The sequence below is a fragment of the Bradyrhizobium sp. LB8.2 genome (assembly GCF_040548035.1).
Lineage (GTDB): Bacteria > Pseudomonadota > Alphaproteobacteria > Rhizobiales > Xanthobacteraceae > Bradyrhizobium.
The window spans coordinates 56,237-111,599 of sequence record NZ_JBEPQV010000001.1; the positions used below are offsets into that span (position 1 = coordinate 56,237).

Annotated in this window: 53 protein-coding genes and 1 tRNA gene (1 of these 54 only partly in view); 30 read left to right on the forward strand and 24 right to left on the reverse strand. The window is 64.8% G+C overall.

Annotation, left to right across the window (positions count from 1 at the left end):
* Positions 1-1,316: the 3' portion of a glycosyltransferase family 39 protein gene (locus ABIB06_RS00265; RefSeq protein ID WP_502916534.1), read on the forward strand. Its footprint begins 214 nt before the window's first position; the window shows 1,316 of its 1,530 coding nt (coding positions 215-1,530); its start codon lies off the left edge, out of view; it ends in the stop codon at positions 1,314-1,316.
* 33 nt (positions 1,317-1,349) lie between these two features.
* On the opposite strand, the gene ABIB06_RS00270 is transcribed toward ABIB06_RS00265, so the two are convergent.
* Both ABIB06_RS00270 and ABIB06_RS00275 read right to left on the reverse strand, forming a co-directional pair.
* Positions 1,350-2,378 carry a YcjF family protein gene (locus ABIB06_RS00270; protein ID WP_354047613.1) on the reverse strand — a complete coding sequence of 343 codons (1,029 nt, stop codon included), beginning with the start codon at positions 2,376-2,378 and terminating at the stop codon, positions 1,350-1,352.
* Positions 2,375-3,844: a YcjX family GTP-binding protein gene (locus tag ABIB06_RS00275; protein ID WP_354047611.1), complete on the reverse strand. Its 1,470-nt coding sequence runs from the start codon at positions 3,842-3,844 to the stop codon at positions 2,375-2,377. Before ABIB06_RS00275 ends, ABIB06_RS00270 begins: the two co-directional genes overlap by 4 nt.
* A gap of 184 nt (positions 3,845-4,028) precedes the next feature.
* Here ABIB06_RS00275 and trhA point away from each other — a divergent pair, with 184 nt between their 5' ends.
* Positions 4,029-4,724 (forward strand): PAQR family membrane homeostasis protein TrhA, encoded by a 696-nt coding sequence (trhA, locus tag ABIB06_RS00280; protein WP_247348766.1) that lies wholly within the window; start codon positions 4,029-4,031, stop codon positions 4,722-4,724.
* Between the two features lie 55 nt (positions 4,725-4,779).
* Positions 4,780-5,574: an SDR family oxidoreductase gene (locus tag ABIB06_RS00285; protein WP_247441602.1), complete on the forward strand. Its 795-nt coding sequence runs from the start codon at positions 4,780-4,782 to the stop codon at positions 5,572-5,574.
* Positions 5,575-5,584: 10 nt separating this feature from the next.
* Here the strand turns inward: ABIB06_RS00285 and mdlC are convergent, their stop codons facing one another.
* From mdlC to ABIB06_RS00305, 4 genes are all read right to left on the reverse strand, one after another.
* Complete coding sequence (gene mdlC / locus ABIB06_RS00290; protein ID WP_354047609.1) at positions 5,585-7,207, reverse strand: benzoylformate decarboxylase; 1,623 nt, start codon at positions 7,205-7,207, stop codon at positions 5,585-5,587.
* Positions 7,208-7,340: 133 nt separating this feature from the next.
* On the reverse strand, positions 7,341-8,192 hold the full coding sequence (locus ABIB06_RS00295) for an HTD2 family dehydratase (RefSeq protein ID WP_354047607.1): 852 nt from the start codon (positions 8,190-8,192) through the stop codon (positions 7,341-7,343).
* Between the two features lie 15 nt (positions 8,193-8,207).
* Complete coding sequence (locus ABIB06_RS00300) at positions 8,208-9,311, reverse strand: CaiB/BaiF CoA transferase family protein (RefSeq protein WP_354047606.1); 1,104 nt, start codon at positions 9,309-9,311, stop codon at positions 8,208-8,210.
* 9 nt (positions 9,312-9,320) lie between these two features.
* The gene (locus ABIB06_RS00305) at positions 9,321-10,490 is read right to left on the reverse strand and encodes an acyl-CoA dehydrogenase family protein (RefSeq protein ID WP_354047604.1); all 1,170 of its coding nucleotides are present in this window, start codon (positions 10,488-10,490) and stop codon (positions 9,321-9,323) included.
* 125 nt (positions 10,491-10,615) lie between these two features.
* Here ABIB06_RS00305 and ABIB06_RS00310 point away from each other — a divergent pair, with 125 nt between their 5' ends.
* Positions 10,616-11,536: a LysR substrate-binding domain-containing protein gene (locus ABIB06_RS00310; RefSeq protein ID WP_247348776.1), complete on the forward strand. Its 921-nt coding sequence runs from the start codon at positions 10,616-10,618 to the stop codon at positions 11,534-11,536.
* Positions 11,537-11,778: 242 nt separating this feature from the next.
* Here the strand turns inward: ABIB06_RS00310 and ABIB06_RS00315 are convergent, their stop codons facing one another.
* On the reverse strand, positions 11,779-13,053 hold the full coding sequence (locus tag ABIB06_RS00315) for a cytochrome P450 (RefSeq protein ID WP_354047601.1): 1,275 nt from the start codon (positions 13,051-13,053) through the stop codon (positions 11,779-11,781).
* 31 nt (positions 13,054-13,084) lie between these two features.
* Positions 13,085-14,350, reverse strand: a complete 1,266-nt coding sequence (locus tag ABIB06_RS00320) for a cytochrome P450 (RefSeq protein WP_247441615.1) — start codon at positions 14,348-14,350, stop codon at positions 13,085-13,087.
* 304 nt (positions 14,351-14,654) lie between these two features.
* On the opposite strand from ABIB06_RS00320, the gene ABIB06_RS00325 reads away from it, so the two are divergent.
* Both ABIB06_RS00325 and ABIB06_RS00330 read left to right on the forward strand, forming a co-directional pair.
* Entirely contained in the window at positions 14,655-15,800 is a 1,146-nt protein-coding gene (locus tag ABIB06_RS00325; RefSeq protein WP_502916533.1) for a YjgN family protein, read from the forward strand.
* A 3-nt stretch (positions 15,801-15,803) separates the two neighbouring features.
* Entirely contained in the window at positions 15,804-16,913 is a 1,110-nt protein-coding gene (locus tag ABIB06_RS00330; protein WP_354047597.1) for a M48 family metallopeptidase, read from the forward strand.
* Positions 16,914-16,921: 8 nt separating this feature from the next.
* Here ABIB06_RS00330 and upp read toward each other — a convergent pair whose 3' ends face one another.
* The 4 genes from upp to ABIB06_RS00350 form a co-directional block, all read right to left on the reverse strand.
* Positions 16,922-17,551, reverse strand: coding sequence for a uracil phosphoribosyltransferase (upp, locus tag ABIB06_RS00335; RefSeq protein WP_247348786.1), 630 nt, complete (start codon positions 17,549-17,551; stop codon positions 16,922-16,924).
* A gap of 99 nt (positions 17,552-17,650) precedes the next feature.
* Positions 17,651-18,889, reverse strand: a complete 1,239-nt coding sequence (locus ABIB06_RS00340; protein ID WP_354047595.1) for a URC4/urg3 family protein — start codon at positions 18,887-18,889, stop codon at positions 17,651-17,653.
* 7 nt (positions 18,890-18,896) lie between these two features.
* A complete protein-coding gene (locus tag ABIB06_RS00345) occupies positions 18,897-20,153 on the reverse strand; it encodes a GTP cyclohydrolase II (RefSeq protein ID WP_247348788.1) in 1,257 nt (418 codons plus the stop codon).
* Positions 20,154-20,434: 281 nt separating this feature from the next.
* Positions 20,435-21,070, reverse strand: a complete 636-nt coding sequence (locus ABIB06_RS00350; RefSeq protein ID WP_354047592.1) for a VOC family protein — start codon at positions 21,068-21,070, stop codon at positions 20,435-20,437.
* A gap of 110 nt (positions 21,071-21,180) precedes the next feature.
* Here ABIB06_RS00350 and ABIB06_RS00355 point away from each other — a divergent pair, with 110 nt between their 5' ends.
* Together ABIB06_RS00355 and ABIB06_RS00360 are read left to right on the forward strand one after the other, a co-directional pair.
* Positions 21,181-22,308 (forward strand): threonine synthase, encoded by a 1,128-nt coding sequence (locus ABIB06_RS00355; RefSeq protein WP_354047591.1) that lies wholly within the window; start codon positions 21,181-21,183, stop codon positions 22,306-22,308.
* 87 nt (positions 22,309-22,395) lie between these two features.
* A complete protein-coding gene (locus tag ABIB06_RS00360) occupies positions 22,396-23,202 on the forward strand; it encodes a class I SAM-dependent methyltransferase (RefSeq protein ID WP_354047589.1) in 807 nt (268 codons plus the stop codon).
* A 34-nt stretch (positions 23,203-23,236) separates the two neighbouring features.
* Here ABIB06_RS00360 and ABIB06_RS00365 read toward each other — a convergent pair whose 3' ends face one another.
* Together ABIB06_RS00365 and ABIB06_RS00370 are read right to left on the reverse strand one after the other, a co-directional pair.
* Positions 23,237-24,052 carry a DUF2927 domain-containing protein gene (locus tag ABIB06_RS00365; protein ID WP_354047587.1) on the reverse strand — a complete coding sequence of 272 codons (816 nt, stop codon included), beginning with the start codon at positions 24,050-24,052 and terminating at the stop codon, positions 23,237-23,239.
* Between the two features lie 83 nt (positions 24,053-24,135).
* Positions 24,136-24,714 (reverse strand): L,D-transpeptidase, encoded by a 579-nt coding sequence (locus tag ABIB06_RS00370; RefSeq protein WP_354047585.1) that lies wholly within the window; start codon positions 24,712-24,714, stop codon positions 24,136-24,138.
* Between the two features lie 92 nt (positions 24,715-24,806).
* Between ABIB06_RS00370 and ABIB06_RS00375 the strand changes: the two genes are divergently transcribed.
* From ABIB06_RS00375 to ABIB06_RS00385, 3 genes are all read left to right on the forward strand, one after another.
* Complete coding sequence (locus ABIB06_RS00375; protein ID WP_256467659.1) at positions 24,807-24,932, forward strand: hypothetical protein; 126 nt, start codon at positions 24,807-24,809, stop codon at positions 24,930-24,932.
* A gap of 47 nt (positions 24,933-24,979) precedes the next feature.
* Positions 24,980-26,527 (forward strand): acetolactate synthase large subunit, encoded by a 1,548-nt coding sequence (locus ABIB06_RS00380; protein ID WP_354047583.1) that lies wholly within the window; start codon positions 24,980-24,982, stop codon positions 26,525-26,527.
* 183 nt (positions 26,528-26,710) lie between these two features.
* Positions 26,711-27,229, forward strand: a complete 519-nt coding sequence (locus ABIB06_RS00385) for a hypothetical protein (RefSeq protein WP_354125548.1) — start codon at positions 26,711-26,713, stop codon at positions 27,227-27,229.
* A gap of 64 nt (positions 27,230-27,293) precedes the next feature.
* On the opposite strand, the gene ABIB06_RS00390 is transcribed toward ABIB06_RS00385, so the two are convergent.
* Positions 27,294-28,829, reverse strand: coding sequence for a peroxidase family protein (locus tag ABIB06_RS00390; protein ID WP_354047579.1), 1,536 nt, complete (start codon positions 28,827-28,829; stop codon positions 27,294-27,296).
* Between the two features lie 316 nt (positions 28,830-29,145).
* Positions 29,146-29,379 carry a DUF3551 domain-containing protein gene (locus tag ABIB06_RS00395; RefSeq protein WP_247348800.1) on the reverse strand — a complete coding sequence of 78 codons (234 nt, stop codon included), beginning with the start codon at positions 29,377-29,379 and terminating at the stop codon, positions 29,146-29,148.
* Positions 29,380-29,624: 245 nt separating this feature from the next.
* Between ABIB06_RS00395 and ABIB06_RS00400 the strand changes: the two genes are divergently transcribed.
* The 6 genes from ABIB06_RS00400 to ABIB06_RS00425 all read left to right on the forward strand — a co-directional run bounded on the left by ABIB06_RS00400 (position 29,625) and on the right by ABIB06_RS00425 (position 34,414).
* Positions 29,625-29,963 (forward strand): hypothetical protein, encoded by a 339-nt coding sequence (locus ABIB06_RS00400; protein WP_354047577.1) that lies wholly within the window; start codon positions 29,625-29,627, stop codon positions 29,961-29,963.
* Between the two features lie 160 nt (positions 29,964-30,123).
* On the forward strand, positions 30,124-30,612 hold the full coding sequence (locus ABIB06_RS00405) for a hypothetical protein (RefSeq protein ID WP_354047576.1): 489 nt from the start codon (positions 30,124-30,126) through the stop codon (positions 30,610-30,612).
* Between the two features lie 90 nt (positions 30,613-30,702).
* Positions 30,703-31,185 carry a transcription elongation factor GreA gene (greA, locus tag ABIB06_RS00410; RefSeq protein ID WP_247441651.1) on the forward strand — a complete coding sequence of 161 codons (483 nt, stop codon included), beginning with the start codon at positions 30,703-30,705 and terminating at the stop codon, positions 31,183-31,185.
* A gap of 200 nt (positions 31,186-31,385) precedes the next feature.
* Entirely contained in the window at positions 31,386-32,972 is a 1,587-nt protein-coding gene (locus ABIB06_RS00415) for a hypothetical protein (RefSeq protein ID WP_354047575.1), read from the forward strand.
* Between the two features lie 23 nt (positions 32,973-32,995).
* Positions 32,996-33,556: a hypothetical protein gene (locus ABIB06_RS00420; protein WP_354047573.1), complete on the forward strand. Its 561-nt coding sequence runs from the start codon at positions 32,996-32,998 to the stop codon at positions 33,554-33,556.
* Positions 33,557-33,736: 180 nt separating this feature from the next.
* Complete coding sequence (locus tag ABIB06_RS00425) at positions 33,737-34,414, forward strand: hypothetical protein (RefSeq protein ID WP_354047571.1); 678 nt, start codon at positions 33,737-33,739, stop codon at positions 34,412-34,414.
* Between the two features lie 252 nt (positions 34,415-34,666).
* On the opposite strand, the gene ABIB06_RS00430 is transcribed toward ABIB06_RS00425, so the two are convergent.
* From ABIB06_RS00430 to ABIB06_RS00440, 3 genes are all read right to left on the reverse strand, one after another.
* Positions 34,667-34,741, reverse strand: a tRNA-Val gene (locus tag ABIB06_RS00430).
* Between the two features lie 155 nt (positions 34,742-34,896).
* Positions 34,897-36,195: a coiled-coil domain-containing protein gene (locus tag ABIB06_RS00435; protein ID WP_354047569.1), complete on the reverse strand. Its 1,299-nt coding sequence runs from the start codon at positions 36,193-36,195 to the stop codon at positions 34,897-34,899.
* Positions 36,196-36,313: 118 nt separating this feature from the next.
* A complete protein-coding gene (locus ABIB06_RS00440; protein ID WP_247344767.1) occupies positions 36,314-36,919 on the reverse strand; it encodes a DUF1134 domain-containing protein in 606 nt (201 codons plus the stop codon).
* A gap of 139 nt (positions 36,920-37,058) precedes the next feature.
* On the opposite strand from ABIB06_RS00440, the gene ABIB06_RS00445 reads away from it, so the two are divergent.
* Positions 37,059-37,544 (forward strand): YHS domain-containing (seleno)protein, encoded by a 486-nt coding sequence (locus ABIB06_RS00445; RefSeq protein WP_354047712.1) that lies wholly within the window; start codon positions 37,059-37,061, stop codon positions 37,542-37,544.
* Here the strand turns inward: ABIB06_RS00445 and ABIB06_RS00450 are convergent.
* Positions 37,534-38,367 carry a 3'(2'),5'-bisphosphate nucleotidase CysQ family protein gene (locus ABIB06_RS00450; RefSeq protein ID WP_354047567.1) on the reverse strand — a complete coding sequence of 278 codons (834 nt, stop codon included), beginning with the start codon at positions 38,365-38,367 and terminating at the stop codon, positions 37,534-37,536. The two genes, ABIB06_RS00445 and ABIB06_RS00450, sit on opposite strands and share 11 nt — an antisense overlap.
* A 171-nt stretch (positions 38,368-38,538) precedes the next feature.
* On the opposite strand from ABIB06_RS00450, the gene chpT reads away from it, so the two are divergent.
* The 6 genes from chpT (at position 38,539) to ABIB06_RS00480 (ending at position 45,352) form a co-directional block, all read left to right on the forward strand.
* Positions 38,539-39,192 carry a histidine phosphotransferase ChpT gene (gene chpT, locus ABIB06_RS00455; RefSeq protein ID WP_354047565.1) on the forward strand — a complete coding sequence of 218 codons (654 nt, stop codon included), beginning with the start codon at positions 38,539-38,541 and terminating at the stop codon, positions 39,190-39,192.
* 195 nt (positions 39,193-39,387) lie between these two features.
* Entirely contained in the window at positions 39,388-42,192 is a 2,805-nt protein-coding gene (locus tag ABIB06_RS00460; protein WP_354047563.1) for a hybrid sensor histidine kinase/response regulator, read from the forward strand.
* A gap of 108 nt (positions 42,193-42,300) precedes the next feature.
* Positions 42,301-42,771, forward strand: coding sequence for a chemotaxis protein CheW (locus tag ABIB06_RS00465; RefSeq protein ID WP_354047561.1), 471 nt, complete (start codon positions 42,301-42,303; stop codon positions 42,769-42,771).
* A 71-nt stretch (positions 42,772-42,842) separates the two neighbouring features.
* Positions 42,843-43,208 (forward strand): response regulator, encoded by a 366-nt coding sequence (locus ABIB06_RS00470; protein ID WP_007600538.1) that lies wholly within the window; start codon positions 42,843-42,845, stop codon positions 43,206-43,208.
* A 75-nt stretch (positions 43,209-43,283) separates the two neighbouring features.
* Positions 43,284-44,483 (forward strand): protein-glutamate methylesterase/protein-glutamine glutaminase, encoded by a 1,200-nt coding sequence (locus tag ABIB06_RS00475; protein WP_354047559.1) that lies wholly within the window; start codon positions 43,284-43,286, stop codon positions 44,481-44,483.
* The gene (locus tag ABIB06_RS00480) at positions 44,480-45,352 is read left to right on the forward strand and encodes a CheR family methyltransferase (protein WP_354047557.1); all 873 of its coding nucleotides are present in this window, start codon (positions 44,480-44,482) and stop codon (positions 45,350-45,352) included. The genes ABIB06_RS00475 and ABIB06_RS00480 overlap by 4 nt, the downstream gene beginning before the upstream one ends.
* 43 nt (positions 45,353-45,395) lie before the next feature.
* On the opposite strand, the gene ABIB06_RS00485 is transcribed toward ABIB06_RS00480, so the two are convergent.
* The 4 genes from ABIB06_RS00485 to ctrA all read right to left on the reverse strand — a co-directional run bounded on the left by ABIB06_RS00485 (position 45,396) and on the right by ctrA (position 48,235).
* Positions 45,396-46,556: a glutathionylspermidine synthase family protein gene (locus tag ABIB06_RS00485; RefSeq protein ID WP_354047555.1), complete on the reverse strand. Its 1,161-nt coding sequence runs from the start codon at positions 46,554-46,556 to the stop codon at positions 45,396-45,398.
* A 3-nt stretch (positions 46,557-46,559) separates the two neighbouring features.
* On the reverse strand, positions 46,560-46,961 hold the full coding sequence (locus ABIB06_RS00490) for a hypothetical protein (RefSeq protein ID WP_354047553.1): 402 nt from the start codon (positions 46,959-46,961) through the stop codon (positions 46,560-46,562).
* Position 46,962: 1 nt separating this feature from the next.
* Positions 46,963-47,367, reverse strand: a complete 405-nt coding sequence (locus ABIB06_RS00495) for a DUF350 domain-containing protein (RefSeq protein WP_247348967.1) — start codon at positions 47,365-47,367, stop codon at positions 46,963-46,965.
* Positions 47,368-47,533: 166 nt separating this feature from the next.
* Positions 47,534-48,235, reverse strand: coding sequence for a response regulator transcription factor CtrA (ctrA, locus tag ABIB06_RS00500; protein ID WP_007600544.1), 702 nt, complete (start codon positions 48,233-48,235; stop codon positions 47,534-47,536).
* Positions 48,236-48,685: 450 nt separating this feature from the next.
* Here ctrA and fliI point away from each other — a divergent pair, with 450 nt between their 5' ends.
* The 6 genes from fliI to ABIB06_RS00530 all read left to right on the forward strand — a co-directional run bounded on the left by fliI (position 48,686) and on the right by ABIB06_RS00530 (position 54,915).
* Positions 48,686-50,011: a flagellar protein export ATPase FliI gene (gene fliI, locus ABIB06_RS00505; protein WP_247348966.1), complete on the forward strand. Its 1,326-nt coding sequence runs from the start codon at positions 48,686-48,688 to the stop codon at positions 50,009-50,011.
* A gap of 121 nt (positions 50,012-50,132) precedes the next feature.
* Positions 50,133-50,552: a flagellar export protein FliJ gene (gene fliJ, locus ABIB06_RS00510; RefSeq protein WP_007606301.1), complete on the forward strand. Its 420-nt coding sequence runs from the start codon at positions 50,133-50,135 to the stop codon at positions 50,550-50,552.
* Positions 50,553-50,732: 180 nt separating this feature from the next.
* Entirely contained in the window at positions 50,733-51,278 is a 546-nt protein-coding gene (locus ABIB06_RS00515) for a sigma-70 family RNA polymerase sigma factor (protein ID WP_354047550.1), read from the forward strand.
* 95 nt (positions 51,279-51,373) lie between these two features.
* Complete coding sequence (locus ABIB06_RS00520) at positions 51,374-52,438, forward strand: anti-sigma factor (RefSeq protein ID WP_354047548.1); 1,065 nt, start codon at positions 51,374-51,376, stop codon at positions 52,436-52,438.
* A gap of 155 nt (positions 52,439-52,593) precedes the next feature.
* Positions 52,594-53,553 carry a helix-turn-helix transcriptional regulator gene (locus ABIB06_RS00525; RefSeq protein ID WP_354047546.1) on the forward strand — a complete coding sequence of 320 codons (960 nt, stop codon included), beginning with the start codon at positions 52,594-52,596 and terminating at the stop codon, positions 53,551-53,553.
* Positions 53,554-53,694: 141 nt separating this feature from the next.
* Positions 53,695-54,915, forward strand: a complete 1,221-nt coding sequence (locus ABIB06_RS00530) for an NAD(P)/FAD-dependent oxidoreductase (RefSeq protein WP_354125549.1) — start codon at positions 53,695-53,697, stop codon at positions 54,913-54,915.
* Positions 54,916-55,363 lie beyond the last annotated feature (448 nt).

The following is a 55,363-nucleotide window of genomic DNA, read 5'->3' on the forward strand; positions in this document are numbered from 1 at the left end:
CGATGCTGGTGACGCAGCTCCTGCTCGCCGATATCGTCCGCCGCCTCACCCATGATGTGCGCGCCGTCGTGCTCGCGGTGCTGATGCCGGAGGCCGCGCTCTATTACGGTCTGCTGATGGCCAAGGTCGCGCCCGATGTCGCCATGATCCCGTTTGCGGTGGCGATGATATGGTCCCTGGTGCGGCTTGCGCAGGGCGGCGACGGCCGCTGGTGGCTTGCGGCCGGCCTGTTCGCCGGGTTGGCGATGCTGTCGAAATTCACCGTGATCATGTTCGCGCCGGCGGTTGCCGCCTTTCTGCTGGTGCCGGATTGGCGCTGGCGCTGGCTGCGCAGCCCCTATCCGTACCTCGCGGTCCTGATCGCAATCGCCGTGTTCTCTCCGGTCCTGATCTGGAACGTGCAGCACGACTGGGCCGCGATCCGCTTTCAGGGCGTGCGCGCCACCACCAGCTACGGCATCTCGCTCCGCACGGTCGGCGATTACATCGGCCTGCAATTCGGGCTGGTCGGTTTCGTCATGCTGCCGGTGGTGATGACGGGGCTGGTGCTGACGGCATGGCGCGGCTATCGCACGCGCGAGCCGGTCGCGATTTTGCTGTCGACCGCGGTCTTGGTGCCGTTTTTCTATTTCCTGGCGAAATCGCTGACGCTTCGGGTCGGCGACACCTGGCCGATGTTCATGTGGCCGGTCGGCTTCGCCGCTGCCGCTGTCAACCTCACCATGATGACGCGTGAAAAATGGTCGGCGCGGATGCTCAGATCGTCGCTGTTCTGGGTCAACACGGCGGTGGTGTCGGGCATCGCTTTCGTCGTGGTCGTGTTCCTCTATTACGTCGCCGCGCCCTGGAATTTGCTCGGCAAGATCGATCCGATCGGTGCCGAGTCCGGTTACGAGCAGGTCGCAGCGCGCGCGCAGGCCGCGCTGGATGAGACCGGCGCAACCTGGATCGCAACCACGGACTACCGCACCTACGCCATGATGCGCTGGCTGTTCAGGGGCCGCGTGCCCGTGATCGAGATCAACGAGCGCGGCCGCTTCCAGGATTTCCGCGATCCCGGCATGGACCGGATCCGAGACCACGCGGGCATTTATGTCGGGCGAGAGCCGGACAATCGCTCATCGCTATGGGATTCGATCCCGGCCAAGCGCGAGCAACTCGGTCAGGTCGAACGACGCTGGCGCGGCCTCGTGATGGACAATTATGTGGTAGAGAAGCTGACTGGCTGGACCCCGGAGCTGTCGCCGCCGAAGGACTCGCCGCTATTCCAGTGGCGCGTGCTGGCGGGCGAGTTCGAGAAGCGCGTGTTAGTCTGACGAGGGAAGCGAGCGCGCCGCGCAAGCAAAGCGCTACTCCTCGTCGTCCCTCTTCCGCAACAGATCCGTCGCGAGATCCGACAACTTCGGCGGCGGCAGTGCCGCGAACGGCAGCGGCCGTGTGACGTCGATCGCGGCGAGGCCCAGCCGCGCCGTCAGCAATCCATTCAGCACGCCTTCTCCCAGCCGCTGCGACAGCTTCGCCGCAATCCCGTGGCCGAGCATCTGCTGCACCAGGCTGTCGCTAGCGGCCATGCCGCCGGTGATGGCGAGATGAGCGATGACGTGGCGGAGCAGGCGGATCATGCCGAGCGCGCCGGGGCGGCCGCCATAGAGCCGGGCAAGTTGGCGGATCAGGCGCAGCGACGCCACGAACACGAACAGCACATCGATCAGCGCGCGGGGCGAGACCGCTGTGACGATCGAGACTTTTTGCGCAGCCGACGACACCAGCCGCCGTGCCTCGATGTCCAGCGGCGACATCAATTCGCGCTCGGCAAGCCGGATCATGTCGGCGCCGTCGATGATCTCGCCGGCATGGCTCTCCAGCGCGGCGCGGGCGCGCGCGAGCCGCGGGTTCTGATGCGCGATCTTGAGCAGATCCTGCACGATGGTTCGGCTCTCCTTGCGGTCGTCGCTGGCGAGCACGGCGGCTGCACGCTCATGCAGCTTCTCGATCGTTGCGAGGCGCGCCAGCCCGAACGCCTCGCGTCCGATCACCACCGCGAGCGCAAGCGCAGTGACAAACGCAAGAGCCAGTCCGACAAAGCCGAGGCTCTCGCTGCGCGCAAACAAATCCTCGATCAGATGCACCACGCCGAGCCCGATGCCGAGCAGCGTCAACCCGGCGACGCCCGACCAGAACAATGCGCCCCAGGGCAAGCCGCGTCGCGCCGGAAGCGCCGGCGCGATCGGCACCGGCAAGTTCGCCGGATCGGGCTCCGGCGTGATCTGGATGGTGGTGCGGCCGAGGCGCGCCGTCTCGTCGCCTTCGGTGACGACGACGCCGGGATCGTCGAGCCGGAACGTCGCCGGCCGCCGTGGCTTCGATCGGTCGTTCATGACAGCTTGTCTCCGATCAGGAACTGCAAGGCACGGTCGAGGCGGATGTGAGGCAGCACCGGCGCGTCGGAACCCTCGCGCTCGAGCTTTGGCGGGCGGAAGCGCAGGAAGCGGAAATCGCTCTTCGCGGCGGCCTCGGTCGAGAGCCCGCGGAACGCATCGATGCCGTTGAACAGCGGCTCGGGGTCGAGCGGCAGGTCGCCCGGAAAGGTCGCGACCTCGGTGTTGCCGTCGAAGAACTCGCCGCCGGTGCTTTCGCCCGCGGCCGGTGTCCCCAAAATCGACGGCAATTTGTCACGGCCATGCGCGACCTGCGCCTCGCGCGTGGCGCGGACGGCGGCGAGCGCGACGACGTCGATCTCCGCGCCGGTATTTTCCGCGCGCGCAACGGCGCCCGAGACGGCGCGGCGCAGCACCGCCTCGAGCCGGTCGTGGCTGGAATGATGCAGATGGTCGGCCTTGGTCGCCGCGAACAGGATGCGATCGATGCGCGGCCTGAACAGGCCGGAGAGGAACGTGCTGCGGCCGATGCGAAAGCAGTCGAGAATGCCGGCGAGTGCGGCTTCGAGATCGTGCAGCGCTTCGGGGCCGGAGTTGAATGCCGCGAGCGCATCGGCCAGCACGATCTGGCGATCGAGCCGGGCAAAATGATCCCTGAAGAACGGCCGCACCACGACGTCCTTGTAGGCCTCATAGCGGCGCACCATCATCGCCCACAGCGATCCCTCCGGCGCCTGGCCGCCAATCGGAACGTCGAGCGGCGCAAAGGTCAGCGCCGGTGTGTCGGCGAGATTGCCCGGCATCAGGAAGCGGCCGGGCGGCAGCAGGCTCATCGCAAACCGCTCGTCGCGACAACCTTGCAGATAGCCCCTGAAGAGTTTTGCGGCCGTCAGCGTCGCCTGCTCGTCCTCGCACGCGTCGGGCTTGAGCGTTGCGAGATGCGCGTGCCAATCCGCGGCCAGATGCGCGCGCGGCACCTCGCGCGACAGTGCCAGGCTTTCGGCCGACCATTGCTCAAAACTCTTGTGGAGCAGCGGCAGGTCGAGCAACCATTCGCCGGGATAATCGACGATATCGAGCGTCAGCGTGCGATCCGCGCCGTTCTGGCGCTGGTAGTCGATCACGAGCCTGAGCTCGCTGATGTCGACCGTCGAGTTCGGCCAGCGCCGCTCCTCGATCAGCGCGCGCAAATGGCTCTCATAGGCAAAGCGCGGCACGGCGTCGTCCGGCTGCGGCGCCAGATGCGCCCGCGCGATCCGGCCCGATGAATAGGCCTCGAACACCGGAAACCGGCCGCCACGGGTGAGGCCGTGGATCAGCGCGGTGATGAACACCGTCTTGCCGGCCCGGGACAGGCCGGTAACCCCCAATCGTACCGTCGGATTGAAGAAATGCTCGCCGTAGTCGATCAGCGCCCGAGCCGACAGGCGCGCCTCCTCGACCATATCCTCGAAGCTAAATGCCATATGAACGTCGGGAATCCCGGGCGAGGGCGAATACGCAAAAAGGACCAGTCACAAAAGTGGCAACTGCCGGAGGAAAATCAAGTTTCATACTTTCACCGCCTTTGTCGGCAAATCACCCGTTTGAACGACGCGCCGATCCCGAAACACCCATACAAGAGCGTATTGTCTCGCCTTGCGGATTGCCATGACCGTCTTCCAGTTGAAACAGCTCGCATCCACCTCCGTCCATGCCGCCGCCGACGCGATCGGCCGGAATTTTGATCGCGCCGAACTGATTGCCGATGGCGTCGTCCACGCGATCGGCGTGCTCTGCGGCATCATCGCCGCGACCGTGCTGGTGGTGCTGACGGTGCTCTATGCCGACGCGACCGACATCGTGGGGGTCTCGATCTACGTCGCCGGCCTGCTCTCGATGCTGGTGTTTTCGGCGTCCTATAATCTCTGGCCGGTCTCGCCGGCAAAATGGCTGCTGCGGCGGTTCGACCATTCCGCGATCTATCTCCTGATCGCCGCGACCTACACGCCGTTCATCCTGGAGGTGAAGGACAGCGGGTTCGCGCTGGTGCTGCTCGCCGGCGTCTGGTGCGTGGCGATGCTCGGCATCGTGCTGAAACTTCTCTACCCCGGCCGGTTCGACCGCGTGGCGGTCGGCATCTACCTCGCCATGGGCTGGAGCGGCGTGATGCTCTACGATTCCGTGGTCAAGGCGCTGCCTGCGCTGGTGCTGAGCTTCATCCTGGCGGGCGGCCTGCTCTACAGTTTTGGCGTGATCTTCCATACCTGGCGGCGGCTGCGCTTCCAGAATGCGATCTGGCACGGCTTTGTCTTGGCCGGGGCGGCGTGCCATTATACCGCGGTGCTCGACCTCGTGTTGAGCTGAGCAAGATCCGCGAAGCGGAATAAGCGAAGCGGTATAAGACAAGAGGAGACGTCGCATGCAGGTGACCGGCAAGGTCGTGGTCGTCACGGGCGGCGCCAACGGCATCGGCAAGGCGCTGTGCGAGGCGTTTCACAAGGCTGGTGCGGCCAAGGTCGTCGTCGCCGACATGGACGCCGCCAACGCGAGGGCGGTCGCTGCCACAATGAATGGCGCGGCCTTCAAATGCGACGTCGCGCAGGAAAAGGATATTTCCCACGTCATCGAGGAGACCGAGCGGCAGTTCGGCCCGATCGAATTGTTCTGCTCCAATGCCGGGATCGGCGGCGGTTTCGATCCGACGTCGGAAAATGCCGGCGGCGCGTCAGACGAGCCGTGGCAGCGAAGCTGGGCTATCCACGTCATGGCGCATGTCTATGCGGCGCGGCATCTGATCCCCCGCATGAAGGCGCGCGGCGGCGGCTATTTCCTCAACACGATCTCGGCCGCAGGCCTGCTGTCGCAGGTCGGCAGTCCCGCTTACTCCACCACCAAGCATGCGGCGGTCGGCTTTGCCGAAAACCTCGCGATCTCGCACAAGGCCCACAACATCCGCGTCTCGATCCTCTGCCCGCAGGGCGTCGACACCAACATGCTGCGCGCGATCCCCAAGGGCCCGCAATCCGGCGACGGCGATCTCACTCCGGAGCAGGTCGCGAAGGACGTGCTCGCCGGCCTCGATCAGGAGACCTTTTTGATCCTGCCGCACCCGCAGGTGCTCGGCTACATGCGCAAGAAGACCGAGAATTACGACCGCTGGATCGGCGGCATGGCGAAGATCCAGGCGAAGATGCGGGACGAGTTCGGGACGTAGGTCTCGTCGGCTAATGCTTCTGCCCGTACAGCACCGGCACCGCCGAATCCACGACCACCTCCACAAGGCTCGTCCCCGCAAACGCCAGCCCGCGCTTCAGCGCCTCGCCAAGCTCCGCCGCCTTGCTCACCCGCACTGCATGGCAACCCATGCCTTCGGCGAGCCGCACGAAATCGATCCCCGGCAGCTCGAGCCCCGGTACGTTCCTCACCTGCATCACCTGGCTGAACGAACGCATCGCGCCGTAGCCGGAATTGTTGATGACGACGATCGTGAGCGGCAGCTTGCGTTGCGCGGCGGTCCACAGCGCCTGGATCGAGTACATCGCCGAGCCGTCGCCGATCAGGCACACCGTGCGTTGCTTCGGCTTGCCGAGCGCCATGCCGACCGCGGCGGGCAGGGAGTGGCCGAGGCCGCCGCTTGCCATGGTGTAAAAGCTGTCCTGGCCGCGCATCGGCATGAATTTTTGCATCGCCGGCCGGTGCGAGGGCGCTTCCTCGACCAGTGACGCGCCTTCCGGCATCGCCTGCGACAACGAATGCAGCAGAAATTCGACCGGCAGCGGATCGGCAGCCTGTGGCGCCGGCGGCAGCGTGCGGCCCGTCGGCATGGCGCGTTTGCTCTCCGGCAACAGGTCGAGCAACGCGCTCAGCGCCGGCTTCATCGTCGCGATGATGCTGGTGCCGACCGGCGTCACCGCCGCGGCATCCGGGTCATCGGTGATCTGGAAAATCGCCGCACCGCCGTCGAAGATCGCGGCGTGGCCTTCGACGTGGAAGGTGAACACCGGCGCGCCGATGACGACAATGAGATCGTGCTCGCGCAGCGCGTCGGAGAGTTGCGCCGGCGACGCATGCAGGAAACCTGCGAACTGCGGATGCCGCTCGGGGAACGAGCAGCGCGCCGAGAACGGGCTGACCCACACGCTGGCCTTGGCTTTCTCGGCGACGCGCACCATCAGGTCGACGGCGCCGGCGCGGTCGACGCCGGGGCCGACGACGAGGGCCGGGTGCTTGGCCGAGGCCAGTGCTGCGACCAGCGCCTTCATTGCATCAGGCTCGGGGCCGATCTCGCGGCTGACCTTGCGCGCTTCGACGGCAGCTGCCGCATGGGCCCAGTCGTCGACCGGGATCGACACGAAGGTCGGCCCGCATGGCGGCTGCATCGCTGTGTAATAAGCGCGCGCGATCGCCGCCGGCACGTCCTCGGGCCGCGCCGGCTCGACGCTGTACTTTACGTAAGGCCGCGGAAATTCGGACGCGCGCTCCGCAAACAGGAACGCCTGCAAGGGAAGGATCGAACGCGCCTGCTGGCCCGCGGTGATCACCAGCGGCGTCTGGTTGCGATGCGCGGTGTAGATGTTGCCGAGCGCGTTGCCGACGCCGGCCGCCGAATGAAGATTGACGAAGCCGGCATTGCGTGTCGCCTGCGCGTAACCGTCGGCCATGCCGACGGCGCTCGCTTCTTGCAGCGCCAGCACGTAGTCGATGTCATCGGGCCAGTCGCTCAGGAACGGCAGCTCGGTCGAGCCGGGATTGCCGAAGACTTTCTTAATGCCAAAGGATCGCAGCAGGTCGAGCGTGGCCTGCTTGACGGTGACGGATTTGTTGCCGGTCTTGCCGTTCTTGGACATTGGTTTCCGTCCCCTGTTATTTATCGACGCTCCCAGCCCCACCGTCATTGCGAGGAGCCCTTGCGACGAAGCAATCCAGACTATCTCCGCGGACAGATTCTGGATTGCTTCGCTGCGCTCGCAATGACGAGGATTACCACACCGCCGTGCCCTTCATGGTCGGCTGTCCCTCCGCGTTCGCGGTCCACAGCTCCATGCCGGCCTCGGTCTCGTTGGCGTTGATGGAAAACTCGCTGCCTTCGAACAGCGGCTGCACGCCGCGATAGGTGAACTTCTTCGGCGCCTTGCCGCCGCGCAGCTTCGCCGCCATCTCGATGATGAACGTTGCCTGCAACGGTCCGTGGAAGATCAGGCCCGGATAGCCCTCGACCGCAGTGACGTAATCGCGGTCGTAATGGATGCGGTGGCCGTTGAAGGTCAGTGCAGAATAACGAAACAGCAGCACGGGATCCGACACATAGGTCTCGCGATGCTGCGCCTGCGGCGGCGGGGGCGGGGCCTTTGTAATCGTGGCCTGCGTGGTTGTCATCTCGCGATAGACGATGTCCTGGCGCTCGCGGATGGTGACGCCGCGCGGCGAGGAGATGTTGTGCTCGACCGAGACGAAGCACAGCGTGCCGGTCGATCCTGTCTTTACCTGCACATCGGCGATGCGCGAGGTCCGCGTCGATTCATCACCGACGCGCAGGGGCTGCAAAAATTCGATCTCGCCGCCGGCCCACATCCGGCGCGGCAGCGGCACCGGCGGCAGGAAGCCGCCGCGGGTGGGGTGGCCGTCGGGGCCGAGCATCGACATCGGAAACACCGGCTGGGCCAGGCACCAATGCACCGTGAACGGCGCCGCATCGCCAGCCTTGGGCGCGCCGACCTCCTGGAACAGCGTCGCGCGCAAACCCTTGACGAGCTGCGAGGTGACGGTGTCGGTCGCTTCTTCGCTGCGGCCGATCCATTGCCTGAGATGATCGATGTCGAGCTTCCCGGTCATGACGCCTCGCTCTGGTTATTTCCTGGATTGGGGATTTTCGCCGATGCCGGGCACCGCGCCATAGGCGCGCGTCTCGCCGACAATGATCGGCGCCGGCGCGGGATAGCTGACACGTCCCTGCGGCGTGTCGACCTCGATGCGGCGCAGATGCGGATGGTTGGTGAGGTCGGCCATGGTGTTGACCTCGGCAAAGGCGATATCGGCATCGGACAGCCGCTTCAACAGCTCATCGCGCGTCATCTTGCCGAAGGCATCCGCGACCGCCTGGTCGGTGAAGTCGCGGTTGCGCACGCGCTCGACCATATTGGCGACGCGGGGATCGGAGGACAAATCCGGCTGGTCCAGCACTTTTGCGCAAAGCGTCTTCCACTCGCGCTCGCTCTGGATCGAGATCAGAATGTCCTTGCCGTCGCTGGAGGTGAATACGCCGTAGGGTGCGATCGAGGGATGACGCAGGCCCATGCGCTTCGGTGGATTGCCGGCTTCGGAGTTGAGCAGCGGCACGGTGCACCAGTCCGCCATCACGTCGAACATGGAGATACGGATGTCGGCGCCCTTGCCGGTGCGCCCGCGCTCGATCAGCGCTTCCAAAATCGCCGCATGCGCCGTGGCACCAGTCGCAACGTCGACAATCGACATGCCGACGCGCGAGGCGCCGTCGGGATTGCCCGTGATCGAAGCCAGTCCGCTCTCGGCCTGGATCAAGAGATCATAGGCCTTGCGGTGCGCGTAGGGGCCCTCGTCGCCATAGCCGGTGATCGTGCACGAGATCAGTTTTGGATAATCCTTCAACAGCCGCTCGCGCGAAAAGCCGAGCTTGTCCATCGAGCCCGGCTTGAGGTTCTGGATCAGCACGTCGGCGCTCGCGATCAGCCTCTCGAGCTCAGCGCAGCCTTCCTTGGTGGCGAGATCGACCACCGCCGATTGCTTGCCGCGGTTGAGCCACACAAAGTAGCTGCTCTGCCCCTTGGCCGCCGCGTCATAGCCGCGGGCGAAATCGCCTTCCGGCCGCTCGATCTTGATGACTTCCGCGCCGGCGTCCGCCAGGCGCGACGAGCAGAACGGCGCTGCCACGGCCTGCTCGACCGCAATCACCCTGATCCCGTCAAGAGCTCCCATGATGCGGCCTCAATACGAGCGGGGCATGCCGAGCACGTGCTCGGCGATGAAGGACAGCACGAGGTTGGTCGAGATCGGGGCGACCTGGTAGAGCCGCGTCTCGCGGAACTTGCGCTCGACGTCGTACTCCTCGGCGAAGCCGAAGCCGCCATGGGTCTGGACGCAGGCATTCGCCGCTTCCCAGGACGCATCGGCCGCCAGCATCTTCGCCATGTTGGCTTCAGCGCCGCAGTCGAGCCCGGCTTCGTATTTGCGCGTCGCTTCCTTCACCATCAATTCGGCGGCGCGCATCGCGGCGTAGGCCTTGGCGATCGGAAACTGGACACCTTGATTTTGGCCGATCGGCCGGCCGAAAACGCTGCGCTCCTTGGCGTAGTTGGTGGCCTTGGCGATGAACCATTTGGCGTCGCCGACGCATTCGGCCGCAATCAAAATGCGTTCGGCATTCATGCCGGAGAGGATGTAGCGAAAGCCCTTGCCTTCCTCGCCGATCAGATTTTCCGCCGGCACCTTCATGTCGGTGAAGAACACTTCGGTGGTGGCATGGTTCATCATGGTGCGGATCGGACGGATCTCGAGACCCTTGTCCTTGGCTTCGCGCATGTCGACGATGAACACGGAAAGGCCGTCGGTGCGCTTCTTGACCTGGTCCTTCGGCGTGGTGCGCGCCAGCAGGAGCATCAGGTCGGAATGCTCGGCGCGGCTGGTCCAGATTTTCTGGCCGTTGACGATGTAGCCGGCATTGCCATCCTTGCGCGCAAAAGTCTTCAGCGAGCTGGTGTCGGTGCCGCTGGTCGGCTCGGTGACGCCGAACGCCTGCAGCCGCAGTTCGCCGCTTGCGACCTTCGGCAGGTATTTTGCCTTCTGCTCGTCATTGCCGTGCCGAAGCACGGTGCCCATTGTGTACATCTGGGCATGACAGCCGCCGCCGTTGCAGCCCGCGCGCTGGATTTCTTCGAGGATTGCGGCGGCCGCAGAAAGCTTGAGCCCTGCGCCGCCATATTCCTCGGGGATCAGCACCGAGAGATAACCGGCCTCGGTCAGCGCATCGACGAACGCCTTGGGGTAGGCCATCTCACGGTCGAGCTTGCGCCAGTATTCGCCGGGAAACTGCGCGCAGAGCTTTGCGACGGCTTCGCGGATGTCGGCATGATCTTCGCTGTGGTGTTCTTCACTCATGGCGTTTTCCGTTGGGTGCGGCAGTTAAGATAACGCCGGCCGATCCTCTGGCGTTGTGAAAACAATGCCAGCCCCCTATGCTCATTTGCTATAGCGTATGGAGTAGCCTTCCAGGATTGGCAAGCATGGATTTCCGTCAGCTCAGGACCTTCAGTTGCGTGGCGGAGCTCGGCAGCCTCTCCAAGGCGTCCGACACGTTGCGCGTGGCGCAGCCGGCGCTCAGCCGGCAGATCAAGCTGCTGGAACACGAGCTGCGCATCGAATTGTTCACTCGCAACGGCCGCGGCATGGTGCTCACGGACGCCGGCCGCCTGTTGCTGGCGCGCACCTCCGGCATCGTGCGGCAGATCGACCAGATCCGCGACGACATCCAGTCGTCCAAGGGGCCGCCTTCCGGCCAGGTCGTGCTCGGCCTGGTTCCGACCGTGAGCTGCGTGCTGTCGGCGCGCTTCGCGCGGCGCTGCGTCGAAAAGTTTCCCGGCATTTCGCTGCGCATCGTCGAGAGCTACAGCGGTCATCTGGTCGAATGGCTGCATCGCGGCGAGATGGATCTCGCCATCCTCTACGGCCGCTCCGCCGATCTGCATCTCAACGTCGAAAGCCTCGGCCGCGACAACATCGTTGCGGTCGGGCCGCGCGGTTGTGGTCTCGCGCGCAAGAAGAGCGTCGATGTCGGCTGGCTGCTGCGGCAACGCCTGGTGCTGCCCAGTCATTCCCACGGCCTCCGCGCGCTGATCGAGCACGCGGCCGCCCAGCGCAAGATCAAGCTCAACATCCAGCTCGAGGCGGATTCGTTCCGCGTGCTCACGAGTCTCGTCGAAGAAGGCCTCGGCTTCGCGCTGCTGCCGCCCTCGTCGGTCCACGGCGAGGTCGCGGACGGGCGGCTGGAAACCGCTGTCGTCTCGAAGCCGATGACGCGCGAGCTCATATTCGCCTCTCCGATCGACCGTCCGGTTTCGACGGCCTCGCTCGCCGTCACCGCCCTCCTGCGCGAGGAGGTCGCCGCCTGCCGCAAGGACGGCGTGTGGGACATCAAGTTGAGCTAGATGCTTTCAGTGCGGTTTAGGACAGAAGGCCGTGTGCGACCCATCGCATGTTGTGCGAGCTGTCATGCCGGAATTTTATATCCGCGCGAAAGGTGTTCATCCTCATCCTGAGGAGCGCGCTCTTGCGCGCGTCTCGAAGGAGGCAGGCCCCGCTCTCGGCCTCGCCCTTCGAGACGCCCGCTTCGCAGGCTCCTCAGGGTGAGGGGATAGAGTTGAACGCGCCGCAATGACGGCGTAGCCGCCTACCCCGGAATCCTCACCGGCAGCGACTCGTATCCCTTGATGAAGCTCGAATAGATCCGCTTGGGTTCGCCGACCACCTCGATGCGGTCGAAGCGCTTCAGCATCTCCTCCCAGACGATCTTGAGCTGCAGCTCGGCCAGGCGCATGCCGACGCAGCGGTGGATGCCGAAGCCGAAGGAGAGGTGGGTGCGCGGCCGCGGGCGGTCGATGACGAAATCGTTCGGCATCTCGAACATCTCCTCGTCACGGTTGCCCGAGACGTACCACATCACGACGCGGTCGCCTTTCTTGATGTGCTTGCTGCCGATCTCGGTATCCTCAAGCGCGGTGCGCCGCATATGTGCGAGCGGGGTCTGCCAGCGGATCACCTCGGGCACCATGGAATCGATCAGCGCCGGATTCTGCCGCAGCATGTCGTACTGGTCCGGGTTCTCGTTCAGCGCCAGCACCGATCCGGTCATGGTATTGCGGGTGGTGTCGTTGCCGCCGACGATGAGCAGGATGATATTGCCCATGAGGTTGTCGGGGTCCATGAAGCGCGTGGCGTCGTTGTGTGCCATCAGCGACAACAAATCGTTGCGCGGCGCGGAGTTGACGCGCTCGTTCCACAGCTTGGACATGTAGGCATAGCATTCGTCCATCTCGCGGCGGCGCTCATCGGCGGAGGCCACGATGCCGCTCTTGGGCAGCGCGGTCGCGACATCCGACCAGCGCGTCAGCTTGCGCCGTTCTTCCCAGGGGAAGTCGAACAGGGTGGCCAGCATCTGCGTCGTCAGCTCGATCGAGACGCGCTCGACGAAATTGAAGGTTTCGTTGCGCGGCAGGTTGTCGAGCACGGTCTGCGCGCGCTGGCGGATCAATTTTGCCAGTTCGTCCAGATGCGTCGGCGTGAACATCGGCGACACCGTCTTGCGCTGCGACGAATGCCGCGGCTGGTCCATCGCGATGAAGCTGGGCCAATCATAACCCTCAGGCACGTCGCGGATTCCGATGCCGCCGAGCGTCGAATCGGAAGAGAACAGGCTGTGGTTGGTGTCGACATGCATGATGTCGTTGTACTTCACCACCGACCAATACGGGTCGATCGGCGCATTGGTGCAGTAGTGCACCGGCTCTTCCTGGCGCAGCCGTTCGAACCACGGCCACAGGGTGTCGTCCTGGAACAGCCTGGGCGCGCCGGGATGGAACTGCGCCAGCGGCGTCGCATAGGCCTCCTCGCGGGCCCTGCGCATGCGTTCGGCCTTGTCCACGTTAACCGGCGCTTGGATGTTCATGGTCGTGGCTCCAGTTGGTTCTTCCTTCGCCTCACGCCGTAATCTTCACCGGCAGCGTCTCGAGTCCCTTCACGAAACTCGAATAGACCCGCTTGGGTTCGCCGACGACGTCGATATGGTCGAATCGCTTGAGGATCTCTTCCCAGATAATCTTGAGCTGGAGTTCGGCAAGCCGCAAGCCGACGCAGCGGTGGATGCCGAAGCCGAACGAGAGATGGGTGCGCGGACGGGCGCGGTCGATGATGAACTCGTAGGGCTTTTCGATCGCGTCGGCGTCGCGGTTGCCCGAGACGTACCACATCACGACCTTGTCACCTTTCTTGATCTGCTTGCCCCGGAACTCGAAGTCCGCAAGCGCGGTGCGGCGCATATGAGCCAGCGGCGTCTGCCAGCGGATCACTTCCGGCACGAAGCTGTCCAGCAGTGCGGGGTTTTCGCGCAGCTTGCGATATTGCTCCGGATGCTGGCTCAGCGCGTGGAGCGAGCCCGACATGGTGTTGCGAGTGGTGTCGTTGCCGCCGACGATCAAAAGGACGAGATTGCCGAGGAAGTTTTTCGCGTCCATGTCGCGCGTCGCGGCACCATGCGCCATCATCGACAGGAGGTCGCTCTTCGGCGGCTGTGCGATGCGCTCCTTCCAGAGCCGCGCGAAATAGCCCGCGCATTCGGTCAGCTCCGCCTGACGCTCGTCCTCGGTGGCGACGAGGCCGTCGGGTCCGGGAATGGTGGTCGCGATGTCGGACCAGCGCGTCAGCTTGCGGCGGTCCTCCCAGGGGAAGTCGAACAGCACGGCGAGCATCTGCGTGGTGAGCTCGATCGAGACATGGTCCACCCAGTCGAACACCTCGCCGCGCGGCAGATTGTCCAGGCACTCGGCCGAGCGCTCGCGGATGCTCAGCGCCAGATTGTCCAGATGCGTCGGCGTGAACATCGGCGCCACGGTCTTGCGCTGCGCCGCGTGGCGCGGCGGGTCCATCGAGATGAAGCTCTCGCGGCGCAGTTCCGGATCGATGTCGCGGATGGTGATGCCGCCGAGCGAGGAGGCCGAGGAGAAGACCGAATGATTGGTCTCGATCTCCATGATGTCGTTGTAGCGCGTCACCGACCAATACGGCCCGAACATCGAGTCCTTGCAGTAGTGCACGGGATCTTCGCGGCGCAGGCGATCGAAATAGGGCCAGAACGTATCGGTCCTGAACAACTCAGGATCGCCCGGGTCGAATTGCTCCAGCGGCAGTGACGTCGCACGCTCGCGCAATGCGTCGAGCTTTGCCGCGCTCTCGATGGTCCCGTGCATGACCGTTCTCCCTGGCGTGAACCGCGCGTTCTCGTTGAGTTCTGCGCTGCGGTATTTGATTTGCAATTACAGCCGGTTGTCTGCGTCGGAGCAAGTGAGAGTTTTGCCACATCCAACCTTCACGAGAGCGACCGTCACGCCGCCACGCGAACGTGATCTCGCGCACTCCGTCGGGCGGGGAATCGTGCAAGAAATCGGCTGGAATCGAGCCAAATCGAACCCGGCCATCTTGGGGATCGACTAATCTCTGATCTATAGTTTGATCGAACCAGGTCCGCATCCCGAGGTTGCTGCCGTGAACGATATGCAATGGGCCCCCATCGGCTCCGAACCCTTACCGCCGCCGCTGCCGCCCACGCGGGTCGATTTCACCGGCAACCGCACCGAGTTTCGCAAATTGGTCACCAAGGGTGCCCTGCTGGAGCTGGTCACCTTTGGTTTCTACCGGTTCTGGCTCGTCACCGACATCCGCCGCCATCTGTGGGCCAACACCGCGGTCGATGACGATGCCGCGGAATATACCGGCCGGGCTAAGGAGCTCCTCGTCGGCTTCCTGTTCGCGCTCGCGATCCTGGTGCCGATTTACCTCGCCTATTTCCTCGTCGGCATCGAGTTCGAGCGCTGGCAGGGTTTTGCCTCGACGCCGCTGTTCATCAGCTTCTATGCCTTCGGCCAGTTTGCGATTTTTCGCGCGCGCCGCTATCGGCTGACGCGCACGGTCTGGCGCGGCGTACGGTTCTGGATGGACGGATCTGGCTGGGCCTATTCGTTCCGCGCCATGTTGTGGGGCTTGCTGGTGTTCCTGACGCTTGGTCTCGCATTGCCGTGGCGCGAGGCGTCGCTCGAACGCTACAAGATGCGGCACACCCATTTCGGCGATTTGCGCGGCGAATTCGCAGGCGACGGCTGGACGTTCTTCAAGCGCGGCTGGTGGCTGTGGCTGCTCAGCCCGATCGCGCTGGTGATCTTCCCGCTCGCGCCGTTCTTCTATGCCGAGTTCAAGGCGCGCGAATGGCGCTGGTGGCTCGACGGCATCCGCATCGGTGGCGTTAGCCTGTCCTCGGATTTGCCGCACAACGCATTCTACGGCCTGTACTGGAAAGTGATCGGCTGGTGGACGCTGCTCTCCGCCATCTTCGGCGCCTATATCGGCGGAGCGACCATGCTCGTCGTCACGCTGAGCGGCCTTTCGGTCGAGCAGGCGTTGGGGCCCGGCAATGCCGCCAAGAGCATCCCGACGCTGGTGATGATGGTCGTCGGCTATTTCGCACTCGCCCTTGCCCTTAACATCGTCATGCGCGTCTATCTCCAGCGCGATCTCTGGGCCAAGGTGCTGGAAACCGCCGATGTGCACAACATCGCGGCCGCGGCGGATGTGCGTGGGAGCGGCGAGCTCGCCAGCGCACTCGGCGAAGGTTTTGCCGATGGACTCGATGTCGCGGGATTCTGAGCTGTGAGTGACGTATTCGCTGAGGCCCCGGCGCAGTCCGCAAAGCCGACTATCTTCTTCGACGGCGTGTCGAGCCGCAGGCGGCAGGTGACGCTGGTGCTCGGCGACGCGCTGGAGATCCTCGAAGAGGGCGGGACGCCCGTTGTCTGGCCCTATACCGACATCCGCCGCGCCGACAGCCCGGCCGGCATTTTGCGGCTCGCCAGCGCTTCCGCGCCGCCGCTGGCACGGCTGGAAATCCGCGACGCTTTGCTCGCGTCGGACGTGACCGCCCGCTGCGTACGGCTCGACGAGCACCAGACTTCGCGCCGCAGCGTCGCAAAAATCGTCGGCTGGTCGATGGCTGCCGCCGTCTCCATCGTCTGCGTCGTGCTGTTCGGCGTGCCGCTCGCTGCCGACCGCCTCGCGCCGCTGGTGCCGAAACCAATCGAGCGGCGCATCGGCGATGCGTCAGAGGTCCAGGTGAAGACCATCTTCGGCCGCAGCGTGTGCGAGGATGCGGCGGGGAAAGCGGCCTTCATCAAACTCGTCAATCGGCTGCGCGATGCCGCCGGCCTCGACGACGATTCCATGACGGCTGGCGTGCTGCCGACCCCGGTGCCGAACGCGTTCGCGCTGCCGGGCGGCAAGGTCTTCGTGTTGAAGGGCCTGCTCGACAAGGCCGAAAACCCCGACGAGATCGCCGGTATCCTCGCGCACGAGCTCGGTCATCTCAAGCACCACGACAACATGCGCGGCCTGATCTACAACGGCGGCACCTCGTTCCTGATCGGCCTGTTGTTCGGTGACGTCACCGGCTCGAGCGCCGTGATCTTCGCCTCGCGCAGCGTGGTCGAGGCTTCCTATTCGCGCGAGGCCGAGACCGCTGCGGATACGTTTGCCATCGAGATCATGCACAAGCTCGGCCGCTCGCCGAAGCCCGCGGCCGAACTGATGTTCCGCATCACCGGCAAGGAAGGCGGCGGCCTCACGTCGATCCTCGCGAGCCATCCGCTGACCGAGGACCGCCTCGCCCGCATGACGAAAGAAGACCGCCCCGCCAGCGGCCCGCCGCTTCTCACGGATACGGAGTGGCAGTCGCTGAAGTTGATTTGCGGCAGCGGGAAGATCTGAGCTTCGCCTTATCGCGTCCCATAGGCGCGGTCGCCAGCGTCGCCGAGGCCCGGCAGGATAAAGCCGTTCTCGTCGAGACCTTCATCCACCCCGGCCGTCCAGATCGGGACGTCCGGATGCAATCCGCGCAGCCGTTCCAGTCCCTCCGGCGCGGCGATCAGGCAGGCCAGCCGAATATCCTTGGCGCCACGCTCCTTCAGCCGGTCGATTGCGGCGACGGCCGTGTTGGCGGTCGCAACCACAGGCGTCACCACGATCGCGAGGCGTTCGCCGAGGTCGGACGGCGATTTGAAGAAGTATTCGACCGCTGCAAAACTGTGCGGCTCGCGGTAGAGCCCGATATGCGCGACGCGCGCGGTCGGCACCAAATCCATCATGCCGTCGACGAAAGTCGTGCCGGCGCGCAGCATGGGAACGAACACCAGCTTCTTGCCCGCGATCTTGGCCGAGTGCATCCGTGCCAGCGGCGTGTCGACCACGACGTCGGTGAGCGGCAGGTCGCGCGTCACCTCGTAGCACAGGAGCATGCCGATCTCCTTGATCAGCTCGCGGAATGACTTTGTCGAAATGGACTTGTCCCGCACCAGCGTCAGCTTGTGCTGCACCAGCGGATGATCGACGATCGTGACGCCTTCCATAGTGGATGCTCTTGCTTTTTCCCTTCTCCCCTTGTGGCAGAAGGTGGCGCGAAGCGCCGGATGAGAGGTCTGTTTCCGCGAATTCAAACGATCTGGTTATCAGAACACCGTGCCGTCGCTGATCACCTTGAGCGGCGGCGAACCGTCGGGCCGGCGGGAGAACGCGATGGCGCGGCCCGCGGCCCAGGTGCCGCCTTCCAGAATGCTGGCGAGCGGCAATGTATCGGGGGTGCGGCCGAGTTTTGCGCGAACCAGTTCGGCAAGCCGGTCGAGCAGCGCCACGGTCAGCGCGCGCCACTCCACGACGAGAGCTGAATCCACCGCATGCGCGCGCTCGGCGTCAGCCGCATCGCGCAGGCGCAGCACCTCGTGATCGACGAACAGGCCGCCATTGCGATATTCGGCAAGCCCGGTCAGGCCGTCGATGTCGGTGACATTGAATCCGGCGCGCTGGAGCGGCTCGATCAGCGAGTAGCTCAGCCATTGCGATAGCTTGTGCAAGGGCACAAGGCCCGCAGTCGCATCGTCCGTCTTGATTGCAGGATGGCGCCAGCAATCTCCGAGCGGAATTCCCGCAAGTTCCAGCCGCGAAGGCCAGATCGGTCCGAGCTGGTTCAGCACGGCGGACAGGATCGCGGCTGCGGGAAGCGCGCCGCCATTCGCCTGCGCCGCGATGTGATCGAACAGGCCGCCCGGCCGCGGTGTGTCGTGCGAGCCGAACACGTCCGCTCGCTCCGCCACCAGCTTGCCCAGACGCCGTAGCAGATCGGTGCGTCCTTCGAGCCCGAGCAGCGGATTGGCATCGCTCACCTGAAAGGCGGCTGTGAGCGCGGCGAGCGGCAGTTTTGCGAGCACGTCCGCATCGGTCCTGAACGGTACGCTGGCATCGCGGGAAAAGAGGCCGCTCGCGAACATGTCGAGGCTTGCGATCGCAAGCCCTTCGGATCGGCCAATGCCCTGTCCCGTCACGGCGTCGCGGTATCGCCACGCCGCACCCGCGCCGGCATCGAGCAGCACGCTGACGATGGCAAGGTCAAACTCCGCACGCGCTCGCGCCGCGCGATCGGGCCATGAGGCCGCGTCCGCAAGCCGCGCCCAGCGGTCGATGCCACCGAACACGAAATGCCGCCACCGCGCGTGGAACGGGATCTCAAGCGTCGGATAGGCTTTTCGCGTGACCGCGAGCACGGCCTCCGCAACGCCGTCCATGCGATCGAGATCGATCGTGAAATGCGTCAGCCCGCCGTTCAGGCCGATCTCGAGCATCTCGCCGGCACGCGCGCGAACCGCTGCTGCGCTGAGCAGCGAACGGGCCTGCAATTCCAAAGCGTCTGCCATCAATTGATCAGTATTTTTCCAGCGAACGCCCGACCACGTCGTCGACGTCCTTCGCCGGCGCGATGTCGTCCGAATAATAGCCGGCGGCCTTCTTCGCGGCGATCTCGACATAGGCGTCGGCCGGGATCAGCTCTGGTGGGATCGGCACGCGCTCGACGATGTCGATTCCCTGCGAGGTCAGCGCGTCGTGCTTCATGTCGCTCATCGACAAGAAGCGGTCGATGCGCTTCAGGCCGAGCCAGTGGATCGTGTCCGGCATCAATTGCTGGAAGCGCGCGTCCTGGACGCCGGCGACGCATTCGGTGCGCTCGAAATAGGCGGCGGCCGCATCGCCGTCCTCCTGGCGCTTGCGCGCATTGTAGACCAGGAATTTCGTGACCTCGCCGAGCGCGCGGCCTTCCTTGCGGTTGTAGATCACGAGCCCGAGCCCGCCCTCCTGGGCGCCGCGCGCGGATTCCTCGATGCCGTGGATGAGATAGGGACGGCAGGTGCAGATGTCGGAGCCGAACACGTCGGAGCCGTTGCACTCGTCATGGACGCGGCAGGTGATTTTGGTGCGATGGTCCGGCAGCTTGGTGACGTCGCCGAACATGTAGATGGTGGTGCCGCCGATCGGCGGCAGAAACACCTTCATGTCCGGCCGCGTCACCAATTCGGGGAACATGCCGGCGGTCTGCTCGAACAGCGTGCGCCGCAGCTCGGTCTCGTTGGTCGCAAAGCGTTCCGCAAGGCCGGGCAGATACCAGACCGGATCAATCGCGATCTTCACCACCGACACGCTGCCATTGGCGTGCACGACATCGCCGTCGGCGCGCAGGCGCTTGGCGGCGAGCGCCTCGCGGATCTCCGGCAGGTCCAGCCGCGCGCGCGTTACCGCGATGCTCGGTCGAATGTCGATGCCCTCGGCGATGTCCTTGCCGAAATTCTCGGCGACGAGATGCCCCCAAGGATCGAGCGCGACGATTTTTGCGGGATCGCTCCATTGCGGAAACGGCCCGATGGTCGCCGCGGGAAAGGTGTTGGTGAGATCGGGACGCCGGATAGGATCGAGCGCGCCGGCGGACACTGCGAGCGCCCGGTACATCGCATAGGAGCCGCCATGGCTGCCGATCACGTTGCGATCCCCTGCGCGCGACACCGTGCCGATGATCGGCCCGCGGGCGCGTGCGTCGGCGGCGCCCCAGTGGATCGGGAAGGCGGCCTTCCGGCCCGGCTCCGGATGAGAGGTCAGGCGGATGTGGTCGGTACGGTTCGCGCGGCTCATGACCAAACTCCCAAAAAGCCAACGGCCCGCCGCTCGGACGGGCCTGGCTCGGTCGCGTTGCCGGTGCGGAACACCAGCGGCGCAAGATCAATCCGACATATTGTAGCTGTGAGCTGCGACAGACAAGTTAATCGTGCCCGCGCAGGCTCGCCCTTGCCGATGCTGTTCATCCAGGTATTCGCGCGCTATGACCGGCGCGCGACGCCGGCACGGGCCACGGGCTTTGAGCTATATCTATGTAATTGTTTGTATTTTTAAAGGGCGGGCGCCCCGTGGTGCGCCTAAGCCAGTTGCCGCTCGCCCTTGGGCGTCCGGATCACCGCGCGAAACGACGGCTCGGCCTCATGGCTGAAGCGGATACGCGGATCGTCCAGAAAGCCCGTCAGCGACGACCGGATCGTGTCCGCCTCGGGGTGCCGTATCTCGAACGCAACCAGCGCGCAGCCGAGGTCGGGCATGCGCGAGGCCGGATGCGGCCCGGCCGGCCACTCGATCACGGTCGGAAACGCGCCATCGAACGGCATCGAGCCGTCGGGCGGGACGGAGATCAGCCATTCGAGATTGCCGCGCGTCACAGGGATCGCCGGCCGGGCGGCTTGCGGGATCTTCGCAAGCGCTGATGCGATATCGGACGTGCTCACGACCCAGGTCATCAGCCGTGGCGAGGATGCGAGCGCTGCATGCGTTCGCGCATCGTCCATCGCGAACCAGCGCGGCCGGGTCGGCGCCGGGGCCGACGGGTTCGGCGCGATGACTTCGAGGAACGCCGTCTCGCTCAGCCGCAGCAGATGATTATGCGTTCCCATCAGCGGATGCGCACCGCCCGCCGGCGGCGCTATGCCGAGCGCCTGCTCGACATAGGCAACGCCCTCGGCAAGGTCGTTGGCGGCGACGGTGATGTGGTCAAGACGAAGCATGGTCAACATCTTGCACAAATTGGCCGCGTCCACACCATCCAAACAGGTGACTGGATAAAACCGGCATATTCGGACATATCGACAGATCGGCTCTGTCCCCGGAGAACGCCATGCCTGCCGCCAGCTACGTCGACCCCCGCAACGCAAAGCTCTATCCGCTGGACCAGCCGCGCTGGTGCTCGGACGAACGCACGCCGCTGCTGGTGACACCGGGTGCGGGCATATCGCGCGAGGACATCGAGCCCCGCACCCGATCGCTCTGGCGCTACCGGGCGGCGTTGCCCGTCGAGATCGCAAAGCCGATCACGCTCGGCGAAGGCTGCACGCCGCTGGTGCAGCAGGATTGGGGCGACCTGCGCCCGTTCTTCAAGCTCGAATGGTTCAACCCGACCGGCAGCTTCAAGGACCGCGGCTCGGCGGTGATGCTGTCCTTCCTCCGCCAGATCGGTGTCGACGCCATTCTGGAGGATTCATCCGGCAATGGCGGCTCGTCGATGGCGGGGTTGGGTGCCGCCGGCGGCATGCGCGTGAAGATTTTGGCGCCGGCATCCACGTCGCCGGCCAAGATCGCGCAGGTGCGTGCCTATGGTGCGGCGGTGCAGCTCGTCGAGGGTCCGCGCGAGGAGTCCGAGGCGGAAGCCATTCGCCAGTCCAGCCAGACCTTTTACGCCAGCCACAATTGGCAGCCGTTCTTTCTCGAAGGCACCAAATCGCTCGCCTATGAGATCTGGGAAGATTTCGGCTTTCGCGCCCCCGACAACGTCGTTGTCCCCGTCGGCGCCGGCAGCTCGCTTCTCGGTTGCGCCTTCGGCTTCCGCGAGCTGCTGAGGGCAGGCCAGATCGCAAAGCTGCCGCGGCTGTTCGCGGCGCAGCCTCAAAATTGTTCGCCGATCGATGCGAGTTTTCAGGCGGGCGTTGACACGCCTGTCGCGCGCGAGGTGAACAAGACCATCGCCGAAGGCACCGCCATCAAGAATCCCTTGCGCCTGCGCGAGATCATCGGCGCCCTGCGCGAGAGCGGCGGCGGCACCGTTGCGCTCACGGAGGATGAGATCGTCGCCGCCCTGCGCCGCCTGGCACGGCAGGGCCTGTTCGGCGAGCCGACCAGCGCCAGTGCGGCCGCGGCCCTGGAAAAACTATCCGCCACAGGCGCCATCAAGGCGAACGAGACCACGGTCGCGGTGCTGACCGGCACCGGCCTGAAGGCCGCGACCACAGTTGCCGATCTCGTGCAGTAGGGCTGGCGCGACCGCCTTTGCGGTGCGTTGAACCTTTGGCATCCTTGGTTAGCCTCATGAAAACTGACGTCGAGAAGGGAGAGTTCCATGGCCGCGCAAGACCCGTTTGCTGGTTTCAAGGCAGTCCAGAAGGAGGCCTGGTCGCTGTTCACGCCAATGGAAGTGTTCACGACGCCCTCGGCGGCCAAGCTCGTGAGTTTCGCCGGGGTCGCTACCGGCCAAAGGCTGCTGGATGTCGGATGCGGCACCGGCGTTGCCGCGATCACGGCGGCGCGCCGCGGTGCAAAGGTCAGGGGCCTCGACCTGTCTCCGGTTCTGATCGAGCGCGCCCGCGAGCACGCGCAGCTGGCGAACCTCGATCTCGACTTCGCCGAAGGCGACGCCGAAAGCCTGCCCTACGGCGACAACGAGTTCGACGTGGTGCTCAGCCAGTTCGGCCACATGTTCGCGCCGCGCCCCGAGGTCACCATCGGCGAGATGCTGCGCGTGCTGAAGCCCGGCGGCACCATCGCCTTCTCCACCTGGCCGCCGCATCTCTATGTCGGACGGATGTTCGCGCTGATCGGCCGCCATCTGCCGCCGCCCGAGGGCGTGGCCTCACCGGTGTCGTGGGGTGATCCGAAGATCGTCGCCGAACGTCTCGCGGGGAAGGTGAAGGATATTTCGTTCGAGATGGACATCATGAATCCGTCCGCACTCAGCCCGCAGCATTTCCGCCGCACCATGGAAACGACGATCGGGCCTTTGATCAAGCTCGTGGCCCAGTACAAGGACGAGCCGGACAAGCTGCGAAGTTTGCGCAGCGAGTTCGAGGCGCTGATCTCCGAATATTTCGACGGAAGCAACAACGTGATGCGCCAGCAATTTCTGATGACGAAGGCGAGGAAAGTGTGACTGCTTTCTCTTCTCCCTTTGTGGGGAAGGCGCCTCACTCTTTCAGATCATTCACGCGCGTCACCCAAATGCGCACATCGGTGAGCACGTCGGGCAGCACCGCCTTGACCTCCTGTATGGTCATGCCGGCCTTGATGCGGGGATCATAGAGCAGATTGAGGATGTACTGGTCGTAGACGTCGAAATACCCCATCGAGACGTTGTCGTTGAACATGGTCCAGGGCACGCTCGCGGTGTCGTTGATCGGGCCGAGCGATTGCAGCAGCTCCTCATAGGCGCAGTCGAGGAAGGTGAAATCGCCGTTGTCGACGGTGAGGATGACGTCGGAATGCTCGATCTCGTAATTGTCGTTCTTGCGAAAGCCGGACAGGCATTGCGGATCGAGCGAGGTGCGGATCTCGCGGGCCTTCGCCGCGCCGTAGAAGCTCGAGATGGTGCGGAACAGATCGCTGTCGCGCACGAGCTTCACCCGCACATTCGCCGCCTCGCTGGTGTCGATCATGGCGATGTCGAGATGCTGCACGCGTTTGCCGATGTCAGCCACGACTTTTGTGAGCTGCGCCTTGCGGTCGGCGCGGTCGCTCTCGGCGAACACGCGCACCGGCCCGTCGAACTTGCGGATGCGATCGACACGGCCGGCAAGGTGGTATTCGGCGCCGAATGCCGTCTTCAGAAAGCCATCGACGATCTCGCCGTCGGTAAAGCTCTTCTTCTCGGCGCGCTGGCGCGAGGCGATCGCGGGCAATTCACCGGCGACGGCGATGGTAGCGGTGTCAGGGACGAACGCGACGGTGGCGAGCGCCAGCAGGGCGATGCGAAAGCCGGACGAAGACGGGGCCAATGCGCTCATTGCCGGGCGACGCTGCCGTATTCGCAAGCGACGCACAAGACCGCATATTCACGCGCTCGCGGTTTCGCGCGATTCGTCGCCCGCTAGTTGTTGAGCACGACCACGGTGGTGCCGACCCCGACGCGGCCGTAGAGGTCGCTGACGTCGTCATTGGTCATGCGGAAGCAGCCTGAGGACACCGCCTGGCCGATCGTCTCCGGCTCGTTGGAGCCGTGGATGCGGTAGAGCGTCGAGCCCAGATACATCGCGCGTGCGCCGAGAGGATTCTCTATGCCGCCTCTCATGTGACGCGGCAGGTCCGGCCGGCGGGCCAGCATCTGCGACGGCGGCGTCCAATCCGGCCATTCCTTCTTGGCGGTGATCCTGTGCACTCCGCCCCAGCGGAAGCCGTCGCGGCCGACGCCGATGCCGTAGCGCAGTGCCTGGCCGTTCTGGAGTACCAGGTAGAGCCGGCGCTCGCTGGTGTTCACGACGATCGTGCCGGGGGCGTATTTGCCGTTATACATGACGGTGGTCCGGGGGACCGGGCTCGAGCCGCCGCGGAAGAAGTTCGGGCCGCCGCCCATGATGTCGCGCGTGTCGAACTCTTCGGCGAAGGCGCCGCCGGCGGTGGCCGACAGCAGTGCGATGGCGGCGATCGGCGCGGCAAAAAACCGGATCATTGTTTCCCCCAGCAAAAATCGATTCAACTGAAGTCACAGGCCATATTTGCGGGCTTTCCGCAAGCCACGGCCCCGTGAGGCAGGCATCCTTAATGAAGGAAGTTACCAAATCGGCAACCACGCCAATTTGGCGAAAAGCATTAGCCAAACCGGCGCATCGCCGCGCGGGGCAGGGCGGCGATGCCGGCTATTGCTTTGACGAGACGAGCGAACAATGATTGATCGGACGGATTGTTGGAAAATTGCCGGTTACGGGAGCTGACGGATGAACGGTGCGGAAAGTCTGGTGCGGACGATGGTCAAGGGCGGGGTTGACGTCTGCTTCTCCAACCCCGGCACCTCCGAGATGCATTTTGTCGCAGCGCTCGACCGCGTGCCCGGCATGCGTTGCGTGCTCGGCCTGTTCGAGGGCGTGGTGACCGGCGCTGCCGACGGCTATTTCCGCATGAAGGGCACGCCGGCCTCGACGCTGCTGCATCTCGGTCCCGGTCTCGCCAACGGCCTTGCCAATCTGCACAACGCCAAGAAGGCGAATTCCGGCATCGTCAACATCGTCGGCCAGCACGCCGTCTACCACATCGCCTACAACGCGCCGCTGACCTCCGACATCGAGGGTTTGGCCCGGCCGATGTCGTCCTGGGTGCGTACCTCGCCGAACTCCAAATCGGTCGCCGCCGATGGTGCCGCGGCGATCGCCGCCGCCAGAAGCGCGCCGCCGCAGATCGCGACCCTGATCCTGCCCGCGGACACTGCGTGGAACGAGGCCGACGGCATCGCCGAGGTTCCGGCCGAGCAGCAGCGCGCGAGCTATTCGCCGCAGGCGGTCGAGCAAGCCGCAAAGATCCTGCACGGCGACGGCGAGGGCACGCTGCTGCTGATGACCGGCAGTGCGCTGAGCGAGCAGGGCCTGGCGCTGGCCGAGCGCATCGCCGCCAAGACCGGCTGCACCGTGATGGGCCCGACCTTCCGTCCCAGGATGGCGCGCGGCCGCGGCCGCTTTTCGATTGATCGCATCCATTACGTGATCGACAACGCGCTGCAGATGCTGGCGAAGTTCCGTCACATCGTGCTGGTCGAGTCCGACGATCCCGTGGCGTTCTTCGCCTATCCGAACAAGCCGAGCATCCTTAAGCCCGAGGGCTGCGACGTGCATCGCATGACCTCCTGGGGCGAGAATTCGGTCGCAGCGCTGGAAGCGCTTGCGGGCGCGGTGAAGGCCAGTGCGAAGGACGTCAAGCCGCAGGCCGCGCAGGAGCTGCTCAAGCCGACCGGCGCGCTCACCCACGCCTCGATCGCGCAGTCGATCGCCTACGCGATCCCGGAGAACGCGATCCTGATCGACGAATCGCTGACCACCGGCCGCGCCTTCTTCCCGCCGACGGCGGCGGCGGCTCCGCACGACTGGCTTCAGAACATGGGCGGCTCGATCGGCTTCTCGACGCCGCTCTCGATCGGTGCCGCGATCGCCTGCCCGGACCGCAAGGTGATCTGCATGGTCGGCGACGGCAGCGCGATGTACACGATCCAGTCGCTGTGGACGCAGGCCCGCGAGAATCTCAACATCGTCACCATCGTGTTCGCCAATCGCATCTACCAGATCCTGCGCGGCGAGTTCGACAATGTCGGCGCTGGCGAACCCGGCCAGCGCGCCAACGACATGCTCCGCCTCGACCGTCCGACGCTCGATTTCGTGGCGCTGGCCAAGGGCATGGGCGTGCCCGGCCGCGCCGTCACCAACGCTGACGATTTCAACAAGGCGCTGGCCGAAGCCGTCGCCGAGCCCGGGCCACGGCTGATCGAAGTCCAGATGTAGGATCTGGTCGATCGCGCCGCGAATTCCGGCCTCATCCTGAGGAGCCCGCGTTACGCGGGCGTCTCGAAGGATGGTGACAGGCGGGATACGGACCTTCATGGTTCGAGACGCGCGTTCCGCGCTCCTCACCATGAGGGTTTGGTGACGGCGCATCGGAATGCGCGTGATGGGCCGGGGAGCACGATGCAGACCGAGCTGAACAAGGTGATCGCGGCGCTCCGGGACTTCTACGCGCACGAAGCATTCCTGTTCGAGAAGGACATCGGCGAGCGGGCGGTGACCCACCGCTTCGCCGTCTATCTCGAGCGGCAGTTTTCGGGCTGGGCGGTCGACTGCAACTACGACCGGCTCGGCGAGCGCACGCTGCATCTGCCCCACGGCACCATCATCTCGACCGACGATCATCTGGGCAAGTCGATCTATCCTGACGTCGTCGTGCATCAGCGCGAGATCCCGAACAATTTGCTCACCGTGGAGATCCGCAAGGCGAGCAATCACACCCCGCTCGATCACGACCAGCACAAGCTGATGGCGCTGACGGATGCGCATGTCTGGTTCGCCTACTGGATCGGCGTGCTGCTGGTGCTGGACAGGCACCATGTGACGATCTCGGAGGTCTATTTCAGCGGCGTCGTCGATCAGCCGCTGTCGCGCTGGTTCGCCACGCGCCTCGCGGAGAGCGGCCTCGGGACTGCCCATTGAGCAGACCTCGGAATCAGGCCGCCCGGGAACGCGGGCGGCCTGATGTCTTCGACGGATCGCAAGCTCAGTGCAGCGGATCGCCCTGGCCGAGCGCGTAGGCGACGATATCCTTCAGCGCGAAGTTGGAGCCGGTCACCGGCGTCCATTGCGGGTCGAGCGACAGCAGAGAGGAGTTTGCGCCGAACATCATACCGAGGAAGACCTCGGCGACGATGCGACCGCCGACGGGGCCGAGCTGCGGCGTGTTGATGGGGCCGGGCGCGCCGGTGGCGGGGATCGTGACGGCGGTCTGGAACTGCCGCGCCTCGGCCAGGATGTAGGCCCAGAGCGGGCAATTGCCGGCAAACACGCCGTTCGCGATGGTCGCGATCTTGACTTGCGGATCGCCCGTGCCGGGCTCGTCGACGGCCTTGCCGATGATGATCTCGTCGTCTGTCAGCGGGATCAGATTCATCGCCTTGGCGACGTCCTGGCCGGATGGCAATCCGAGCCGCCAGCTGCGCTCGAGATTGCGCAGCGCGAGCGACGACGGATTGGACGCGACTTCCGGCGGCAGCTTGCGCAGCGGGTCCACCAGCGAGGCATCGATGCGATAGGCGAACTGAAGCCGCCTCTTGTTGTCGGCATTGGTGTCGTCGTCCTCGACGCCATAGGCGCGCGTGTCCAGATCGATGAAGCGGCCCCAGTCCATGGCGCGTCCCGGGCCCATGGAACGGAAACCGGTCAGCGCGTTGTGGTCGGGATTGTTGGGGTCGGGGAAAATCTGCAACAGCATGTTGGCCGCATCGTTCATCCGGTAGCCGGGGCGGATCATGGAGTGCCCGAGCCGATAGGCCGCGACCGAGAACTCGACCGGCATGAACGGATAGGTCTTCCAGTGGTAGTAGGCGAGCTTGCTGCGGTCGTAGCGGCCCGCGGTCTTCAATTCGTCCAGCACGCTGGCATGAACGATGCGTGGCAGGAAGTCGTTCAGCACGACGTACTGATAGTGGAATCGAACGCGCTGTTGCACGTCCTCGAACGACAGGCTGTCATTGTCGTCGACCATGCGGTTGTGAAAGCGCAGCATCAAGGCCTGGAACTGCGAGACGATGCTGTTCTCGTCGTTGCGGGGATCGCCGATCAGCGCGCGGCCCTTGAAGCGCGGCAGGTCGCTGGCATCGGGCACGCCCGCGCCGGTCACCTTCTCGCCGAGGCGGAATTTGATGCCGTCATACATGTAGGGCTGGTCGTTCGGACCGCGGCCGTAGAGATTATCCAGATCGAGCGACGGCGTGCGGAAGTCGACGAGCCCGTCGGGGTCCTGCTGTTTGGTCAGCGAGCTTACCGGATCGAAGGTGATGTCGTGGTCGATGAACTGGCCGAAATAGGTGTAGAGCGCGGGAATGCCGCTCTCTTCGGCGTCCGGGCCGTCCTTCGGTCCATCGAAGCCCGCGACCATCTTGTCGGCCAGCGCCGACAGGTTCGCAACATTGTCGGAATCGTTCGGGCCGAATGTCGCCGGTTTGATCTTGCGGAACATGCGGCCGAAGCGGCCTTGCGAAAGCGGCGAACGCGTTGCGTTCAGACCGCGCGGGACAATTGCGTGGCGGCTGCTCATTGAAACACCTCCCTGAAAATCGAATGAAACGGGCTAGTTTCTTGCGCTGGAGTTTGCAGCCTAAGCGCGATCACGCGTGCCACGAGCGAGATGGATCACAATTGCCGGGCATCGGAATCTTCGCAGGAGCCGCCTTGCCCGCAAGCCACGGCCGCGCATCGTGAATTTCTCCGTCGCGGCGACGGATAACATTCCCGTCATCGACGGACGCAGGCGGCTTCGCACAGTTTCAATTCGCCGGGACGTTGGCGAAGCGGATCGGCTTCACGTAAAAATTGTAGCGGCGCGCGCGTGGTGCGCGCACGCCGCGAACCTGTCAGTAGTCGCGCTGCTGCGAGAACGCGTAGCGCGGATTGACGCCGCAATAAGCGGACGTCCCGGAGGCGGTGGCCTGGCACTGCTGATAGCTCGTGAACTGGCAGTTGCCGGGATAGCCCCACATGCGCCCCTGCAGGCAATATCGATCGTTTGCAGGATGTGCCTGGGCGGCCGGGGATGCTACGGCGATCAGGGCCGCGAGCGATGCGAGAGTGAGGATGGTGCGACGCATTTCAGTCTCCTTCGAGAGCGAGTGGATAGGACTATGAGCTCGTCTGATGCAGGATCATGCCTGTGTTGGTGTCGGCGGAACGCCTTGCGTTCGCGACAAGGTACATCATGACGCAGCCGGCCGCCGGCAATGTGATCTCGGCCACAGTTCACGATGGGGTTCCGGCCTATTGTGAGCAGACTTGCACGCGTCGATCCCGGCGAACTACGGTTGCCTCGTTCGGATCAGGAATTTTGGAGATTATGATGCAAAGGTCATGCTTGCTGGCTGCGACAGCAGCGCTGGCGCTTCTCATGCAAACACCGCTCGCGCTGGCGCAGGGCGCACCGGCCGCCGGCGGAACCGCGGCACCCGCGACGACAACCGCCGCGCCGGCAGCGACGACGACAGCGCCGGGCGCAACCAATGACGCTTCCAGCCAGCCGACCGACTCCAAGAAGAGTGCGTCGAAGAAGCCGGCGAAGAAGAAGATGACGCGGCAGCAGGAGATCGATCACTCGGTCGACAGCGGCACGGTGCCCGCGCGCTACCGCAGCTCGGTGCCCAAGCAGTACCAGCAATACGTTCCGTTCGATAAACGGTGACGGATCGCACGGCCGCGCGAGGGGATCAGCCGTTGCGCCGCCGCTGCCATCCGCGTGACAGTCTTGAAACCAGGACCTTGGCCGGGCGGAATCCGGTCATACGTCCCCAGTGGAGGTCCGCGCGAGCGGTGCTAGAGTAGGCCGAAGCCTGGGGGGAGTAATGAGTGACGACGTGAAGGATGCTGGCCTTGTGGCCATGATCAGCAGCATCCTGGGAGGCAACAAGCGCGCAGCAGACAGTATTGCACCGCCGCCGCTCATTGAGGTTCCGCCGACAGCGCCGACGAACGGGTTTGAGCTGGTCGAGCCGTCAACTCCCGATCTTGCGCCGGCCAAACCCGAGAACGAGCCCGATGCGGTGCCGGCTGTCACCGAGCCGGCCGAGCCGCCGGCGAAGATCGCCACCACGCCGGACGGCAAGCAGTTGCTGCCGGCCGAAGCGATCGCCGATCTCGTCCTGGGCGAGCTGCGCAAGATGGAGAATTTTCCGGCGACCGGCGCCTCCGTGACGGTCTACGGTTACAGGCACTGGAACGCGATGATCACCTTCGCGCCGTTCTCGACCACGTTCCGGAATGCAACGCGGTTCCGCCAGGCTATGCCGGACCTCGTCTTCAAGCTGCGCCGGTTCGTCGAACTTGAGATATAGTCCGGGATAATCGCCAGCGGCTACGGGCGCAATTCCTCGCGGCGGGAAAGCGCAAGCGGTGAGCCCCAACAGTTCGACAGGATTTTCGACTTGAGCGTCGCCTTTACCAAAGAAGAGAGCGCGGAAACCGCCGCCGAGACGCTATTGCCGGATCGGCCGATCTCGCCGCATCCAAATCTCGTGACGGAAGCAGGCTTGCAGGCATTGCAGACGCAGCTTCAGGATGCGCGCGAGGCCTATGAAGCCGCGCAGCGCATCGAGGACGTCAACGAAAAGCGCAGGCAATCGGCGGTGCCCTTGCGTGACGCCCGTTATCTCACCGAACGGCTGCGCACGGCGCAGGTCATTCCCGCCCCGGTGTCGACCGATATCGTCGCCTTCGGCAGCACCGTGACCTTCAGCCGCACCGATGGCCGCGTGCAAACCTATCGCATCGTCGGCGAGGACGAAGCCGATCCCAAGGCCGGCTCGATCTCGTTCGTCGCGCCTGTCGCGAGGTCGCTGATGGGAAAGGCCGTTGGCGACGTCGTGGGGGCGGGCGCGCAGGAGATCGAGATTCTGTCGATCGGGTAGGGATGCGATCTGAGGCCTAATGGTGGGCGTATAAGGATCAAACCCCGACAGCTCTGGCTTCGGACCGGTTTCGCCAACTCCGAGGCGCCGCTGGGTCAGTCGCGCTGCCGCGATTCACTTCGCTGTTCAAAAGCCGCGAACGTCATATAGTGAGGGCCATCAAGACCAATACATTGCGTGTCAGGCAAAGGGAGGGATCCATGCGAAAGTCCCTGTTCCTCGTCATCGTAGCCGGTCTCGGCCTATCAGGACCACAGGCTCTGGCCGCGCAAGATGATGTAGATCAGCAGCTCGGCAGCGTTCATTTCCAGACCTCTTGCAACGATGTGGCCCAGCGCCGCTTCGATCGCGGGATGCGCTATCAGCATTCCTACTGGTATCTCAACGCCAAGGAGATCTTCGAGGAAGCCATCAAGGCTGACCCGACATGCGGCATGGCCTATTGGGGCATTGCGCTCACCTACATGGACAATCCGCACAATGCGATTCCAAAGCCGAACCTGGCGCCGGGCCTCGCCGCGATCATGAAGGCCAAGGAGATCGGAGCCGCGACCGAACGCGAACGCGATTACATCGATGCGTTGATGGTGATGTATGCCGATTACGACAACATCCCTCACGCCCAGCGGATGCGCATGCTGCGTGACGCGCAGGCGCGCGTCGCGGCAAAATATCCAGACGACGACGAAGCCCAGATCGCCTACGCCATTACGCTCAATACGTCGGCGGATCTGAACGACAAGACTTACGCGCAGCAGACCAAGGGCGCGGCGATCCTCGAGCCGATTTCCAGGCGGCTGCCGCAGCATCCAGGCGTGACGCATTATCTGATCCACCTCTACGACTACCCGGCGCTGGCGCAGAAAGGGCTCGATGCAGCCAATCGTTACGCCAAGATCGCACCGGCCGCGCCGCACGCCCAGCACATGCCATCCCACATCTACACACGCGTCGGCTATTGGAAGGAATCGATCGAGTCCAACACCGCTTCCGTGAAAGCCGCGATGGCCGAAAAGTCGGTCGGCAACTACCTGCACGCGCAAGACTACATGGTTTATGCTCACCTGCAGCTCGGCCAGGACAAGCAGGCGCGCGCGGTCATCGACGACATGATCAAGGAGACCGGCTTCAAGGCGACAGTCGCAGCGGCAGATTACGCGCTGGCGGCTTCGCCGGCGCGTTATGCGATCGACCGTAGCGATTGGGATGATGCATCGCAGCTGCCGGTCAGGCCGAGCGGCCTCAACTTCGCGATGGCAGTATCGCATTTCGCGCGCGCCCTCGGCGCGGCACGGTCCGGCAAGCCGGAAGCCGCCAAGGCCGACATCCAGAAGCTGACGGAACTGCGCGACAAGCTGCAGGACGCCAAAGACAATTATTGGTCCGGAATCGTCGACGTCCAGCGTCAGGTCGCCGTCGCCTGGGTGCTTTACGCCGAGGCCAAATATGACGAGGCCCTCAATGCGATGAGTGCCGCGGCGGATGCCGAGGACAAGACGGAAAAGCACGTGATCACGCCCGGACCACTGGCGCCGGCGCGCGAACTTTACGGGTTCATGCTGCTCGATCGCGGCATGGCCAGGGAGGCGCTTGCTGCATTCGAGGCAACCAAGGCGAAAGAGCCGAACCGCTTGCACGCTTTCGCGGGGGCGGCCAAAGCGGCCGAAGCCCTTGGTGACAAGGAAGCGGCACGACAGAACTGTCAACAGCTCGTAACGCTGACGGCCAGTGCCGATTCGGAGCGCCCCGAGGTTGCGGCGGCGAAGAGATATCTCGCCAGCAACTGAGCCGGAACGAGAACGGTGGAGTGATGAGAAGGGCAGCCGCCATCGCCGTCGCCGCAATCGCACTGGGAAGCACGCTGGCGGCATCGCTGTTGTGGCTCTATGTGCCACGGCATGCCGCCGCAAATTCCGCCACGCCGGTGTGGCAGGAGGTGACGTGGCCCTTCTCGATTGACCAATGGGGCAAAGGAAAGTCGTTCCGCTGCAAGGCGGCCGACTGCGGTGTCGAGGTGACGCTGTACCTGCGTGCCAAGATAGGTTTCTGCAATTGCACGACGGGCGTCGCCGATGATGATGACCTCGATCGTATGGGCGATACCGTTCTCCTGGGCGAAGTCTCTCCACTCGGTTCCGGCCATCCCATCACGATTGCGTGGATGAAAGGTCGCAGCCGCGCCTACACGCTCAACTCACGTGGCGCTCCCGGCAAAACGCTGGTGTCGGTCGTCTACAACGAGCGTTGCGACATGATCGCAGCGACCGCGGTCATTGGCCACGATCGGCCGGAGACCATCGAACCCCGCGTGATCGAGTTTCTGGGCGGCAGCACTGCGATGCACTGGGCCGAAGTCACACTGGGTCTGTGATTGACTGCGCCTTCCCGATCGGCTGGCATTTCAATGCGGCGAATGGCCCGCGCAGCTGAGGCGAGGATTGCTATCGACAGGGGCAATCTCATTCGCCTAAACATAAACCATGCGTTTCCGTTGTCTTGTGCTGATATCGAAGGTCTCCGCCGTGTCCGCGAAGCAAAGCATGGCGGCTGGATGAGACGGTTTCTCTCGGGGGCGTTGCCGTTCTACGCGCTGGCCGGATTGGCCATGTGCATGTACCTCGTCCTGTACAAGACTGACCTCTTCGACTTGAACGCCATCGTCCACGATGCAACGGCTTCGTCATGGTTTCCGGTCTTCGTGTTCGTCTGCGTGCTCCTGGAGTCGGTCTTCCCGTATTTTGGCTATTTTCCCGGAACCGCCCTCATCCTGATGTCCGTGGCGCTCAATCCGAAGCCCGCGGATATCTCCGTTTTTATCGTGGCGTGGCTGGCCATCATCGTGGGCGCCGTCCTGAGTTACGGACAGGCTCGTTTTTTCAGACCGTTGTTGCAGCGCGTAGCTTCCAAAGCGGCGCTGAGCCGATGCGAGTCCCTCCTCGACGCCTACGGTCCTTACGCGCGCGTTGCCCTGTTCGTTCATCCCAACGCTTGCGCGATGTATTTCACCGCACTCGGACTTCTCGGCCGCGACCTGACGCGGGAGCTGGCCTATCTCAGTGTGGGTGCAGCGGCCTCCGTGGGCGTTCTGTTCGTCGTCGTGACCAGACTTGTGTCGTCCGTAGGCACGACCGACGATGGGGAATTGCAGCTGCTGCTGGCCGCAGCGCTGGTCGCCATCGGGACCCTCGTCGGTCTCTGCGCGGCCAGGCGGCCGGAGCGGACCGCCTGAAGCTTGCTCCGGAAGAGTGCGGAGCGATTTTGCGACGCCCCACCCAGCCGCGTGGGACATATCGGGATGACGCCATCCTGCCCGTGTTTTGCCCGGCGGAGCAAGCGGATTCGGAAAAGGCGCAACCTATTGATCCGGCTCGCGTCGGCTACTGTGCATGGGGTTGTTTTCGACATTTTTGATTGAGACGGTCCCGAAACGCCGCTAGGCGCCGACGATGGGTCCGCAATCACTATGGTTCAGGAAGATGGATGGTGGGCGCACAAGGGATCGAACCTTGGACCTCTCCCGTGTGAAGGGAACGCTCTCCCGCTGAGCTATGCACCCGGGACCATCATGCAGGCCGGACTTTCGGCCGGCCGGCGCATTGGAGCCCGCGATTTAGAAGTGCGGGCCGAAGGTGTCAAGTTTTGAGGGCGCCTCAAGGCCCGAAAACCTTCCAGAGACGGCGCAATCCGGCAGTGAGACCGTTTTGGGGCCGCCTACGCGCCCTGCTGGCGGGCGCGGGAGGCGTGGGCCTGGAGCGCGCGGATGCGTTCGGCGAGTGTTCCGCCGCCTTCGGGCAGGGTGCCTGCGGCCGTGCCATTGGTCGCGGCGTCATTGGCCGGGCGCGGCGTCGGCCTCGGCGGCTGGCCGGCCTCGGCCGCAAGCAGGGCCTCGATCGGCGAGTTCGGGCCTTCGAGCTGCATCGCGAGCTTTGCGACCTCGGCTGCGATGTCGTTGATGCGCTCGCGCAGCAGCGCGTTCTCCATCCGCTCGGTCGCCCAGGAGCTCTCAGCCTGCTGCTGGATCGCGTTGATGTCGCGCTGGAGCTTGGCGCGCTCGTCGCGGGCGGTGCGGAGCTGCTCCTCCAGCGCGGTCTTTTCCGCGCGGAGCGATTCCATTGCGGCCGACGATTTGCCGCCGCTCAACGCTGCGATCTCGACGCGCAACTCCTTGACGGTGCGCTCGTTGCCCTCATTGGCCTGGCGGAGCTGGTTATTCTCGTAGTCGCGCTCGGCAAGCAGCTTGCCCTGCGTGGCGAGGCGGCCTTCGAGGTCGGTGACGCGGCCCGCCAGCATCTCGGCTTCCTTGACCTGCACGATGAGCTGCCGATCGAGCTCGTTGACGCGCTGGCTCAGATTTTCGACGCGGCCGCGGGCGTCGCCAAGCTCGCGCGAGGCGGTCTCGGATTCGGTGCGTTCCTGCGTCAGCCGCGTCTGCGTTGCGGCAAATTCCTTCTCGGCGTCGCCGACGCGGTTTTTCAGCTCTTCGATCTGCGCACGGACCGCGACGAGCTCGACCTGGCGGCTCTCGGCCATCATCGAGCGGTCGGACAGCTCGGAATTGATTTTTGCCAACTCGCCCCGCTTGTCGGTCAGCGCATTCTCGGCGGCGCGCAGGGCCTCGGTCTTGGTGTTGAATTCCTCTTCGGTGGCGCGGAGCTGCTCCTTCACCGCCTTCTCGCGCGCCTCGAGCGCGAAAATCGTGGCGTTCTTCTCGCCGAGCTCGATCTTCATGCGGTTGATGGCGTCGCTCTTCTTGCCGAGTTCGGCGAGCTGGCTCGTGGTCTTGTTCTTGAGCTGGTCGACGCTCATCTCGAGCCGTCGCGCCGACATGGCGAATTCGGCGCGGAGCTGATCCTTGTCGGCCTGGATCTCGGCCATCGACAACGGCGTGGCGGCCTCGAGCCGGCGCGTGGTCAGGCGCACCGCTCGGCTATGCACCAGCGGCACGATGGCAAGCCCGCACAGCATCGAAAGCAGGAAACCGATCGCTAGGTACATGATCGGTTCGACCATGGGCCAGAACTCCAGAGCTAAGGAAAAATTTACCAATGACAATGCATGGCGGGCCGGCAAAAAGCCAGCCCCGCCCTGTTGTTAACGTGAATCCGGAACGGGACCGGAGGAGGGAAACCTAGAACGGGTTCCAGGTCGCGCGCGGCGTGAATTTCAAATAGCCGATATTGGCTCCCAGCCGCAGGCCGAGGCCCGAGCGGATCGGCACCAGCACGATGTTGTTGGCGGTGAGCGCCGTCATGCCGAAGCCGCCGATGATGTAGGCCGAGCCGTCGAGGCCGGCGAAGCGCTGATAGATCGCATTGGTGGCGGGCAGATTATAGACCAGCGTCATGGTGCGTGCGCCGTCGCCGCCCCAGTCGAAGCCGAGCGAGGGGCCCTGCCAGTAGACGCGCAAATCGCCGGCGTTCTTGGTGTAGAGCGTGCCTTCGCCGTAGCGCAGGCCGGCGACGAAGGCGCCGGAGCCTTCCTCACCGAGGATATAGCCGTTGGGCAGGCCCCATTGGCTGACCGCCTTCTCGATGATCGAGGCAAGACCGCGCGAGACGTTGCCGAAGAAGCGATGGCCGGCGTTCACGAGTTCGTCCGGCCCATAGGTGCTGGGCGTCTGGGTCCGCTGCGGCGGCGGCAAATTGGGTGGCGCCGCCTGCTGGGCGGCGGCCGGCACGATCAAGCCAACCATCGCGGCAAGCGCGAACGCAGCAAGGCGTGATGCGAAAGTCATAAAAGAACCCCTGGTAGCGAAACCGGTCGCTTCCTTAACCTGACGCCAACAGGCGCGGCTCTAGGTTGCGCCGAATGTCCCCTCGACTCGGATGTTATCCGCAGCAACTATGACGGCACAACGGCAGGAAGCCAGCCCTTTGCGCCCCGGAATTGCCTTGATCGGCCTTCTGGTCTGCCTGCTGTCGGGCATCTGGATCATCTGTCCGGGGTTGCCGGCGCGGGCGGCCACCACCGAGCGGATCGTCGTCAATCGTTTCAACGGCGTAGCGATCGAGGGCTTCGACCCCGTGGCCTATTTCGTCGATGGCACGGCCGTGCAGGGCACGGCGGAGTTCGAAGCGAACCTCTGGGACGCTGTCTGGCGGTTCCGGAACGAGGGCAACCGGGCCTCTTTCCTGGCCCACCCCGAGATCTACGGACCGCAGTTCGGCGGCTATGATCCGGTCGATATCGCCCGGGGCGTGACCGTCGCCGGCAATCCGCGCTTGTTCGTGATCGCGGCGCAGCGGCTTTATCTGTTCAGCCGGGAATCCAATCGCGACGCCTTCGCCGCCAATCCCGAGCGCTTCCTCCATGAGGTGGGCAAGCGCTGGCCGGCCCTCCAGGACAAGCTCAGTCAGTAGCAACCACCGCCTGCGGGTCGCCCCAGGCGATGAACGCCGGGATGATGAAGCCGCCATCGTGGCGCTCGCCGAAGCGGAGTTCGCCACCCCTGCCGTCGGTCACCCTGCCGCCGGCCGCGGTCACGACCGCGCAGCCGGCCCCGACGTCCCACTCACAAGTTGGCCCGAAGCGGGGATAGATGTCGGCGCTGCCCTCCGCGATCCGGCCGAATTTCACGGCCGAGCCGACCGTCTTTCGCACGGCATTGGGCCGGCCATCGATGAATGCCTCGCTTTTGGGATCGCCGTGCGAGCGGCTCACCGCCGCGATCCAGGGCTCGCCCGGCGTCGGCAGCTTGCGGGTATGGATCGGTTCGGCCGCGCCGATGGTCGCGCCGCCAAACCTCACCCGCTCGGCGCCGCGGCCGACGATACCGCGCCAGAGCAGCCCCAGCGCCGGGGCGCTGACGATGCCCAGCAGCGGCACGCCTGATGTCACGAGGGCAAGGTTGACGGTAAACTCGTCGCGTCCGGCGACGAACTCCTTGGTGCCGTCGAGCGGGTCGATCAGGAAGAAACTGTCGCGGAACGGCGGCGAGGCGAGCTGGGTCCGCTCTTCCGAGAGCGTCGGGATATCGCCCGCAAGCTGCGCCAGGCCGTCCGCGATGATGCGGTCGGCGGCAAGATCGGCCTCCGTCACGGGCGAGCCGTCCTGCTTGCCGTCGACCCGCATCGCCGCGCGGTTGACCGCGAGAATGGCCTCGCCGGCCTTCACCACCAGGGCGGTGAGCGGCTCCATCAGGTGGGAGGCGGCCGCGCCGTCGATGATCCGCTTCACCTGCATGCCTCATTCATCGGCGATTCCATCCCTACTCGAGTGATTCGCCGCGGCTTTATGGCCGCTTCGAGCCGATCGCAAGCTAGCTGCCACGGGCTTGCGAATGTTAGAACCCGCGGCATTCGTCAAGCATGCGTGATTCGCCGCGTCCGCGCCGTGCAATTCCAGGAACCCTTTATGTCTGACGCTTCGTCACCCGCTTCCGCTACCGCTCCAGATGCGCTCGAACTCGCTGCGCTGCTGTGCTCGCGCGTTTGCCACGATCTCATCAGCCCTGTCGGCGCCATCGTCAATGGGCTCGAAGTGCTCGACGACAACCCCAAGCCCGACGACCGCGAGTTCGCGCTCGACCTGATTCGCAAGAGCGCGAAAACCGCCTCTGCCCGCCTCCAGTTCTGTCGCCTCGCCTTCGGGGCGGCCGGCTCGTCCGGCGCGCAGATCGATCTCGGCGATGCCCAGACCATGGCGCGCGGCCACATCGAGGACGGCAAGTGCTCGATCACCTGGAATTTGCCGCGGATCCTGATGCCGAAAAATCGCGTCAAACTGCTGCTCAACATGCTGGTCGTTTCGCAGCACACGATTCCGCGCGGCGGCACGCTGACGATCGACCCGATCGGCGAGGGCGAGACGATGAGCTTCCGCATCACCGCGACCGGACATAATGCGCGCCTGCCGCTGAACATCTCCGAGCTCCTGAGCGGCGAGCGCGGCCCGGCCGCGGATGCGCACGCGATCCAGCCTTATTACACGCGGCTGCTGGCAGAGGCTTGCGGGCTCACCGTGAGGCTTGCGCACGAAGGCGAGGCCATCACCATAATCGCTTCGTAGGCACGAAGACGCTCTCAAACGTTAATCGAATCTTTACAAGGCGCTTCGGCTTGTCCGGAGCGCCTTATCTCTTTGTTGGTTCCGTTCTTTTGCACATACTCAACCATTATTAAACGCTTTGCGGTGAAGCTGGCCTCATTCCGAAATGGCGCATCACGTCACGTGCGCGCCCTCCCTGTATGAAGGCCTGTTTTCATGGATGATCTGTTGCGGGAGTTTTTGACGGAAACCGGCGAGAGCCTGGACACGGTGGACAATCAGCTGGTGAAGTTCGAGCAGGAGCCGAACAACGCCAAGATCCTGGATAACATCTTCCGCCTGGTCCACACCATCAAGGGCACCTGCGGCTTCCTCGGATTGCCGCGCCTGGAAGCGCTGGCGCATGCCGGCGAGACGCTGATGGGCAAATTCCGTGACGGCATGCCGGTGACCGGGCAGGCGGTGACGGTGATCCTGTCCTCGATCGACCGCATCAAGGAAATCCTCGCTGGCCTCGAGGCGACCGAAGCCGAGCCCGAGGGCACCGACCGCGACCTGATCGACAAGCTGGAAGCGATGGTCGAGCATGGCATGGCGGCGATGTCAGCAGGTGTCGCTGCTGCTCCCGTGGCCGAAGCGCCGCCGCTGGTGCCGGAAGCACCTGTCGCCGTTGAAGCCGCGCCGACCTCCGGCGTGCTGGCCGACCAGACCCTGGAGCGGCCGCTGCGTCTGGGCGAAGTGTCGCTCGACGAGCTCGAGCGCGCCTTCCGCGAGACCGCGATCGAAGCCCCGGCCCCCGCGCCCGTTGCCAAAGCTGAAGTAAAGGCCGCGCCCGCGCCGGCCGCTGAGGCGCCGGCGCCTGTGGCGAAGGAAACTGCCAAGGAAACTGCCAAGGACGCCAAGGCAAAGCCCGCCCCGAAGAAGTCGGGGGCCGACGAGACGGCCTCCGAGGGCGACCGCATCGCCAACCAGTCGATCCGCGTCAACGTGGATACGCTGGAGCATCTGATGACCATGGTCTCCGAGCTGGTGCTGACCCGCAACCAGCTGCTGGAGATCTCCCGCCGCAACGAGGACACCGAGTTCAAGGTGCCGTTGCAGCGGCTGTCCAACGTCACCGCCGAGCTGCAGGAAGGCGTCATGAAGACGCGCATGCAGCCGATCGGCAATGCCTGGCAGAAGCTGCCCCGCATCGTCCGCGACCTCTCGGGCGAACTCGGCAAGCAGATCGAGCTGGAGATGCACGGTGCCGACACCGAGCTCGACCGCCAGGTGCTCGACCTGATCAAGGACCCGCTCACCCACATGGTGCGCAACTCCGCCGACCATGGCCTGGAGACCCCGGCCGAGCGTCTCGCCGGTGGCAAGGGCGAGCAGGGCACCATCCGCCTGTCCGCCTATCACGAGGGCGGCCACATCATCATCTGCATCGCCGACAACGGCCGTGGGCTCAACACCGACAGGATCAAGGCCAAGGCGATCTCCTCGGGTCTGGCCACCGAGGCCGAGCTCGAGAAGATGAGCGAAGCCCAGATCCACAAGTTCATCTTCGCCCCGGGCTTCTCGACCGCGGCCGCCATCACCTCGGTGTCGGGCCGCGGCGTCGGCATGGACGTGGTGCGCACCAATATCGACCAGATCGGCGGCACCATCGACATCAAGTCGGTGGCCGGCGAGGGCTCCTCCGTCACCATCAAGATCCCGCTGACCTTGGCCATCGTCTCCGCGCTGATCGTGGAGGCCGCCGGCGACCGTTTTGCGATCCCGCAGCTCGCCGTGGTCGAACTGGTCCGTGCCCGCGCCAACAGCGAGCACCGCATCGAGCGCATCAAGGACACCGCGGTCCTCAGGTTGCGCAACAAGCTGCTGCCGCTGATCCACCTCAAGAAGCTGCTCAAGATCGACGACGGCGCCGTCTCCGATCCCGAGAACGGTTTTATCGTGGTGACCCAGGTCGGCAGCCAGACCTTCGGCATCGTGGTCGACGGCGTGTTCCACACCGAAGAAATCGTGGTCAAGCCGATGTCGACGAAGCTGCGTCACATCGACATGTTCTCCGGCAATACCATTTTGGGCGACGGCGCGGTCATCATGATCATCGATCCCAACGGCATTGCCAAGGCGCTCGGCGCCGCCGGCGCCTCGGCCCATGACATGGCCAACGAGAACGGGGCTCACCACATCGGAACGGGCGAGCAGACCACCTCGCTGCTGGTCTTCCGCGCCGGCTCGTCCCAGCCCAAGGCGGTCCCGCTCGGGCTGGTCACGCGCCTGGAGGAGCTGCCCGCCGACAAGATCGAGTTCAGCAACGGCCGCTACATGGTGCAGTACCGCGAGCAGCTGATGCCGCTGGTTGCCATGGAGAGCGTCACCATTGCCAGCCAGGGCGCCCAGCCGATCCTGGTGTTCTCCGACGACGGCCGCTCCATGGGCCTCGTCGTCGACGAGATCATCGACATCGTCGAGGAACGGCTCAACATCGAGGTCGGCGGCTCCAGCCAGGGCATTCTCGGCTCGGCCGTGATCAAGGGCCAGGCCACCGAAGTGATCGACGTCGGCCACTTCCTGCCGATGGCGTTCGCCGACTGGTTCACCCGCAAGGAGATGAAGCCGTCGCTGCACTCGCAGTCGGTGCTGCTGGTCGACGACAGCGCGTTCTTCCGCAACATGCTGGCTCCGGTGCTCAAGGCCGCCGGCTACCGGGTCCGCACCGCGCCGACCGCGCAGGAGGGCCTCGCGGCGCTGCGCGCACAGACCTTCGACGTGGTCCTGACCGACATCGAGATGCCCGACATGAACGGGTTCGAGTTCGCGGAAGTTATCCGCTCCGACAGCAATCTGGGCGCGATGCCGATCATCGGCCTCTCGGCGCTGGTGTCGCCGGCGGCAATCGAGCGCGGCCGTCAGGCCGGCTTCCACGACTATGTCGCCAAGTTCGACCGTCCCGGTCTGATCGCGGCGCTGAAGGAACAGACCGCGGGCGCCGCCGGCGCCTCCGAGCTGAGCCGGGCAGCGGCGTAAGAGCATGATCCGGAAAAGTGCGAAGCGGTTTTCCCTCGCGACAAACCCGGAACGCGTTTGCGCGGAGATCATGCTCCAACAAACCGGCATGGATCAGGAGATACGCACATGACCAGGAAGACCCAGTCCGGCGAAGGCGCCATGGTCGAATACGTCACCGCGATGATCGGCGGCCAGCTGTTCGGCCTGCCGATCTCCCGGGTCCAGGACGTGTTCATGCCCGAGCGCGTCACCCGCGTTCCGTTGTCCTCGCGCGAGATCGCGGGCGTGCTGAACCTGCGCGGCCGCATCGTCACCGTGGTCGACATGCGCGCCCGGCTCGGCCTGCCCAGGCCCGAGGACGGCAAGCCGCCGATGGCGGTCGGCGTCGACCTGCGCGGCGAATCCTACGGCCTGCTGATCGACCAGATCGGCGAGGTGCTGCGGCTTGCCGAAGACAACATGGAAGAAAACCCCGTCAACCTCGATCCCCGCATGGCCAAGCTCGCCGGCGGCGTCCACCGCCTCGACGGACAGCTCATGGTCGTCCTCGACGTCGATCGCGTCCTCGAGCTCGCGCCCGAGATGATGGCGGCCTGATACGGCGGCACTACCGCCGACGTACCTGCAATTGGAAGTGCCCCCGCAAAGGGGGAGAAGCAGAGGTTCACATGCGAACTTGTCTCGTCGTTGATGATTCCAGCGTCATCCGCAAGGTTGCGCGCCGGATCCTGGAGGGCCTCGACTTCCAGATCCTCGAAGCGGAAGATGGTGAGAAAGCGCTGGAAGCCTGCAAGCGCGGCCTGCCCGACGCAGTGCTGCTCGACTGGAACATGCCGGTGATGGACGGCTACGAGTTCCTCGGCCATCTCAGGCGCATGCCCGGTGGCGACCAGCCCAAGGTCGTGTTCTGCACCACCGAGAACGACGTCGCGCACATCGCGCGCGCGCTGCACGCCGGCGCCAACGAGTATATCATGAAGCCGTTCGACAAAGACATCGTGACGGCGAAATTCCAGGAAGTCGGGCTTATCTGAGCGACCGCCCGGAGGCTGAACGGATCCTTCGGCGTTTGTTTTCAACTGAACCGTTTCAGTCCGAGTTGGTGAGTAATGAGCGTTGCGTTCGCAGGTAATTCGACCACAGGTTCGTCGCGCGAAGCCGGCCCATTGCGGGTGATGATCGTCGACGACTCCGTCGTCATCCGCGGTCTGATCTCGCGCTGGATCGGTGCCGAGCACGACATGGAGGTCGCGGCCTCGCTGCGCACCGGGCTCGAGGCGGTCAACCAGATCGAACGCATCAACCCTGATGTTGCCGTGCTCGACATCGAAATGCCCGAGCTGGACGGCATCTCGGCGCTGCCGCAATTGCTGGCGAAGAAGCGCGATCTCGTCATCATCATGGCCTCGACGCTGACCCGCCGTAACGCGGAGATCAGCTTCAAGGCGCTGTCGCTCGGCGCGGCCGACTACATTCCGAAGCCGGAATCGACGCGCGAAGCGTCGGCTGCGGACATCTTCCACCACGACCTGATCCAGAAGATCCGCCACCTCGGCGCACGGCTGCGCCGGAAGCCCGCCGTTGCGAGCCCGCCGCTGGCGCCCGCAAGCCCGGCGTCAGTCGCACGTGGACCGGCTGTCGCGCGGCCTGCTACGCCCGCACCGGCTCCGGCCATACATGCCCTGTCGTCGGGTCCGCTGACCACGCGTCCGTTCTCGACCCAGGCGCCGAAGGTGCTGCTGATCGGCTCATCGACCGGCGGTCCTCAGGCGCTGATGGCGCTCGTCACCGAGCTCGGTCCGGTGATCGACCGCTTCCCGGTGCTGATCACCCAGCACATGCCGCCGACCTTCACGACCATCCTTGCCGAGCATCTGGCACGCACGAGCCGCAAGCCAGCGGCCGAGGCGGTCGATGGCGAGCCGGTAAAGCCGGGCCGCATCTACCTTGCGCCGGGCGGCAAGCACATGCGCGTCGTGCGCAGCGGCGCCGACGTGGCGATCGCGCTCGACGACGGCCCCGCCGTCAATTTCTGCAAGCCCGCGGTCGACCCGCTGTTCACCTCCGCCATCGACATCTGGCATGGCGCCATCCTCTCCGTGATCCTGACGGGCATGGGCTCGGACGGCATGCGCGGCGGCAAGGACATCGTTGCCGCCGGCGGCAGCGTCATCGCGCAGGACGAAGCCACGAGCGTGGTCTGGGGCATGCCGGGCGCTGCGGCCCATGCCGGCATCTGCGCGGCGATCCTGCCGCTCAACCAGATCGGCGCCCGGGTCAATCGCCTGTTCGCAGGAGACCGCTCGTGACGCCGGTCGACTACGACTATCTGCGCAAGTTCCTGAAAGAGCGCTCCGGCCTCGATCTCTCCCCGGACAAGCAGTATCTGGTTGAGAGCCGTCTGCTGCCGCTGGCCCGCAAGGCTAGTCTTCCCGGCATTCCCGATCTCGTGCTGAAGATCAGGAACGGCGACGGGCGGCTTGCGACCGACGTGGTCGAAGCGATGACCACCAACGAGACTTTCTTCTACCGCGACAAGATTCCGTTCGATCACTTACGCGAAACCATCCTGCCGGGTCTGCTTCGGGCGCGCGCGGCGCGCAGATCGCTGCGCATCTGGTCGGCGGCGGCGTCGACGGGGCAGGAGCCCTATTCGATCGCGATGTGCGTGAAGGAGATGGGCGCAGCCTTGGCCGGCTGGCGCATCGAGATCGTCGCCACCGATCTGTCGCAGGAGGTGCTGGAGAAATCCAAGGCCGGCGTCTACAGCCAGTTCGAGGTGCAGCGCGGCCTGCCGATCCAGCACCTGATGAAATACTTCACGCAATCGGGCGACATCTGGCAGCTCAATGCCGACATTCGCGCGATGGTGCAGTTCCGCCAGCTCAATCTGTTGCAGGACTTCTCCCATCTCGGCACGTTCGACGTGATCTTCTGCCGCAACGTCCTGATCTATTTCGACCAGGACACCAAGGCGGTGATCTTCGAGCGCATGGCGAAGGGACTGGAAGTCGACGGCACGCTGCTGCTTGGCGCCGCCGAATCCGTCGTCGGCATCACCGACGCGTTCCGCCCGATCGCCGACCGCCGCGGTCTCTATCAGCTCAACCCGACGCGCTCCGGCCGGCCGATGGGCGGATTGATGCCGCCGTCGTTGAAGGTCGCCGCGGCGCGGTAAACTGTCTTCCTTGTCCCCACAAGGTGAGGGGGAAGAGCGTAACTCACAAAATCGCATGCGGCAGAAACCGCGAGCCGTTGCCGGTGATCGGGCTTTCATCCTCGCGGATCGACAGGCCGCAGGGTTCGTGATTCACCAGCCAGCTTCCCACCACCGGATAGAAGCTTGAAAAATTCGGCAGCGGTGACAATGCCTGCCGCACAAATCCTTCGGCACCGTAAGGGCCGGCCTGCTCGTCGAGCGGCATGCCGCCAGACACCAGCGTGACATTGGCGCCTTCGCGCGACAGCAGCGGCTTGCGCACATAGGAGCTTCCGAGCTCGGCCGCCCGCGGATCATCCTCAAAGAAGGCCGGCAGCAGATGGGGATGGTTCGGAAACATCTCCCAGAGCAGCGGCAGGATGCCCTTGTTGGAGAGCACCGCCTTCCACGGCGGTTCGATCCAGCGCGTCGTTGCGTCCTTGAGCTTCGCGCCGAAGGCGTCGTGGAACATCCATTCCCAGGGATAGAGCTTGAAGGCGAGCGCTATGTCGCGGCCGTCGATATCGACGAAGCCGCCGGCCTGGTCGCGCCAGCCGATCGCCTCGATGTCGAGCAGTGTGGTTGTCAGTCCCGCCTGGCGCGCCGTGTCTTCGAGATAGGCGAGCGTGCCGGCGTCCTCGTCATTGCGTGTGGCGCCGGTGAGATGGACATGGCGGCCTGCGGCAATCTGCTTCCACGCTTCGATCAGCCGCTCGTGGATGGAGTTGAACTGGTCAGCGCGTGACGGGATGATTTGGCGATCGATCGCCTGTTCGAGCCAGGTCCATTGAAACACCGCGGCTTCGAAAATCGAGGTCGGCGTATCCGCGTTGTATTCGAGCAGCTTTGCCGGCCCCTTGCCGTCGAATTTCAGATCGAGCCGGCCATAGAGGCTGCGGTCGTCTCGTGCCCAGCTTTCGGCGATCAAGCTCCAGAACGCGTCCGGTATCTTCAAACGCTGCAGATGGCGCTCGTCGCCGATCACGCGGCCGGCAAGCTCCAGGCACATCGCGTCGATCTCGCCGGTCGGCGTCTCGATGCCGCGCTCGATCTCGTCGAGCGTGAAGGCGTAGTAGGCGCGCTCGTCCCAATAGCGCTCGCCGTCGATGGTGTGGAAGGCGAAGCCGTATTGTTCGGCAGTCTGCCGCCAGTCGTCGCGCTCGGGGCAGACGATGCGTCGCATGGATCAGCCGCCACCCGAAAAGCCGTGACCAAACGAGCCGAAGCCGCCGCGGCTCACGCCGCCGGAGCCTGAATCGGACGACGTTCCCGACGAGGAATGGCTCGAGGAGTCGCTGCTGAAGAAATTCGATCGCGACGACCAGCGCGAGCCGCCGCCTGACGAACCGCTTCTGCTGCTGCACGCGGCGCTTGCCTGCACCGGCGGGGCTCCGGGGGCTGTCGCCCCGGTAGCAGAGGGCTCGCAATTCTGCCGCGGCATCAGCGTGTAGGCGGTGGCGCCGACCGCGATCGTGCCCATCACCAGCAGCGCGACATGGTCGGAGCGCTTCACCGGCTGTTGGGGAGCCGGCGGTCCCGCCGCCGGCCGGCGTTTGCCGAACTCCTTTTTGGAGGGCTTGTCGGCCATGTCAGTAGATCATGCAGGCGGCGTTGAGCAGGCCCGCGGCGAGCGACGACAGTCCGAGCCAGATCGCGGGCGCGAGCTCGCCGGCGGCGATCCGCGCCGACAGGTTCGGCACCGGCACCTTCACCAGAAAGAACACGACGATCTGAACGAGCAGCCCGATCATCGCCCATATCAGGCAGTCCAGCACATTGGCCGAATGCGCGATGGCGCTAACCAGCGGCGCCACGAAGCCCAGCAGGCTGAGGCCGAGCGCGATCGCGGCAGCCGGATCGTTGTCGCGGATCAGCTGGAATTCGTTGTGCGCCGTGATGCGGGTGTAGACGAACAGATACGCCACGATCGCGACCAGCCCGGTGCAGAAATAGACCAGGAAGGCGGGCAAGCCGGCCAGTGATTGCAGGATCATCGTTCCCCCATCGTGCAGCGACCATTCGTCGGCGGGGGAAGGATAGCGGTTCAATGGCGGGCGGACGATGAGGCCGCGTTCGTGTCCCCAAAAACAAAAACCCCGCCATTTGCGGCGGGGTCCAGGCTGGGAGGAGCAAGCCCCTGGGGCTTGCGACGTAAACTGATCAGGCGGGGATGCGCTCTTCGACCTCGTGCGGCTCGCGCAGCACGTAGCCGCGGCCCCACACAGTCTCGATGAAGTTGCGGCCTTCCGAGGCATTCGCGAGCTTCTTGCGGAGCTTGCAGATGAAGACGTCGATGATCTTCAGCTCCGGCTCGTCCATGCCGCCGTAGAGGTGGTTGAGGAACATTTCCTTGGTGAGGGTCGTACCCTTGCGGAGCGAGAGCAGCTCCAGCATCTGGTATTCCTTACCGGTCAGATGCACGCGCTGGCCGCCGACTTCGACCGTCTTGGTGTCGAGGTTGACGACGAGGTCGCCGGTCTGGATGACCGACTGGGCATGGCCCTTGGAACGGCGCACGATCGCGTGGATACGGGCAACCAGCTCGTCCTTGTGGAAGGGCTTGGTCATGTAGTCGTCGGCGCCGACGCCGAGACCCTTGACCTTGTCCTCGATGCCGGCGAGGCCGGAGAGGATCAGAATTGGTGTCTTGATCTTGGAGACCCGGAGCTGCTTGAGCACGTCGTAGCCGGACATGTCGGGCAGGTTGAGGTCGAGAAGGATAATGTCGTAATCGTATAATTTACCGAGATCGACGCCTTCTTCCCCCAAATCGGTCGTGTAGACGTTGAAGCTCTCAGACTTCAGCATCAGCTCGATCGACTGCGCGACGGCGCTGTCATCTTCAATCAGCAAAACGCGCATGCCAGTTCCCCATAGTCGCCGCTCCTGGGCGTCAGGTCGGCCGCATTCGCGGCACACAACAAAACGCCTTTGAACAACTGATTCGGATCCTGACAACAGATGGTTAACAAATTCTGATTCTGGAACGCAAGCCCTGTAGATGCAATTTTGGTCGAATCGCCCTAAGGTCTTGTGCGCGAAGCAGCTTTCGTTATCCGGTTGCGTTCAAGTTCCACTTTAAGAGACGGGCCTAACCGACTCCCGCGACTCAACCTTCTTCTGAAGGGGAGCCACGCTCAGTCACAAAGACAGTGACGCAATGATTAACGATGCGGGTAAACACGAAGTTAAGCGCCGTTCAGAAATATGGCGAAATTTAAGGTTTTCGCCACGAACCCCCGGGATCACGCAGGCGATCACCCCGTGATGGCCCTCTTATGAAGGCACTCTCTTAATGAAAGCTCTTGCCGAATGAAGGCTCTGGCCGAACAGATCGGCGATATCGACGGCGTCAATATTTATGGCCGTGTGGTCGGCGTGCGCGGCCTGATGGTCGAGGTGGCCGGCCCGATCCATGCGATGTCGGTCGGCGCGCGGCTCGTGATCGAGACCGGCGGCAACCGTTCCATCCCCTGCGAGGTGATCGGCTTCTCCGGCAACAATGCCGTCGTGATGCCGTTCGCCGGCCTCGACGGCGTGCGGCGCGGCTGCAAAGCCGTCATCGCCAATTCCGCAAATCAGGTGCGGCCTTGCGCGGCCTGGCTCGGCCGCGTCGTCAATGCACTGGGCGAGCCGATCGACGGCAAGGGGCCGCTGCCGCAGGGCCCGGCGCCGATGCCGTACCGCAATTCGCCGCCGCCGGCGCACTCGCGCAAGCGCGTCGGCGCGCCACTCGATCTCGGCGTGCGCGCGATGAACACCTTTCTCACCTGTTGCCGCGGCCAGCGCATGGGCATCTTCGCAGGGTCCGGCGTCGGCAAATCGGTGCTGCTGTCGATGCTCGCGCGCAATGTCGATGCCGCGGTCAGCGTCATCGGGCTGATCGGCGAACGTGGCCGCGAGGTGCAGGAGTTCTTGCAGGACGACCTCGGAGAGGAGGGCCTGGCGCGCTCCGTCGTCGTGGTCGCGACCTCCGACGAGCCGGCGCTGATGCGCCGCCAGGCCGCGTATCTCACGCTCGCGGTCGCCGAATATTTTCGCGACGAGGAGCAGGACGTCCTGTGCCTGATGGATTCGGTGACGCGCTTTGCCATGGCTCAGCGCGAGATCGGTCTGTCCGCCGGCGAACCGCCGACCGCCAAGGGCTACACGCCGACCGTGTTCACCGAGCTGCCGAAGCTTCTGGAGCGCGCCGGACCGGGCCTGGGCGAGGGCGCCATCACCGCGATCTTCACCGTGCTGGTCGACGGCGACGACCATAACGAGCCGATCGCGGATGCTGTCCGCGGCATCCTCGACGGCCACATCGTGATGCAGCGCTCAATCGCCGAGCGCGGCCGCTACCCCGCCATCAACATCCTCAAATCCGTCTCCCGCACCATGCCGAAATCGGCCGACCCGCAATTCTGGCCGACCATCCAGCGGGCGCGCCAGGTGATGGCGACCTATGCCGACATGGAGGAATTGATCCGGCTGGGCGCGTACCGCGCCGGCTCCAGCCCCGAGGTCGACGAGGCGATCCGCCTGCACGAGCCGCTGGAGGCCTTCCTGCGCCAGCGCAAGGACGAAAATGCATCACTGGCGGACGGCTACCGCCAGTTGGCGCTAATCCTCGGCAATTTGGAAACGGAACGCTAACTTTGTCCCGTCATCATCCCATCCCACAGAGTAGCAGAGCCGGTCTTGGCCCCAGTCGGGCCCGTGGGGAGACCGGTGTTGTCCCACGTGCAGCCAAGGGACTTCTGGGGAGTACGAGTCGATGAAGTCACGTGATACCCTCATTCGCCTGAAGAAATTTCAGGTCGACGAGAAGCGCCGCCGGGTCACCCAGATCGAGACCATGATTGCCGACTTCCAGCGGATGTCGACCGATCTCGAACGCGAGATCTCGACCGAGCAGGAGCGTGCCGGGATCAACGATCCCTCGCACTTCGCCTATCCGACCTATGCCAAGGCGGCGATCCAGCGCCGCGAGAACCTGACCCGCTCGGCCGACGAGCTGAAGGGCCAGCTCGACGAAGCCAAGGCCGCGCTGGCCGAAGCCTTCGAGGAACTGAAGAAGGTCGAGCTCCTCGACGAGCGCGACCAGGCCCGCGAACGCGCCGAGGAAAACGCCCGCGAGCAGGCCGACCTCGACAGCATCGGCCTGATGCGTGCCCGCATGGGCGCCGTTGCCTGAGGCGCTAGCCGCCAGACCTGCGAGAATTTTGCAGAACCCGGACCCGCAAGGGCCGGGTTTTCGCATGTGCTGTCCACAGCGTGGCGACGCGCCCCCTTGGTGGTCGGCTTTGTCGCGCGCTATGGTGGCGGAGTGCCAGAGCCTGCGCGGAACGCGACGGGCCGCGCATTGGGGGGCTGAATGCTGACGCCAGCAGAGCTGGTCGGGCTGATTGGGGCGGTAGCGCAGGGCGATCAGGCCGCGTTCGAACGCCTCTACGTCGCCACGCGCGCGAAACTCTTTGGCGTCGTGCTCCGTATCTTACGCCGACAGGATGTCGCAGAGGAGGTCATTCAGGAGACCTACGTCAAGATCTGGAACAGCGCCGGCCAGTTCAATCCCGCTCTGTCGTCGCCGATTACGTGGATGGCGTCGATCGCGCGCAACCGCGCCATCGACATCGTGCGCAAGAAGACGGAAGTCTCCATCGAGGAAGAGCCGCAGGCGATGGAAGTCGCAGGCGACAGCCCCGATCCGCTGGCGCGGAGGGAGATGACCGAGGAATTGAAGCGGCTCCTGGAATGTATCGGCCGGCTCGAGCCGGACCGTCAAAGACTCGTGCTTCTCGCCTATTACAACGGCTGGAGCCGCGAGCAATTGGCGGAGAAATTCGCGGTGCCCGTCAACACGGTGAAGACGTGGCTCCGCCGCAGCATGTTGGATATTCGCGCATGTCTTGGACTATGAGGCTTGGACTATGAGGGCTTGGACTATGAGGGCTTGGGCTATGAGGGCTTGGGTATGAGAGCTCATACTGTGAGGGTGGGTCTGGACCGCAAGTGATGGCCTATACGGAGGACCATATCGCGCTCGCCGCGGAATATGCGCTCGGTACCCTCGACGCGGACGAGCGCGCGCAGGTCGAGACCATGATGGCGGTGGACAAGGCGTTCGCCGAGATCGTGCAGGCGTGGGCGTACCGGATCGGCGTGCTCAACCAGATGGTCGGCTCGATCGAGCCGCGTCCGATCGTGTGGGAGAACATCAGGTCCGAGCTCGCGCGGACGGACTTTGCGCAGGAGCCGCCGGCGCTGCAGGACGTCGCGCCGCCGCTACCGCCATCTGTGCCGGAATTTTCCTCGCTCGACACCGTGCCTCCGGAGCTGCCGTCGCAGGATATGCAACAACCGGGGCCGCAGCCTCCCGAAGCGGAGCAGGGCGAAGCGGTGCGCTCCGAGCGCGACGCGATTCCCGACGTCGTGCCGATATTCATGCCGCAGGTCCATGCGCCAGACCCGCAGGTCGCGCGTGTGCCGCCGGCGCCGGTCGCCGACAACAGCAATGTGATTCGGCTCGAGGGCCGTGTGAAGCGCTGGCGCACCATCGCATCCGCCGTCGGTGCACTCGCGGCCGCGCTGCTCGTGACGCTGTCGCTTCAGATATTCCGGCCCGAGGCGCTGCCGGGCGGCTTGCGTCCGCCCGTGCGCATCCAGACGGTCGAGGTGAAGACACCGGCGTCGCTTCCGCCTTCGTCGCAATACGTCGCGCTGTTGCAGGGCCAGGGCGGCGGTCCCGCCTTCATCCTCACCATCGACGGTGCGTCCAGGAATTTTACCGTGCGCAAGGTCGGCGCGACGCCGGAGCCCGGCAAGAGTTTCGAGCTCTGGCTGATCTCCGACAGGCTGCCGGGCCCGCGCTCGCTGGGCGTGATCGGCGCGGGCGATTTCACCGCACGACCGATGCTCGGTTCGTACGATGCCGACGTCGTCAACGGCGCGACCTATGCCGTCACTGTCGAGCAGACGGGCGGCTCGCCCAACGGGCAGCCGACCTCGGCGCCGGTATTTTCCGGCAAGCTGATCGAGACCGTGCCGCCGTCCCAGCCGCAGGCGCCCGCGAAGAAGTAGACGCGCTGTCGCCACGGTCCGTTCCGCCGTCGCATCCCGACAAGTCCCGCCGAATCCGCCCCCGATTTGAACCTCTGCGCATTTCGCCGCGTCAAATGCCCGGAATTTGCAGTCGGCGCCGCCGATCATGGTGCCGGAGAGGGGCGAGAAATCAGATGGATGCAGCGAAAACGTCGGGCATCTTCGTTCACCAATATGCAGGGCTGCCACACGGCCCGGCCTTCGAATATTGGCGCGAGCGGACCTTCGGTTGCTGCGGCCTGGATATCGGGCCGAGCCGGGGCGACAGCATCGATTGCCGGCTCCAGGTCAGCGTCGTCGATAATATCGCGCTCGCCATTCCCGAAGGTGCCTCCGCGCAATATTCACGCACCCAGAGCCACCTTGCCGACGGCAGCGACGATCTCGTCCTGATCGCGGGCCATGCGGGCCTCGTCCGCGTCGGGCAGAACGGCCATGCCGTGGAGCTTGCGCCCGCGCAGATGGTGCTCGTCGACATGGGCATCACCGGCACCGTCGGCCATAGCGACGAAGATCGCTTCACCACCATCCGCATGCCGCGTCGCGCGCTGCTCGAGATCAATCCGCGCGCCGAGGACAAGCTGTCGCAAGTGCTCTCGGACGGCGCGGTTGCCGAGACGATCTTCCGCTACCATTCCCTTGCCGCCCATCAGGCGCCGCATCTCGATGCCGTCGGCCAGCGCCTCACCGCGCAGCACATGGTCGATCTCGTCGGCCTCCTGCTCGGCACCGACGCCGAACATGCAAGTCTCGCGCGCGGCCGCGGGCAGGCGGCGGCCCGCCTCGATCTCATGCGCGCCGACGTGATGGCTGCGCTTGGCCGCAACGATCTCTGCCTGTCCGAGATCGCCACGCGCTCCGGCCTGAGCCCGCGCCAGGCACAGCGCCTGTTCGAGCAGGCCGGAACGACCTTTACCGAATTCGTGCTGGAGCAGCGCCTGCTGCAAGCGCGCAAGCTGCTCGGCGATCCTCGCGCCAGGGTCCGCAAGATCAGCGACATCGCGCACTCATCAGGCTTCTCCGATCTGTCCTATTTCAACCGTGCCTTCCGCAAGCGCTTTGGCGCGACGCCGTCGGAACTGCGCGAGGCCTGAGCCGCGCTGAGAATTTGTGCTGCGCGCCGGTGCCACCGCAGTTGGTCCGCCCGGCCGGATGAGCTATACCTGTCTGAATGGTCAGACGGCTTGATCGTTCGTCGCTTCGTCGTCGCTCTCTTGGGAATGCAGTCAACGGACATGGCGCGTATTGTCGTGCTCGGCGCCGGGTTTGCAGGTCTGTGGGCGGCCATCGGTGCCGCACGCAAGCGCGACGAGATCGGTGCGGCCGGTCGTGACATCGAGATCTGTGTCGTCGATCGCAATCCCTATCACAACATCCGCGTTCGCAATTACGAGGCCGACCTCAGCGAGGTCGCGCTTCCGCTATCGCAACTGCTCGATCCGATCGGCGTCCGTCACGGGATCGGCGAGGTCGAAGCCATCGATCCGGCCCGGCGCGAGATTTCGCTGGTCACGGGTAGCGGCGACGAGACGCTGGCTTATGACCGGCTGGTGCTGGCGCTCGGCAGCGAAGTGATGCGTCCCGCCATTCCTGGCCTTGTCGAGCATGCTTTCGATGTCGACACCTATCCTGCGGCGCTCCGCCTCGAGGGTCATCTCACTTCGCTCGGACGCAGCGCGCCTTCGCCGGGGCGCTCGACGGTCGTCGTGGTCGGCGCCGGCTTCACCGGCATCGAGGTCGCGGCCGAGATGCCCGACAGGCTGGCGCGCGCCGGCATCACCGGCAGCCGCCGTATCATCCTCGTCGATCCCAATCCGGCGGTGGGCGCCACCATCGGCGCGCACGCGCGTCCCGTGATCGAGACGGCGTTGGCCTCGCTCGACGTCGAGACACGGCTTGGCGTCCGCGTCGTCTCCGTCGAGGCCGCCGGCCTGCGCCTGAACCCGGGCGAGTTCATTCCGACGCGGACGGTGATCTGGTGTGCCGGGATGCGCGCGAGCCCCCTGGCGGCGAGCTTTCCGGACGCACGCGATCGCCTCGGGCGCCTTCTCGTCGATCCCCTGTTGCGGGTTGCGGATGTCGGCGGTGTGTTCGCCGCCGGCGACGTCGCCTCGAGCGTGGTCGATGGCTTGCATCCGACCGTGATGTCCTGCCAGTTCGCGCGTCCCATGGGCCGCTTTGCCGGCCACAATGTCGTCGCCGATCTCGCAGGCCTGCCGATGCTGCCGCTGCGCATCGACTGGTACGTGACCGTGCTCGATCTCGGCGGCTGGGGCGCACTCTATACGGAAGGATGGGACCGCGAAGTCCGTGCTATCGGCGCGGCCGCGAAGGCAACCAAACAGACCATCAACCGCAAGCGTATCTACCCGCCGCTCTCGGGGCGCAAGGACGAGCTGTTCGCCGCGGCAGCGCCGACAGTGCAGGCGCCGCCGCCGACTTATGGGGCGCGGTAGGCATCTGATCGGTGGCCGGTTAGAGCACGACGGCCGGGCACCTCCGTCATGGCCACCCCGTTACTGCATCTACAAGCCCTTGCGTTGCGCGACGGGCAAAACACGCGAGTGGTGGGTCAACGCGCAGGACCAAAAATATTCCACTTTACCGAAATTCGGAAACGACGTATGTGTCGCGGCAACCCGGCCCAAGGAAGAGGGGCGTATCGCGATCGTCACGAACGCGGGCCGGACGGCGGTGGACGTTGGTTACATCGGCGCGAAGGGTTTCGCAGTGCGGGCAACCGTGAGCGAAGGCGTCGCGCGCACGACCGGTGTGATCGGCGTACGGCAAAATCGTGTGGTCCTGACGCCCGGGGTCTGTGCGTCAAGTCTTGCGGTGATGTGTGTTGCCCGACCGGGCGCGCGCATCAGTCATCTGCAAGGCGACGGGGGCAATAGTGCATCG

What these genes read in the sequence shown, in the direction of transcription:
- ctrA (WP_007600544.1), bottom strand. Translation starts at nt 48,235, where the DNA reads ATGCGCGTTTTGCTGATTGAAGATGACAGCGCCGTCGCGCAGTCGATC.
- ABIB06_RS00425 (WP_354047571.1), top strand. Translation starts at nt 33,737, where the DNA reads ATGAGACGGTTTCTCTCGGGGGCGTTGCCGTTCTACGCGCTGGCCGGA.
- ABIB06_RS00525 (WP_354047546.1), top strand. Translation starts at nt 52,594, where the DNA reads ATGGATGCAGCGAAAACGTCGGGCATCTTCGTTCACCAATATGCAGGG.
- ABIB06_RS00495 (WP_247348967.1), bottom strand. Translation starts at nt 47,367, where the DNA reads ATGATCCTGCAATCACTGGCCGGCTTGCCCGCCTTCCTGGTCTATTTC.
- ABIB06_RS00275 (WP_354047611.1), bottom strand. Translation starts at nt 3,844, where the DNA reads ATGGCATTTAGCTTCGAGGATATGGTCGAGGAGGCGCGCCTGTCGGCT.
- ABIB06_RS00355 (WP_354047591.1), top strand. Translation starts at nt 21,181, where the DNA reads ATGCCTGCCGCCAGCTACGTCGACCCCCGCAACGCAAAGCTCTATCCG.
- mdlC (WP_354047609.1), bottom strand. Translation starts at nt 7,207, where the DNA reads ATGTCCAAGAACGGCAAGACCGGCAACAAATCCGTCACCGTCAAGCAG.
- fliI (WP_247348966.1), top strand. Translation starts at nt 48,686, where the DNA reads ATGAAGGCTCTGGCCGAACAGATCGGCGATATCGACGGCGTCAATATT.
- ABIB06_RS00530 (WP_354125549.1), top strand. Translation starts at nt 53,695, where the DNA reads ATGGCGCGTATTGTCGTGCTCGGCGCCGGGTTTGCAGGTCTGTGGGCG.
- ABIB06_RS00375 (WP_256467659.1), top strand. Translation starts at nt 24,807, where the DNA reads ATGAAGGAAGTTACCAAATCGGCAACCACGCCAATTTGGCGAAAAGCA.
- ABIB06_RS00340 (WP_354047595.1), bottom strand. Translation starts at nt 18,889, where the DNA reads ATGGCAGACGCTTTGGAATTGCAGGCCCGTTCGCTGCTCAGCGCAGCA.
- ABIB06_RS00370 (WP_354047585.1), bottom strand. Translation starts at nt 24,714, where the DNA reads ATGATCCGGTTTTTTGCCGCGCCGATCGCCGCCATCGCACTGCTGTCG.
- ABIB06_RS00305 (WP_354047604.1), bottom strand. Translation starts at nt 10,490, where the DNA reads ATGAGTGAAGAACACCACAGCGAAGATCATGCCGACATCCGCGAAGCC.
- ABIB06_RS00345 (WP_247348788.1), bottom strand. Translation starts at nt 20,153, where the DNA reads ATGAGCCGCGCGAACCGTACCGACCACATCCGCCTGACCTCTCATCCG.
- ABIB06_RS00295 (WP_354047607.1), bottom strand. Translation starts at nt 8,192, where the DNA reads ATGACCGGGAAGCTCGACATCGATCATCTCAGGCAATGGATCGGCCGC.
- ABIB06_RS00325 (WP_502916533.1), top strand. Translation starts at nt 14,655, where the DNA reads ATGCAATGGGCCCCCATCGGCTCCGAACCCTTACCGCCGCCGCTGCCG.
- ABIB06_RS00315 (WP_354047601.1), bottom strand. Translation starts at nt 13,053, where the DNA reads ATGAACATCCAAGCGCCGGTTAACGTGGACAAGGCCGAACGCATGCGC.
- ABIB06_RS00460 (WP_354047563.1), top strand. Translation starts at nt 39,388, where the DNA reads ATGGATGATCTGTTGCGGGAGTTTTTGACGGAAACCGGCGAGAGCCTG.
- ABIB06_RS00435 (WP_354047569.1), bottom strand. Translation starts at nt 36,195, where the DNA reads ATGGTCGAACCGATCATGTACCTAGCGATCGGTTTCCTGCTTTCGATG.
- fliJ (WP_007606301.1), top strand. Translation starts at nt 50,133, where the DNA reads ATGAAGTCACGTGATACCCTCATTCGCCTGAAGAAATTTCAGGTCGAC.
- ABIB06_RS00415 (WP_354047575.1), top strand. Translation starts at nt 31,386, where the DNA reads ATGCGAAAGTCCCTGTTCCTCGTCATCGTAGCCGGTCTCGGCCTATCA.
- ABIB06_RS00365 (WP_354047587.1), bottom strand. Translation starts at nt 24,052, where the DNA reads ATGAGCGCATTGGCCCCGTCTTCGTCCGGCTTTCGCATCGCCCTGCTG.
- ABIB06_RS00400 (WP_354047577.1), top strand. Translation starts at nt 29,625, where the DNA reads ATGCAAAGGTCATGCTTGCTGGCTGCGACAGCAGCGCTGGCGCTTCTC.
- ABIB06_RS00380 (WP_354047583.1), top strand. Translation starts at nt 24,980, where the DNA reads ATGAACGGTGCGGAAAGTCTGGTGCGGACGATGGTCAAGGGCGGGGTT.
- ABIB06_RS00360 (WP_354047589.1), top strand. Translation starts at nt 22,396, where the DNA reads ATGGCCGCGCAAGACCCGTTTGCTGGTTTCAAGGCAGTCCAGAAGGAG.
- ABIB06_RS00270 (WP_354047613.1), bottom strand. Translation starts at nt 2,378, where the DNA reads ATGAACGACCGATCGAAGCCACGGCGGCCGGCGACGTTCCGGCTCGAC.
- ABIB06_RS00395 (WP_247348800.1), bottom strand. Translation starts at nt 29,379, where the DNA reads ATGCGTCGCACCATCCTCACTCTCGCATCGCTCGCGGCCCTGATCGCC.
- ABIB06_RS00420 (WP_354047573.1), top strand. Translation starts at nt 32,996, where the DNA reads ATGAGAAGGGCAGCCGCCATCGCCGTCGCCGCAATCGCACTGGGAAGC.
- ABIB06_RS00285 (WP_247441602.1), top strand. Translation starts at nt 4,780, where the DNA reads ATGCAGGTGACCGGCAAGGTCGTGGTCGTCACGGGCGGCGCCAACGGC.
- ABIB06_RS00390 (WP_354047579.1), bottom strand. Translation starts at nt 28,829, where the DNA reads ATGAGCAGCCGCCACGCAATTGTCCCGCGCGGTCTGAACGCAACGCGT.
- chpT (WP_354047565.1), top strand. Translation starts at nt 38,539, where the DNA reads ATGTCTGACGCTTCGTCACCCGCTTCCGCTACCGCTCCAGATGCGCTC.
- ABIB06_RS00310 (WP_247348776.1), top strand. Translation starts at nt 10,616, where the DNA reads ATGGATTTCCGTCAGCTCAGGACCTTCAGTTGCGTGGCGGAGCTCGGC.
- ABIB06_RS00405 (WP_354047576.1), top strand. Translation starts at nt 30,124, where the DNA reads ATGAGTGACGACGTGAAGGATGCTGGCCTTGTGGCCATGATCAGCAGC.
- ABIB06_RS00465 (WP_354047561.1), top strand. Translation starts at nt 42,301, where the DNA reads ATGACCAGGAAGACCCAGTCCGGCGAAGGCGCCATGGTCGAATACGTC.
- ABIB06_RS00475 (WP_354047559.1), top strand. Translation starts at nt 43,284, where the DNA reads ATGAGCGTTGCGTTCGCAGGTAATTCGACCACAGGTTCGTCGCGCGAA.
- upp (WP_247348786.1), bottom strand. Translation starts at nt 17,551, where the DNA reads ATGGAAGGCGTCACGATCGTCGATCATCCGCTGGTGCAGCACAAGCTG.
- ABIB06_RS00515 (WP_354047550.1), top strand. Translation starts at nt 50,733, where the DNA reads ATGCTGACGCCAGCAGAGCTGGTCGGGCTGATTGGGGCGGTAGCGCAG.
- ABIB06_RS00440 (WP_247344767.1), bottom strand. Translation starts at nt 36,919, where the DNA reads ATGACTTTCGCATCACGCCTTGCTGCGTTCGCGCTTGCCGCGATGGTT.
- ABIB06_RS00350 (WP_354047592.1), bottom strand. Translation starts at nt 21,070, where the DNA reads ATGCTTCGTCTTGACCACATCACCGTCGCCGCCAACGACCTTGCCGAG.
- ABIB06_RS00450 (WP_354047567.1), bottom strand. Translation starts at nt 38,367, where the DNA reads ATGCAGGTGAAGCGGATCATCGACGGCGCGGCCGCCTCCCACCTGATG.
- ABIB06_RS00300 (WP_354047606.1), bottom strand. Translation starts at nt 9,311, where the DNA reads ATGGGAGCTCTTGACGGGATCAGGGTGATTGCGGTCGAGCAGGCCGTG.
- ABIB06_RS00470 (WP_007600538.1), top strand. Translation starts at nt 42,843, where the DNA reads ATGCGAACTTGTCTCGTCGTTGATGATTCCAGCGTCATCCGCAAGGTT.
- ABIB06_RS00320 (WP_247441615.1), bottom strand. Translation starts at nt 14,350, where the DNA reads ATGCACGGGACCATCGAGAGCGCGGCAAAGCTCGACGCATTGCGCGAG.
- ABIB06_RS00520 (WP_354047548.1), top strand. Translation starts at nt 51,374, where the DNA reads ATGGCCTATACGGAGGACCATATCGCGCTCGCCGCGGAATATGCGCTC.
- trhA (WP_247348766.1), top strand. Translation starts at nt 4,029, where the DNA reads ATGACCGTCTTCCAGTTGAAACAGCTCGCATCCACCTCCGTCCATGCC.
- ABIB06_RS00490 (WP_354047553.1), bottom strand. Translation starts at nt 46,961, where the DNA reads ATGGCCGACAAGCCCTCCAAAAAGGAGTTCGGCAAACGCCGGCCGGCG.
- ABIB06_RS00385 (WP_354125548.1), top strand. Translation starts at nt 26,711, where the DNA reads ATGCAGACCGAGCTGAACAAGGTGATCGCGGCGCTCCGGGACTTCTAC.
- ABIB06_RS00485 (WP_354047555.1), bottom strand. Translation starts at nt 46,556, where the DNA reads ATGCGACGCATCGTCTGCCCCGAGCGCGACGACTGGCGGCAGACTGCC.